49 protein-coding genes and 1 pseudogene (1 of these 50 running past the window's edge) are annotated in these 57,671 nt (G+C 57.5%); 22 read left to right on the top strand and 28 right to left on the bottom strand.

Annotated elements, in window-relative coordinates; genetic code table 11:
- Window positions 1-482, bottom strand: the 5' portion of a protein-coding gene (locus AC1RO5_RS09140) for an SDR family NAD(P)-dependent oxidoreductase (RefSeq protein WP_493174613.1). Its footprint begins 292 nt before the window's first position; the window shows 482 of its 774 coding nt (coding positions 1-482); it begins with the start codon at window positions 480-482; the stop codon falls past the left edge of the window.
- A gap of 147 nt (window positions 483-629) precedes the next feature.
- Here AC1RO5_RS09140 and AC1RO5_RS09135 point away from each other — a divergent pair, with 147 nt between their 5' ends.
- From AC1RO5_RS09135 to AC1RO5_RS09125, 3 genes are all read left to right on the top strand, one after another.
- Entirely contained in the window at window positions 630-1,532 is a 903-nt protein-coding gene (locus AC1RO5_RS09135) for a LysR family transcriptional regulator (protein ID WP_493174612.1), read from the top strand.
- Between the two features lie 113 nt (window positions 1,533-1,645).
- Window positions 1,646-2,578 (top strand): NAD(P)-dependent alcohol dehydrogenase, encoded by a 933-nt coding sequence (locus tag AC1RO5_RS09130; RefSeq protein WP_493174611.1) that lies wholly within the window; start codon window positions 1,646-1,648, stop codon window positions 2,576-2,578.
- Window positions 2,579-2,580: 2 nt separating this feature from the next.
- Entirely contained in the window at window positions 2,581-3,285 is a 705-nt protein-coding gene (locus AC1RO5_RS09125; RefSeq protein ID WP_493174610.1) for a helix-turn-helix transcriptional regulator, read from the top strand.
- Between the two features lie 177 nt (window positions 3,286-3,462).
- On the opposite strand, the gene AC1RO5_RS09120 is transcribed toward AC1RO5_RS09125, so the two are convergent.
- The 4 genes from AC1RO5_RS09120 to AC1RO5_RS09105 all read right to left on the bottom strand — a co-directional run bounded on the left by AC1RO5_RS09120 (window position 3,463) and on the right by AC1RO5_RS09105 (window position 7,414).
- Window positions 3,463-4,464: an NADP-dependent oxidoreductase gene (locus AC1RO5_RS09120; protein ID WP_493174609.1), complete on the bottom strand. Its 1,002-nt coding sequence runs from the start codon at window positions 4,462-4,464 to the stop codon at window positions 3,463-3,465.
- A gap of 128 nt (window positions 4,465-4,592) precedes the next feature.
- Window positions 4,593-5,453: an alpha/beta fold hydrolase gene (locus AC1RO5_RS09115; protein WP_493174608.1), complete on the bottom strand. Its 861-nt coding sequence runs from the start codon at window positions 5,451-5,453 to the stop codon at window positions 4,593-4,595.
- 44 nt (window positions 5,454-5,497) lie between these two features.
- The gene (locus tag AC1RO5_RS09110; RefSeq protein WP_493174607.1) at window positions 5,498-6,280 is read right to left on the bottom strand and encodes an SDR family NAD(P)-dependent oxidoreductase; all 783 of its coding nucleotides are present in this window, start codon (window positions 6,278-6,280) and stop codon (window positions 5,498-5,500) included.
- Between the two features lie 51 nt (window positions 6,281-6,331).
- Window positions 6,332-7,414, bottom strand: coding sequence for an alkene reductase (locus AC1RO5_RS09105; RefSeq protein ID WP_493174606.1), 1,083 nt, complete (start codon window positions 7,412-7,414; stop codon window positions 6,332-6,334).
- 131 nt (window positions 7,415-7,545) lie between these two features.
- Between AC1RO5_RS09105 and AC1RO5_RS09100 the strand changes: the two genes are divergently transcribed.
- On the top strand, window positions 7,546-8,151 hold the full coding sequence (locus AC1RO5_RS09100) for a TetR/AcrR family transcriptional regulator (RefSeq protein WP_493174605.1): 606 nt from the start codon (window positions 7,546-7,548) through the stop codon (window positions 8,149-8,151).
- Window positions 8,152-8,227: 76 nt separating this feature from the next.
- On the opposite strand, the gene AC1RO5_RS09095 is transcribed toward AC1RO5_RS09100, so the two are convergent.
- The 3 genes from AC1RO5_RS09095 to AC1RO5_RS09085 form a co-directional block, all read right to left on the bottom strand.
- Window positions 8,228-9,001 carry an SDR family NAD(P)-dependent oxidoreductase gene (locus AC1RO5_RS09095; protein ID WP_493174604.1) on the bottom strand — a complete coding sequence of 258 codons (774 nt, stop codon included), beginning with the start codon at window positions 8,999-9,001 and terminating at the stop codon, window positions 8,228-8,230.
- 103 nt (window positions 9,002-9,104) lie between these two features.
- Complete coding sequence (locus AC1RO5_RS09090) at window positions 9,105-9,401, bottom strand: YciI family protein (RefSeq protein ID WP_493174603.1); 297 nt, start codon at window positions 9,399-9,401, stop codon at window positions 9,105-9,107.
- A 115-nt stretch (window positions 9,402-9,516) separates the two neighbouring features.
- Window positions 9,517-10,431: an SDR family NAD(P)-dependent oxidoreductase gene (locus AC1RO5_RS09085; protein WP_493174602.1), complete on the bottom strand. Its 915-nt coding sequence runs from the start codon at window positions 10,429-10,431 to the stop codon at window positions 9,517-9,519.
- A gap of 260 nt (window positions 10,432-10,691) precedes the next feature.
- On the opposite strand from AC1RO5_RS09085, the gene AC1RO5_RS09080 reads away from it, so the two are divergent.
- Window positions 10,692-11,708: an AraC family transcriptional regulator gene (locus AC1RO5_RS09080; RefSeq protein WP_493174772.1), complete on the top strand. Its 1,017-nt coding sequence runs from the start codon at window positions 10,692-10,694 to the stop codon at window positions 11,706-11,708.
- Between the two features lie 467 nt (window positions 11,709-12,175).
- Here AC1RO5_RS09080 and AC1RO5_RS09075 read toward each other — a convergent pair whose 3' ends face one another.
- The 4 genes from AC1RO5_RS09075 to AC1RO5_RS09060 form a co-directional block, all read right to left on the bottom strand.
- A complete protein-coding gene (locus AC1RO5_RS09075; protein ID WP_493174601.1) occupies window positions 12,176-13,087 on the bottom strand; it encodes an AraC family transcriptional regulator in 912 nt (303 codons plus the stop codon).
- A gap of 168 nt (window positions 13,088-13,255) precedes the next feature.
- A complete protein-coding gene (locus tag AC1RO5_RS09070; protein WP_493174600.1) occupies window positions 13,256-13,672 on the bottom strand; it encodes an ester cyclase in 417 nt (138 codons plus the stop codon).
- A 92-nt stretch (window positions 13,673-13,764) separates the two neighbouring features.
- Window positions 13,765-14,526, bottom strand: coding sequence for an SDR family NAD(P)-dependent oxidoreductase (locus tag AC1RO5_RS09065; RefSeq protein WP_493174599.1), 762 nt, complete (start codon window positions 14,524-14,526; stop codon window positions 13,765-13,767).
- 37 nt (window positions 14,527-14,563) lie between these two features.
- Window positions 14,564-15,406 carry an SDR family oxidoreductase gene (locus AC1RO5_RS09060; RefSeq protein WP_493174598.1) on the bottom strand — a complete coding sequence of 281 codons (843 nt, stop codon included), beginning with the start codon at window positions 15,404-15,406 and terminating at the stop codon, window positions 14,564-14,566.
- A 472-nt stretch (window positions 15,407-15,878) separates the two neighbouring features.
- On the opposite strand from AC1RO5_RS09060, the gene AC1RO5_RS09055 reads away from it, so the two are divergent.
- On the top strand, window positions 15,879-16,352 hold the full coding sequence (locus AC1RO5_RS09055; RefSeq protein WP_493174597.1) for a (2Fe-2S)-binding protein: 474 nt from the start codon (window positions 15,879-15,881) through the stop codon (window positions 16,350-16,352).
- A 12-nt stretch (window positions 16,353-16,364) separates the two neighbouring features.
- Window positions 16,365-18,605 (top strand): xanthine dehydrogenase family protein molybdopterin-binding subunit, encoded by a 2,241-nt coding sequence (locus tag AC1RO5_RS09050; RefSeq protein WP_493174596.1) that lies wholly within the window; start codon window positions 16,365-16,367, stop codon window positions 18,603-18,605.
- Between the two features lie 332 nt (window positions 18,606-18,937).
- Here the strand turns inward: AC1RO5_RS09050 and AC1RO5_RS09045 are convergent, their stop codons facing one another.
- Genes AC1RO5_RS09045 through AC1RO5_RS09035 form a run of 3 tightly spaced genes read right to left on the bottom strand, consistent with a single transcriptional unit; the run spans window position 18,938 to window position 20,344 of the window.
- Window positions 18,938-19,087, bottom strand: a complete 150-nt coding sequence (locus AC1RO5_RS09045; RefSeq protein ID WP_493174595.1) for a hypothetical protein — start codon at window positions 19,085-19,087, stop codon at window positions 18,938-18,940.
- 19 nt (window positions 19,088-19,106) lie between these two features.
- Entirely contained in the window at window positions 19,107-19,394 is a 288-nt protein-coding gene (locus AC1RO5_RS09040; protein WP_493174594.1) for a hypothetical protein, read from the bottom strand.
- Window positions 19,395-19,450: 56 nt separating this feature from the next.
- Window positions 19,451-20,344: a DMT family transporter gene (locus tag AC1RO5_RS09035; RefSeq protein WP_493174771.1), complete on the bottom strand. Its 894-nt coding sequence runs from the start codon at window positions 20,342-20,344 to the stop codon at window positions 19,451-19,453.
- Between the two features lie 155 nt (window positions 20,345-20,499).
- Between AC1RO5_RS09035 and AC1RO5_RS09030 the strand changes: the two genes are divergently transcribed.
- Window positions 20,500-21,081 (top strand): helix-turn-helix domain-containing protein, encoded by a 582-nt coding sequence (locus tag AC1RO5_RS09030; RefSeq protein ID WP_493174593.1) that lies wholly within the window; start codon window positions 20,500-20,502, stop codon window positions 21,079-21,081.
- 57 nt (window positions 21,082-21,138) lie between these two features.
- Here AC1RO5_RS09030 and AC1RO5_RS09025 read toward each other — a convergent pair.
- The 3 genes and pseudogenes from AC1RO5_RS09025 to AC1RO5_RS09015 form a co-directional block, all read right to left on the bottom strand.
- Window positions 21,139-21,675: pseudogene (locus tag AC1RO5_RS09025) on the bottom strand (beta-ketoacyl synthase N-terminal-like domain-containing protein); the annotation flags it as partial.
- 5 nt (window positions 21,676-21,680) lie between these two features.
- A complete protein-coding gene (locus AC1RO5_RS09020; protein WP_493174592.1) occupies window positions 21,681-24,818 on the bottom strand; it encodes an efflux RND transporter permease subunit in 3,138 nt (1,045 codons plus the stop codon).
- Window positions 24,815-25,924: an efflux RND transporter periplasmic adaptor subunit gene (locus tag AC1RO5_RS09015; RefSeq protein ID WP_493174591.1), complete on the bottom strand. Its 1,110-nt coding sequence runs from the start codon at window positions 25,922-25,924 to the stop codon at window positions 24,815-24,817. The genes AC1RO5_RS09020 and AC1RO5_RS09015 overlap by 4 nt, the downstream gene beginning before the upstream one ends.
- Before the next feature lie 219 nt (window positions 25,925-26,143).
- Here AC1RO5_RS09015 and AC1RO5_RS09010 point away from each other — a divergent pair, with 219 nt between their 5' ends.
- A complete protein-coding gene (locus AC1RO5_RS09010) occupies window positions 26,144-27,604 on the top strand; it encodes an efflux transporter outer membrane subunit (RefSeq protein ID WP_493174590.1) in 1,461 nt (486 codons plus the stop codon).
- 140 nt (window positions 27,605-27,744) lie between these two features.
- The gene (locus AC1RO5_RS09005) at window positions 27,745-28,530 is read left to right on the top strand and encodes an SDR family NAD(P)-dependent oxidoreductase (protein ID WP_493174589.1); all 786 of its coding nucleotides are present in this window, start codon (window positions 27,745-27,747) and stop codon (window positions 28,528-28,530) included.
- 112 nt (window positions 28,531-28,642) lie between these two features.
- Here AC1RO5_RS09005 and AC1RO5_RS09000 read toward each other — a convergent pair whose 3' ends face one another.
- The 3 genes from AC1RO5_RS09000 to AC1RO5_RS08990 form a co-directional block, all read right to left on the bottom strand.
- Window positions 28,643-29,914, bottom strand: coding sequence for an OmpP1/FadL family transporter (locus AC1RO5_RS09000; protein WP_493174588.1), 1,272 nt, complete (start codon window positions 29,912-29,914; stop codon window positions 28,643-28,645).
- Between the two features lie 198 nt (window positions 29,915-30,112).
- Entirely contained in the window at window positions 30,113-30,739 is a 627-nt protein-coding gene (locus AC1RO5_RS08995; protein WP_305421325.1) for a TetR/AcrR family transcriptional regulator, read from the bottom strand.
- A gap of 407 nt (window positions 30,740-31,146) precedes the next feature.
- A complete protein-coding gene (locus tag AC1RO5_RS08990; RefSeq protein WP_493174587.1) occupies window positions 31,147-32,265 on the bottom strand; it encodes an NADH:flavin oxidoreductase in 1,119 nt (372 codons plus the stop codon).
- Between the two features lie 102 nt (window positions 32,266-32,367).
- Here AC1RO5_RS08990 and AC1RO5_RS08985 point away from each other — a divergent pair, with 102 nt between their 5' ends.
- The 4 genes from AC1RO5_RS08985 to AC1RO5_RS08970 all read left to right on the top strand — a co-directional run bounded on the left by AC1RO5_RS08985 (window position 32,368) and on the right by AC1RO5_RS08970 (window position 39,033).
- Window positions 32,368-32,742, top strand: a complete 375-nt coding sequence (locus tag AC1RO5_RS08985; RefSeq protein WP_493174586.1) for a winged helix-turn-helix transcriptional regulator — start codon at window positions 32,368-32,370, stop codon at window positions 32,740-32,742.
- A gap of 427 nt (window positions 32,743-33,169) precedes the next feature.
- Window positions 33,170-34,423 carry a multidrug efflux RND transporter periplasmic adaptor subunit MexE gene (mexE, locus tag AC1RO5_RS08980; RefSeq protein WP_493174585.1) on the top strand — a complete coding sequence of 418 codons (1,254 nt, stop codon included), beginning with the start codon at window positions 33,170-33,172 and terminating at the stop codon, window positions 34,421-34,423.
- Window positions 34,424-34,435: 12 nt separating this feature from the next.
- Window positions 34,436-37,615: an efflux RND transporter permease subunit gene (locus AC1RO5_RS08975; protein WP_493174584.1), complete on the top strand. Its 3,180-nt coding sequence runs from the start codon at window positions 34,436-34,438 to the stop codon at window positions 37,613-37,615.
- Window positions 37,612-39,033, top strand: coding sequence for an efflux transporter outer membrane subunit (locus AC1RO5_RS08970; RefSeq protein WP_493174583.1), 1,422 nt, complete (start codon window positions 37,612-37,614; stop codon window positions 39,031-39,033). The genes AC1RO5_RS08975 and AC1RO5_RS08970 overlap by 4 nt, the downstream gene beginning before the upstream one ends.
- 117 nt (window positions 39,034-39,150) lie before the next feature.
- On the opposite strand, the gene AC1RO5_RS08965 is transcribed toward AC1RO5_RS08970, so the two are convergent.
- The 3 genes from AC1RO5_RS08965 to AC1RO5_RS08955 are packed head-to-tail and all read right to left on the bottom strand — an operon-like array spanning window position 39,151 to window position 42,458.
- Complete coding sequence (locus AC1RO5_RS08965) at window positions 39,151-40,116, bottom strand: HlyD family secretion protein (RefSeq protein ID WP_493174582.1); 966 nt, start codon at window positions 40,114-40,116, stop codon at window positions 39,151-39,153.
- A gap of 4 nt (window positions 40,117-40,120) precedes the next feature.
- Entirely contained in the window at window positions 40,121-40,321 is a 201-nt protein-coding gene (locus tag AC1RO5_RS08960) for a DUF1656 domain-containing protein (RefSeq protein ID WP_413696334.1), read from the bottom strand.
- On the bottom strand, window positions 40,311-42,458 hold the full coding sequence (locus tag AC1RO5_RS08955; RefSeq protein ID WP_493174581.1) for an FUSC family protein: 2,148 nt from the start codon (window positions 42,456-42,458) through the stop codon (window positions 40,311-40,313). Before AC1RO5_RS08955 ends, AC1RO5_RS08960 begins: the two co-directional genes overlap by 11 nt.
- Before the next feature lie 199 nt (window positions 42,459-42,657).
- Here AC1RO5_RS08955 and AC1RO5_RS08950 point away from each other — a divergent pair, with 199 nt between their 5' ends.
- Together AC1RO5_RS08950 and AC1RO5_RS08945 are read left to right on the top strand one after the other, a co-directional pair.
- Window positions 42,658-43,557 (top strand): bestrophin family protein, encoded by a 900-nt coding sequence (locus tag AC1RO5_RS08950; RefSeq protein ID WP_493174580.1) that lies wholly within the window; start codon window positions 42,658-42,660, stop codon window positions 43,555-43,557.
- Between the two features lie 76 nt (window positions 43,558-43,633).
- Window positions 43,634-44,689, top strand: a complete 1,056-nt coding sequence (locus AC1RO5_RS08945; RefSeq protein ID WP_007936702.1) for a tetratricopeptide repeat protein — start codon at window positions 43,634-43,636, stop codon at window positions 44,687-44,689.
- A gap of 76 nt (window positions 44,690-44,765) precedes the next feature.
- On the opposite strand, the gene AC1RO5_RS08940 is transcribed toward AC1RO5_RS08945, so the two are convergent.
- The 4 genes from AC1RO5_RS08940 to AC1RO5_RS08925 are packed head-to-tail and all read right to left on the bottom strand — an operon-like array spanning window position 44,766 to window position 50,732.
- Entirely contained in the window at window positions 44,766-45,143 is a 378-nt protein-coding gene (locus AC1RO5_RS08940; protein WP_018926027.1) for a response regulator, read from the bottom strand.
- A 44-nt stretch (window positions 45,144-45,187) separates the two neighbouring features.
- Entirely contained in the window at window positions 45,188-46,420 is a 1,233-nt protein-coding gene (locus AC1RO5_RS08935; RefSeq protein WP_493174579.1) for a hybrid sensor histidine kinase/response regulator, read from the bottom strand.
- Window positions 46,417-47,229, bottom strand: a complete 813-nt coding sequence (locus AC1RO5_RS08930; protein ID WP_204123700.1) for a CheR family methyltransferase — start codon at window positions 47,227-47,229, stop codon at window positions 46,417-46,419. Before AC1RO5_RS08930 ends, AC1RO5_RS08935 begins: the two co-directional genes overlap by 4 nt.
- Window positions 47,229-50,732, bottom strand: coding sequence for a response regulator (locus AC1RO5_RS08925; RefSeq protein ID WP_493174578.1), 3,504 nt, complete (start codon window positions 50,730-50,732; stop codon window positions 47,229-47,231). Before AC1RO5_RS08925 ends, AC1RO5_RS08930 begins: the two co-directional genes overlap by 1 nt.
- Window positions 50,733-50,988: 256 nt before the next feature.
- Here AC1RO5_RS08925 and AC1RO5_RS08920 point away from each other — a divergent pair, with 256 nt between their 5' ends.
- From AC1RO5_RS08920 to AC1RO5_RS08895, 6 genes are all read left to right on the top strand, one after another.
- Window positions 50,989-51,351, top strand: coding sequence for a response regulator (locus AC1RO5_RS08920; protein WP_493174577.1), 363 nt, complete (start codon window positions 50,989-50,991; stop codon window positions 51,349-51,351).
- A gap of 217 nt (window positions 51,352-51,568) precedes the next feature.
- The gene (locus AC1RO5_RS08915; protein ID WP_493174576.1) at window positions 51,569-52,864 is read left to right on the top strand and encodes a glycosyltransferase; all 1,296 of its coding nucleotides are present in this window, start codon (window positions 51,569-51,571) and stop codon (window positions 52,862-52,864) included.
- Window positions 52,865-53,013: 149 nt separating this feature from the next.
- On the top strand, window positions 53,014-53,880 hold the full coding sequence (locus AC1RO5_RS08910) for a phosphatidylinositol-specific phospholipase C domain-containing protein (protein WP_493174575.1): 867 nt from the start codon (window positions 53,014-53,016) through the stop codon (window positions 53,878-53,880).
- Window positions 53,881-54,051: 171 nt separating this feature from the next.
- Window positions 54,052-54,933, top strand: coding sequence for a phosphatidylinositol-specific phospholipase C domain-containing protein (locus AC1RO5_RS08905; RefSeq protein WP_493174574.1), 882 nt, complete (start codon window positions 54,052-54,054; stop codon window positions 54,931-54,933).
- 80 nt (window positions 54,934-55,013) lie between these two features.
- On the top strand, window positions 55,014-55,919 hold the full coding sequence (locus AC1RO5_RS08900; protein ID WP_493174573.1) for a helix-turn-helix domain-containing protein: 906 nt from the start codon (window positions 55,014-55,016) through the stop codon (window positions 55,917-55,919).
- Between the two features lie 358 nt (window positions 55,920-56,277).
- Complete coding sequence (locus tag AC1RO5_RS08895) at window positions 56,278-57,588, top strand: ABC transporter substrate-binding protein (protein WP_493174572.1); 1,311 nt, start codon at window positions 56,278-56,280, stop codon at window positions 57,586-57,588.
- Window positions 57,589-57,671: the final 83 nt, after the last annotated feature.

The raw sequence follows: 57,671 nt of genomic DNA, 5'->3' as shown, positions 1-57,671 counted from the left end.
TAGGGAGCGATCGTCGGGCGGGCCAATTCGCTCTGAACCGAGCAGATATTGATGATCTTGCCGCGACGCCGGGCAATCATGTGTCGGGCGACTGCCTGGGACACATGGAAGACGCCGTCCAGATTGACCCGCATCAATTCGTGCCAATCGTTCGCGGCAAAATCTTCCAGCGGTGCACGCCGCTGAATGCCAGCATTGTTCACCAGGATGTCGATGACTCCGGTCTGCGCTTCAAAGCTATTGATCACTTCGAAGACCTGAGCCTGATCGGTGACATCGAACACCGCGATCTCTGCGCTTACACCCTCGTCACGCAATTGACTGGCGATGAGTTGCGCTTTGTCACTATTGCGATCATTGATCACCACAGTGGCGCCGGCAGCTCCCAACCCTCTGGCCAGCTCAAGCCCGATCCCCTTGCCCGAACCGGTGATCAGGGCTCTGCGCCCGTTAAGCTGGAAGCTACTGATATTGAATGACATGCTGTTCTCCACAAATAGCCATTTATCTTTTTCGGCCTTGCCGTCACTTCATCGCAGCCCGGCGATCACGTCCAATCGTCATTAATGATCTCGTGATCAAAATTCATGATGATTGCGGCACGGGCTCTGAAAATCCGGAGTATTCAAATGGAAATCAAACACTTGCGATCATTTGTGACCTTGGCTCAGGAGCTTCACTTCGGTCGAGCCGCGCAGCAGCTGTCGATCGTTCAACCGGCGCTGAGCATGCAGATCAAGCTGCTCGAAGAAGAACTGGGGGTGCGCCTGTTCGAGCGCAATCGGCACTCGGTCGCCTTGACCGAAGTGGGACTGATTTTCCTCCCTGAGGCACGCGCGACCTTGCATCAAGCGGCCCACGCGGCGGACGTGGCCAGGGCGTCAGGGCGCGGCGAAATAGGTCACGTGCGTTTGGGTTTCGTCTCCTCGGTACTGCCCGAACTGCTGCCCACCTTGATCCGCTCGCTGCATGAGCGGTTCCCGCGGATTGAACTGGAACTCAAGGACATGCCGGGCCCGGATCAGACCGCGGCGCTGAAAAACGGTCAGCTCGATTTCGGCTTAATGCGTTTGCCGGCCGTGGCCCCGGGGATTCAAACCCTGGAAGTATTGCGGGAGACCTTCATAGTGGCCTTGCACGTCGATCATCCTCTGGCTGCGTGCGGCACGCTGCACCCCACAGCGCTGGCAAACGTACCCGTTTTCATCCTCGCCAGACGCTATGCACCCGGATTTTACGATGGCCTGATGCAAGCCGTGAGCGGCCACGGCACGCAGCTGGAAATCGCATCGGAACTGGGCGAGTTCACCACCATGCTCGCGCTGGTTTCCGCCGGGCTTGGCGTCGGGTTACTGCCCGCTCGTGCCGGGCGAGCCCTGCCCGCCAACGTGATCTCCAAGCCCCTGGAGTTGGGCGATTACCGGGCAACCACCGGCCTTGCCTGGGTTGATCTGAACAGTCCAGTGAAGTACACCGTATTCAACTTGGTGAACGAACTGCTGGCTGATCCCGCTGCCGCGCGTTTTCGCTAGCGAAATCAGCGGTGATAGGACAGCGATCGAATGGTGACAAAAACTGTCCACATAGCGCTATAGAGTCGTCTCCGTGATTACCTCAATCGTTAGTTGGAGTTTGGAGACGCATGATGAAACGCATTCAGTACAACAGGTACGGCGGGCCGGAGGTCATGCGGGTCGATGACTTTGACCTGCTCCCCCCAAGTGAAGGTGAGGTGGCGGTAAGGGTCAAGTTTGCTGCAATCAATCCGATTGACTGGAAGCTGCGCAGTGGACAGATGAAGATCGTCACCGGGAGGACATTACCTCGCGCAATGGGTATGGATTTTTCCGGCACAGTTTTATCGGTCGGCCCAGGCGTCAAGCGGCTGAAGGTGGGCGATGCGGTTTTCGGCCTGGCCCGATTCAAAGAAAGCGGCGCGTTTGGCGAAGCCGTCATCACAAAAGAAGCATTTCTAGCGCATAAACCCGATGATGTTTCGTTCGAGGATTCCGCGTGTCTGGGCACACCCGGTATAACCGCTTGGAACGGACTAATCGACAAAGCGAAGCTGCAAGCCGGCCAGCACGTTTTTGTAAACGGTTGTGCCGGTGCCGTAGGCGAAGCAGCCGTACAAATAGCGCTGATACATGGCGCTGTCGTCTCGGGCAGTTGCAGCGCCAAGGACATCCAGCGAGCAAAGTCGCTGGGGGTGCAGACTGTCTATGATTATCGGAGCACGCAGGTATCGAGTATCGCCACACGATTCGATTTGGTTTACGACACTGCGGCGACGCTACCGGTTTCGACAGGCGTTGGGATGTTGCGAGCGGGAGGCGTGTTTCTGGATCTGAACCCAGGCCCTGGCAAGTTTATTCGAGCTATTTTTGATCGCAGACTCAAACCAATCATCGGATCGCCGCGCGCTGAAATTCTGGATAAGCTTGCCAAAGCTGCCAGTGAGGGAAGCTTCAGGATCCCGATAGGAAAAACTGTTTCCCTAGGCGACGCTATTCAACTGATCGGGGAACTCGAAAAAGGTCGAAAACTCGGCGGTAAAGGCGTCATCGAAATGGAGTAGGAATGTCCAGAAGTGACCGATTGTTTGAACTGATGCAAGTTCTCCGCCGACATCGCAGAACGGTATCGGGACGGACACTCGCCCAGGAGTTGGGGGTGTCACTTCGCACCATACGTCGCGATGTACTGACACTGCAGGGTATGGGGGCCGACATCGAGGGTGAGCCTGGTTTGGGCTACGTTCTCAAGCCTGGATTTCTTCTTCCCCCTCTCTCATTTACAGAAGAAGAAATACAGGCGCTTGTAGCCGGCGCCCAATGGATCAGTCGTCAGATGGACGACAAGTTTGCCTTCGCTGTGAAAAACGCATTGGCCAAGATTAACGCCGTCTTGCCTTTGGAAATGCGTCCGGCCTTCGACGATGAGACATTCTACGTAAGTAGGCCCGCAACTCTTTCCACACCGATCGACTTAAGCGAAATCCGCCGTGCACTGCGCGACCAATGCAAGTTGCGTATCACGCTATCGATTGCTCATGCGCCTGTTGATGACCAAATTATCTGGCCGATCATGCTGGGGTTTATCGAAACCAAGCGTTCCCTGGCAGCATGGTGCGAGGCTGACAGCAAGTTCCGGGTGATAGACCTGGATGACGTCGCACACGCTGAGGTGCTTGTCGAACGCTACTCTCGTAATCGTCGCGGGCTGATTAAGGAATGGCGAGCTCAGGAAATCCTGCCTTGTAACAGCCGCGGCGAGACTTGCTGAACGGAGTCGAGCATACGTTGGTTGGAGCTTCGTGTGACGGAAACAAACAGTTCGCAAAAAGTCCCAGGGCGCGGGCCCCATCCATCCTCAGCGATGGGGGCAAAATTGTCGAGATCGTAGCAGGGGCGATCATGAAGCGACCGAGAACCACCACGAGCCATACTGGACTACCGTTTTTTATTTGATCTTGATCACGACTTTGCCTTTGGCGCGGCCTTGGGCTAAATATTCGAGCGCCTCCTTCGCTTGCTCGAACGCAAAAACCTTGTCGATCACCGGCCGGATGCGCTCAGACTCGAGCAGTTTGCCAATTTCGTTGAGTTGAGCACCCTCGGGGCGAGCGAAGAGAAATGAATACTCCACGTCTTTTTTTCTCGCCAGCCGCACGATCTTGCGACTCATCAACCCGAAGACAAAAACGAGGAAGACGTTCAACCGGCGAGCGCGAGCGAACGGTTTATCCAACGGCCCAACGAGGGAAACGATCTTGCCGCCAGGCTTGAGGATGTCGACGGACTTCTCGATCGCGTCCCCTCTGATCGTGCCGAGCACTAAATCGTAGCCGCGCAGCACTTTCTCGAACGCTTGCTTCTTGTAATCGATCACCTCATCTGCGCCCAGGCTGCTCACCATCTGGACATTGGCTGTACTGGTGTTGGTTGCCACCTTGGCCCCCAGGTATTTAGCAAACTGGATCGCAAAGGTACCAATGCCCCCGGATCCCGCAGGAATAAATACTTTCTGGCCTGGTTGAAGATCAGCGCGCTCCTTTAGTGCTTGCCACGAGGTGAGCCCTACCATCGGAATTGAAGCCGCTTGCACAAAGTCCAGGTTGGTTGGCTTTGGCGCAGCAACATTCTCAGGTACGACCGCAAATTCGGCGATTGACCCTGTGCCGAGGTCGAACACACTGGCAAAGATGGCATCACCTATCTTGAAGCGGGTTACGCTGCTCCCGACCTCGGCAACGACGCCAGCCAGATCGCTGCCCATAATGGCTGGCAATTCAAACCTCAAGATAGGCTTGAATATTCCTGTGGTGATCATGTTGTCGATGGGGTTTATTCCTGCAGCATGCACCTCGACCAGAATTTCGTTGGGCTTCAACTCTGGGCGAGGAACTTGAGCAAACCCGATTTCAGGCGATTTGCCATAGCGTTTGAAAGTAAGCGCTTTCATAGTGCTCTGATTCCGAAGGGTCGTTTGGTATGGGGGGAAGCTTGAGCTTCGACAAGATCCGCTCCAGGCCCCTGCTCTGCCGGGGCTAAGGAAAAAGTGTTTTTTCTCAATGGAACCTAAACGAATCTTTACGCAAGAAATTCCAGAGCCTTGGGTACGAACTCTGCGTGGTACTGGAAAACGCCGCCGTGCCCTGCGTCCTGATAGATCACGAGTTGCGCATGGGGTATGCGGCGGGCTATGTCGTAACTCAGTTCAGTCGGCACCATGATGTCGCTGTCTCCGTTGACGACCAGGACAGGCATCCGTAAGCGGCCAAGGTCTTGCGCCGCCTGCCTGCCCCAGGCCTTGATAGCGTTGAGTTGGCGAAATAGCGCGCGAGGAGTCGGCCCTTTGTCGCGGTCTGATTCGCGCTCCTTCAGCCTTTTCAGAAAAGCGCTGGCAGCTTGCCGGCCACTCTTCGTGGAGGTAAAGAACAGATAAGTCTTGGGATCGCGCAGCGTCAACAAACCCTTGAGCATCAGTGGCCAGGACAACGCACCGACGCGGTCGATGCCTTGTCCCCCCGCAGGGCCCGTGCCAGCGAGAATGAGATTGCGCACCAGACCTGGCGCCTTCAGAGCCAGGTCCTGCGCCACGAAACCGCCCAGCGAAAAGCCCAGCAAGTCGACCTGATCAAAACCCATCGTGCGAATCAGCGCGAGAGTGTCGCGGGCCATCTCATCTACGGTCACCGGTGCAACGCCGCCGGACAAACCGATTCCTCGATAATCAATAGCGATGACTCGGTGTTTACGGGCAAGACCATCGGCAATGCGCGGATCGACGTTATCCAGCACGGCGCCCCAATGATTGAGTAGAAAAACAGGGATGCCGCTGTTCAAACCCAACTCGCGGTACGCGAAGGCAGTCTCCCCCGCGATGACCAGGTTATTGGGTGCCTGGGCATAAGAGGTTGTCAATTGGGTAACCGGCGTCGAACTGCTCATCAGTGATTCCTCGGATTCGGGCAAGCGCGTGGTGAGGGTCAGACTTACGGTCGATAACGCTCGGCGGCATGGGCTTGTCGAATGTCGGACAGCAAGCCTTGGCGCGCCTGATCCAGCGCATCCCAACGGCCAGCCACGTGCAGCGGCGGGATTGTGACAAGCTCGCGGCGGTCGAACCCAACCAATGCGGCGTCTACCAATTCTTCAACCTCCATCACCTCGGAGATTGTGTTGAGGTCGATCCCTGCGCGCTCCCAGATTTCAGTTCGGGTTGCCGCCGGCAGTACTGCCTGGACGTATACGCCTTTGGGCGACAATTCCAGGTTCAGTCCTTGGGACAGAAACAGCACGAAGGCCTTGGTGGCGCCATAGATCGTCATGCCGAACTCGGGCGCGAAACCCACCACTGATCCAAGATTGACGATTGAGCCCGTACCTGACTGTGCAAAGCGTGGAGCGACCGCTGCTGCGAGGCGGGTCAAGGCCGTAATGTTGAGCGTGATAAGCCGTTCAATGGACTCAGCGCTCTGCTGGGCGAAACCGCCGGACTGAGCCATCCCGGCATTGTTTATCAAGATGCCAATGCGAGCGTCGTCGCGCAGACGCGTTTCGAGCGCGGCGAGATCATCGGGCTTGGTCAAATCGGCCTGGAGCACTTCGACAGCAACACCGCTGTCTTCTCGCAGGCGTCCGGCCAAGGCATGAAGGCGTGCCATATCTCGTGCGACAAGCACGAGGTCATGGCCACGGCGGGCGAAGCGTTCGGCGTAGATGGCGCCTATACCGGAGGAGGCGCCGGTGATGAATACGGTCGCAAGCTTTGTCATGAGGTAATTCCTTCGAAAATTGTTCTGACGTGAACTAAGCAGATAAGCGCTTCAGCCGGAGATTGTCGGGTAGTCGGTATAGCCGACAGCGCCGCCACCATAGAGCGTGGCCGGGTTGGGCTGCGCCAGCGGCGCCCCGGTTTTCAAGCGTTCAACCAGATCGGGATTGCTGATGAACGAGCGGCCGAAGGCGAAGAGGTCTGCCTTGCCAGCGTTGAGACGGGTCGTGGCAAGTTCCAGGTTGTAGCCGTTGTTGGCCAAGTAGGTCTGCTTGAACCGCTGGCGTAGTGCGTCGTAGTCGAACTCGGCCACATCGCGCGAGCCGCCGGTCGCACCTTCCACTACATGCAGAAAGGCTATGTTCAGAACATCGAGTTGCTCGGCGATGTAGTCGTATTGCGGTTGCGGATCGCTGCAGGAAATTCCGTTGGCAGGCGAGACCGGTGAGATACGCACTCCGGTGCGACTGGCGCCGATTTCTTTCACCACGGCGCTGACAACGTCAATAAGCAGGCGTGCGCGGTTCTCGATCGAGCCGCCGTAAGCATCAGTACGCTGATTGGCGCCATCCTTGATGAACTGATCCAGCAGATAGCCGTTCGCCCCGTGAATCTCCACACCGTCGAAGCCTGCGGCAATCGCATTGGCCGCCGCTTGCCGAAAGTCGTTCACGATGCCTGGCAGTTCGCCCAGCTCGATAGCGCGTGGTTCGGAGACGTCGGCAAATCCGTTATTGACGAAGGTCTTGGTCTGCGCCCGGATCGCTGAAGGCGCGACTGGCGCTGCGCCGCCTGGTTGCAAGTCAACATGAGAAACGCGGCCTACATGCCAGAGCTGTACAAAAATGCGTCCACCCTTGGCATGCACGGCATCCGTGACCTTACGCCAGCCTGCCATTTGCTCGGGCGTGTAAAGACCGGGCGTGTCCTGATAGCCCTGAGCCTGGGCTGAGACCTGCGTAGCCTCGGTGATGATCAACCCGGCCGAAGCACGTTGGGCATAGTAGGTCGCGGTCAGTTCACTCGGGACCAATCCAGCGCCTGCACGGTTGCGGGTCAACGGCGCCATCACGATGCGATTAGCGAGCGTCAGGTCACCCAGGACGTAGGGTTGGAACAGCGTTTTCTCGGTCATTTTGTTTAACTTCAGGTATTGAGATGCTGTCAATGATTACGACCGAACTCTAAAATGTCAACAGTTTGATGTCGATCAACATCAATGTATAGTGACGCAATCACAGCTGGATAAACGTTGTTGGATGGGCGATGAAAGTCACTAAAAAACAGGCGCAGGCCAATCGGGCGCATATCGTTGAAACCGCGTCCGCGCTGTTTCGCGAGCGTGGCTATGACGGGGTGGGCATTGCCGATCTGATGGCGGCGGCTGGCTTCACTCAGGGGGGCTTCTACAAGCACTTCCGCTCCAAAGCCGACCTGATGGCGGAATCGGCAAACTGCGGCATGACGCAATCCGCTGCGCTTACAGTGGGTGCTTCTGCGTCTGAATTCGTTAAGGTTTATCTCTCTCGCGAGCATCGCGATAATCGCGCCGCGGGCTGCACGATGGCCGCGTTGTGCGGGGATGCTGCCCGTAAAGAGGAAGAAGTCCGAGCCACGTTTGCTGCCGGCATCGAGGCCCAGCTCGCGGCGTTACAAGACGAATCGGACAGTGCGGATTCAGCTCAGGCACGTGCCAAGCGCCTCGCTTTAATGGCTCACGCAGTCGGCGCAATCGCTCTGTCGCGCGCCTGCCCTGACGACTCGCTGCTTGCCGATGAGATTCTCTCGGCCTGCCGCGACGCCATCCTCGCGTCGTTGATGCCATCTGGCACTGAGCCGGACGCGCCCTTGCCCGAACTCAATGCACGTTAACAAAACGGTTTGAATCTCATTGCGAGCCATTGGCAAAGCAATGGCAACGCACCTTCGTCGGACGTCACCACTGTCTTCAAGAGCGGTAGCGTGCAGCGGGTTGGGAGTTGCTGAAACCTTGTGCCAAGAAGCCGCGTCCGCACTCGAAAGCTTCCCATGCCGCAACGTCAGGTACAGGTGGAATGGTGACCAACTCCTTACGATCAAAACCAACCAGTGCCGCATCCACGAGATCATCAACTTCCATCACGTCGGGCACCTTGCTGATGTCGCCGCCCGCACGTTCGTAAATTTCTGTACGTGTAGCAGCAGGCAGCACGGCCTGGACGTAAACGCCCTTCGACGCGACTTCTGCTGCCAGGCTCTGCGAGAGCGTCAGCACGTAGGACTTAGTGGCCGCGTAGATACCGGGGGAGTATTCAGGTAGAAGGGCCAGCACGGACGCGATATTGATGATCGAACCGCTGCCACGTTTCACCATGCCACCGATGACAGCAGACGTTAATAAGGTTGGGGCAAGGACGTTAAGTCGAAGTAACGTGTACATCTCGACAGGTTCGGCTGTCGCGAAATCACCCATCAATGCCGCTCCGGCATTATTGACGAGAATATCAATCGATGGCTCTGAGCGCAGTCGCTGAAGCACCGGCTCGATCTGCATGCCGTCGGTCAAATCTGCGGTAATGACTTCGATGGAAACACCATGTTTGTCACGTAACTCGGTGGCGAGGACGTTGAGTTTGTCAGTCGCGCGAGCGACGAGAACAAGGTCACGGCCACGAGCGGCAAATCGGCGAGCATAAACAGAGCCGATGCCACTCGATGCGCCAGTGATTAGTGCAGTTGTCATGTCTACATTTCCTGTTTTTGGCTTTTACAACTTTGCAAGCCGTAGAATATTGAACATAAAAGTTATACTTGAAAAAAATTCAACGAGATCAATAGCCCACGAATCATCCACGCGCTTTCAAATGAAGCATAGAGTAGTGTTCGTAGTGCCCAACACCGTTCTTCACAATAGGATCCTGCGATGTGATAGCTGCGATATCCTGATCATCCGGAATTTGGTACAGCGAAACGCCATAGCCGCCAGCATCATCAATCACCGGGCCGTGAGCCACGACGACGCCCTGTGCAAGAAGCTCATTCAGATAAATGCCATGTTGAGTCATCCACTGACGCTCGTCGACAGTCATTGTTGCCAGGAAGTCCGCACGCGGCGGGATATACTTGCAAAGATAATATTTCATAAACGAGTCCTCGTTATGCAATGGTCAAAAGCTTGCGCACGTGGCCGCGAAGACAGAAGATGGCAGATTCTGAACACATCTGAATCACTGCAAACAACAGAGCCTTATAGACTCTCTATAACTTTTTGCCCGATGCAACGCTCTTGAGTATTGAAATCTCAAACATTTTTGGCAGGTAACTTTGAAGGAATAGAATCATGCCAGCCATTTTCGCCACAGGGTTGCTAAACTTTGGTTCCTTCGCCTCGATAAGCTTGGTAATTGCACTCACAACGGCGTGCGGCGATTCTGCTTCATCTATACCTTTTTGGGTTACCAGATTCACTTTTGTACGGTAAAGATCGTAGTCTGCAATCTTGCCATCAGTTACCGAGAAGGCATTCAGACCAAGATTGGTTTTAAACCAACCTGGTTCAACCACACTGACTTTTATATTGAATTGACTCAACTCGAAGCGCAAAGATTTAAAATACCCTTCCACCGCGTGCTTTGATGCCGAGTAATAAGAAAGATTCGGCGGACCTATCAAGCCTACCATTGAGCTGATCGTGATGATTTTGCCATTTTTTTGCTTCCGCAAATGCGGCAACACAGCATTTGTAATCTTGACGGTACCCCAGAAGTTTGTTTCAAACTGCTGTCGACCTATTTCTACAGGTGTCTCCTCCGCAATACCCGTAACCATGTAGCCAGCATTGTTGACCAATACATCCAGGATTTTGATACTTTTGAACAGTTCGTCAGCAAAAGACTGAATAGAGCTATCATCATCTATATTTAAACGCAGTAATTTGAATGGAACTCTACTTGCATATTTCTCCGGATTACGACTGGTACCAATGACATTGAAACCCTGCTGATGAAGATTAGTCGCAAGAGTCAAGCCGAAACCCGATGAAGCACCGGTGATTAAAACTGTCTTTTTCATCTGACTACCATTAGTGGGAAGAAAAGCGCAAAACCCGTTTTGTTCTCGAAGATGCTTTGTCTGTATTTTTGCGATACCGACGCAACCATCGAGATCGGGCAATCCATCGTCTCAGATAGGACATACATTGCTCGCATAGTGAACGATTAGCACTCGCCTAACGCGCCAACTTGACCTCGAAAGGCGCCAATTTTGCCCCGGCGTTTCTGGCGCCATCCGCCGTTGTCGTGGCGTGATTGGCCACCTAAACTGAGCCATTGGATACTGAAAACGAATCTCCCCATGAGTGAAATAAATTCCCCATGAGTGATAAACGCAGCTCAACTTTGGACTATTCAGTTTGGCCAGGATGGCGGTTATTGATGCAAGACGCGGGACTGGCAACGGCTCCCGTTTTGCGTCGGGCCCAATTACCAGGCGATTTGTTTACGCGACAGAACGTTCGCCTGGACTCGGCAAGTTTCTTCAAGCTTTGGGAGGCTATCGAAGCAGAGGCCAAATCTATAAACGCGGACTTGCCCGCACCTCTGCAAATCGCTCGAGTAATGTCCTCAGACTGGTTTGATCCGGAGCTTTTTGCCGCGCTGTGCAGCGCCAACATGGGCAGCGCCCTCGACCGGATTGCCAAATATGTGAGGCTAATCGCTCCGATGGTGATTCGGGTCGTGCAGACTAGCGCGCATACCACCGTCACGATGGAATTTTTAGACCCCTCAGAGCCGCCGCCAAACGTGTTTTTGGCGTTCAAGCTCGTGTTTTTTGTTCAGCTGGCAAGGTTGGCGACACGTAGCCCTGTTCAACCGTTGCAAGTGAGCTGGCCTTCGCCGCCGACACTTGAATTGGACTCAGATGCGTATCTGGCCTACTTCGGCGTTCCTGTAACTAACGCTCCACAGGCCAGCGTGGTATTTGCAGCCGCGGACGTCGAGCGCCCCTTCCTGACGGAAAACCATAAGATGTGGCTGTTCTTTGAGCCCAGTCTACGTCAGCGGTTGTCCGACCTGGACAGGACATCCGGTATGGTCGAACGGGTACGCAGTATGCTTCTTGAATCTTTGCCGGCAGGCGAAGTATCAATGCAGGCGGTCAGTCGAAAACTCGGGGTCAGTACCCGCACTCTTCAGCGCAGACTGCAGGATGAAGGAACTACCTTCCAGCAGACGCTGGATACGTTGCGCGATTCCTTGGCACATCACTACTTACGCAACACGGCAATGTCGAGCGCAGAGATCTCGTTTCTCTTGGGGTTTGAGGACTCCAACTCCTTTGCTCGCGCATTTCAATCGTGGACAGGAAGTACACCGCGTACGGCGAGATCTCAGATGGTTAACAGCAGTTACTCCCTACCTGCCAATTCAGCAAAAAAGCAAAAGGACTGAGTTGGCTAAAGGGTCAAGATGAAAGGCTAAAGCTTTGCTTACCTTGACGTTAGGTTTAGGAATACAACGCCCCATGCGCGCCGTCGCAAGACCGACACGATTAAGGTAAACGGGCCCACTCACTCACCGTCTGAAATGTCGAATCAAACAAGTTGAATCCACAGTCGACAGCAGACAGTCAGGAGAGACCGCTTCCGCCCTATAGCAGAAGACGATTCGCAATTGTTCGTGCACCGCATGCGGGTTGGGCAAACTCGCTCCCTATCGCTCAAGTACACCGCGCTATTGGGGCAGATATGGGGGCAGCACCTATAGATTTAGGCCTAAAAGCATCGCTCTAGAGCCCTGTCAAAATGTTCTTCGGCGACCCTGAAAGCCTTTGAAAGGGGCTGGCACATCTCTGCTCGAGTCGGCCGCTTGGCGATCTCACGGTCAGCGAAAGATCGCCATTCGCAGCTGTCACTTATTTACTGCAAGCGCATTCGTTTTATGTCCCTCTGCGGCGGCTCTCCGAACAGACGGCTGTATTCGCGACTGAACTGCGACGAGCTTTCATAACCCACCAATCCTCCCGCACTGCTTGCGTCGACATTCTGACTTAGCATCAACTGTCGAGCCGCTTGCAGCCGCAATTGTTTCTGATACTGCAGCGGACTCATGCCTGTTACGGTGCGGAAATGCTGGCGAAAGGTAGACGGACTCATATGGGCATTCGCCGCCAAGTCGTCCATGCGTAGCGCATGGCGAAAGTTAAGTTTCAGCCAGGCAAGCGTCTTGGCGATGTGTTGGCTCGGTGAGCCCGCGGCGACGACATGTAGCAACTGCGAACCATGAGCGCCGCTTAACAGGCGAGCTATGATCTCTTCCTTGATCAACGGCGCGAGTGTTTCAAGCAGTTCAGACTCGCTGAGCAGTCCGACCAATCGCCCCAGTGCATCAAGCACCGCGGCGTCCAGCGCCTGTACGGTGATAGGCCGGAACCCTTCATCCTTCATGCGCGGTGACAACCGCATGCGCTCGGCCAGCTGTATCACCGAGGCGCTGTCGAACGTAAGCATCAGGCCCAGAAACGGTTGTGCGACGCTCGCTTGGGTCACATGTGAAATGACCGGTAGGTCAACGCTGGTAACCATGGACTGCCCCGGTGCGTAACTAAGCACTTCCTCCCCCACCATGACCTGCTTGCAGCCTTGCAAGGTCACCCCAATCCCCAGTCCGTAAATACAGTGCACAGGCGCAGTGGAAGACTTGCGTCGATGCAGGCTCAGGCCGGGAACGGCGGTGATCAGGTCGCAATCACTGCGCACAATCTGGCTGACGACGCCGGCGAGGCGACTTGTGTTGGTGGCAACTTGGTGATTTTTGGTAGCAGGCTGCACAGTGCTCTCCTCGAAAACATGAAGTCGATAGATACGGCAAACCAGCGGCCGGTGCCGAGGCGATCACAGGCAGTGTGGCCAGTGCGGTTCCGACTTTGAGCATGTTTCGGCGGCTTTGCGAAGGCGAGTTGCGACTGCAAAGACCTGGCACTGAGCCCGACCGTGGACCTATAGCGGTACCGCACCGATCTGCTGAAGAAGACCCAGCAGGTCAGGCTGCCCATGCTCTTCAACTATTTGACCATCGGCGAACCGATAGAAATTTACCGCCTTGACTTCGATAGTCTTTCCGGAAGGTGGAACACCCAGGAAGCTTCCAAGATGTGTACCGCGCATCGTGAAGCGCGCGGCCACCCTGTCGCCCTCAATAATCAATTCCTCAAGCGTCCACTGAATATCTGGAAAGCCTGCGCGCATCATCGCAATGATCTCCTGATATCCGTCCGGCCCCCGCAAAGGTTCAGAACGCCCCGGGACGAAAAATATCGCCTGCGCAGAGATCAACTCCCCGGCCAACTCATCGCTCGCGGTGTTTATGAAATCAGTGAAGCGCTTCATCAGAAGCTTTTTTGATCCCGTTTCCATGATGGTTTCCCTTTTGATGTGAGTCGCTTGTGAAATACCGCCTCGACCTCGTTAGAAGGGCTACTCATAGAGAGCCCCTCGCTGAAGATCCCTTAAGCCTGGTCGGTGGGCATGATCCACAGCTCGCTGATGGCAGCGTGACGTGGCCGGGTGACCATGTAAGTCACACCGTCGGCGATGTCCTCGGCCTGCAGCACCTCGGTGGTCTCATAGAACGTATCGATGCTGTCGCGCATCGTTCCGCTGTTATGCGAGCCCAACTCCGTATCAACACCGCCCGGCTCCAGCACACCCACGCGGACATGCTTCTTGGTGATCTCCTGACGCAGGGATTCGGTGAATCCGTTCACGCCGAATTTGGTCATGTTGTAGACGCCATAGTTGGCCCAGGCTACACGGCCAGCGATCGATGAGATGTTGACGATATCGGCGACCCGGCGAGGCCCGTCTTCGGCAGCAGCCAGCAGGTGCGGCAAAGCTGCGTTGGTCATGTACAACAGACCTTTCTGGTTGATCGCAATCATCCGCTCCCATTCCTCGGGATCGGCGCCGACAATAGGGCCAAGCAGCATCAGCCCTGCGTTGTTGACCAGAATGTCCAGCCGCCCGAACCGTTCGACGACCGTCTGAACAGCCACCTCGGATTGAGCGCGGTCAGTGATATCGGCGAGCACCGCGAGGGCGCTGCCACCTGCCGCCCGAATTTGCGCAGCGAGAGCATCCAATCGGTCTTGGCGGCGAGCAATCAGGGCGACTCTGGCGCCCCGTGCCGCGAGCGCCCGCGCGGTGGCGTAGCCAATTCCGCTACTGGCTCCGGTGACAATGGCGACGGTGCCCGAGAGTGTTGATGTCATGAATGTGTCCTTTGCGAACCAAGGAGAGAACTGAGCGTCAGGCGTCATTGTGAGCAAGAGAGGACGACAACTGACGGTAGGCGTCGGCCTGTGCCAGTAACGCATTGGCCTTGGCCTCAAAGGTCTGCACTGCATCGGAGCCCGCGGCGAAACGAACCGGCGGCTCGTCGAGCCCTGCCAGCTGCACAATCGCGTCGGCGAGCTTGGCAGGGTCACCGCCCTGTTTGCCGTCCATGCCACTCCAGGCTGTGACGGTCTCTCGCGTGCGCTGGGCATAGTCGTCGATGGAAGGTAGCGCGTAGGTGGTGGAATCGGCCGTCAGCAGTTCTGTGCGGAAGAAACCTGGCTCGACCAACATCGTGCGAATGCCGAAGGGTTCGATCTCTGGCGCGAGCGACTCGATCCATCCTTCGAGGCCGAATTTTGCCGCCGCATAGGCCGTGCAGAACATACCGCCAGCGATACCCGCCGTGGAGGAAATGGTCAGCAACAGACCCGAGTGCTGCTTGCGCATCACCGGCAGTGCTGCACGAGCGACGTTCATCGGACCGAACAGCAGCGTCTCGATCTGGCTGCGCACCTGTTCCGAGCTGAGCTCTTCGAAGAAGCCCGCATAGAAGTTACCCGCGTTGTTGACCAGTACATCAATCCGTCCGAACTTGCCGATAGCGGCCTCGACGGCGTCTTGGGCGTCATCGGGACGGGTGACATCAAGCTTGATAGCCAACAAGTCTTCATGTTCACCGATTGCCGCCAGTACTCTCCCGGCATCACGGCCGGTGGCAACGACGGCATGTCCGGCAGCGATTGCCGCTTTGGCGATGTCTACACCCAGTCCACGGCCAGCACCGGTGATGAACCAAACTTTTTTCTCAGTCATGTGATAGTTCCTTTTCTAACGAGTGCCTATTGTGTCGAGCCTCTCCTTTTGGTTGCTGCATCAATCGGCGTATTCATTGCCTAAAATGACGAATCTTGTGTCAGTTTACCCCTCTTCGCTCTGACCTCTCGCAGCAGTCCTTCACGGCTCGCGAAGGGGCCCTCCTTGGGCGAACTACGAATCGCAAGCAACGAGAACGCAGCGACTCGGATCTCCAAGTCCTCCACCAGCTTTTAAAGTATGCGTCGACCAATAGCCCATAGCGCTGCCCAATCCAGCTCTTTCATTGCCTGATTCAATCACCGTTTCAGGAACTTCAAGTGTCGTGAGTCGCGCGCTTTGAACGCTCAACTCATCCGTCAAATTGGGCAATCATTGAAGCGGATCGCGCAATCGACCCAGGCAGTACGGCGCTACAGTTGGCAAATGCCCAGAACACTGATCCCACTCATTCATGGAGAGCTGTCCCACTATGAGCGCCCTCAACATCAATGGCCGTGATTACACGGTTGACGTAGATCCTGGCACCCCGATTCTCTGGACTTTGCGCGACGCGCTGGGCATGACCGGCACCAAGTTTGGCTGCGGGGCAGCACTGTGCGGGGCTTGTACTGTCCACCTTGATGGACAGGCTGTTCGTTCCTGTGTCACGCCTGTCGCAGCCGCCGAGGGCAGGAAGATCAGCACCATCGAAGCAACAACCAATGGCAGTGACCCCGTTGGCACAGCCGTGCACGAGGCATGGGTCAAACACGACGTGGCGCAATGCGGCTATTGCCAGAGCGGCCAGATCATGAGCGCGACGGCTTTCCTCAAGACCCAACACAAGGGCAAGCAACCCACGGCGGCCGAGATCGACTCGGCAATGGCCGGCAACATCTGCCGCTGCGGCACTTACGCTCGTATCCGCGCGGCGGTGGCTGATGCCGCCAAAGCCCTCGCCTGACTGGAGCTTGCCATGTTCAACGACATCTACCCGGACGAACTCCCCCGCACGTTGCAACACATGCTTGAACGCGACCAGATCGACGGCCCCAGCACACTCCCCCGCCGCAGTTTCCTGAAAATCCTTGGTGTCGGCGGCCTGGCGTTGGGGGCATTTCCTCACCTGGCCCTGGCGCAACAGCCTGGCGACAACCGGGCAGAAACTCTCAAGCCGAGTCAGCAACCTTCGGCATTCGTACAGATAGCGCCGAATGGGGAAGTAACGGTAACCATCAACCGGCTGGAGTTCGGACAGGGTGTGCAGACCGGCCTACCGATGATCCTCGCCGAAGAGCTTGATGCCGACTGGAGCCTCGTTCGCAGCCGTAACGGCACCAGCGACATCGCCTACCGGGACCCACTCTTTGGCATGCACCTCACCGGTGGCTCCAATTCGATCAAGAACAGCTATACCCAGTACCGCGAACTGGGTGCCCGCGCTCGCGCCATGCTGCTCGCCGCGGCGGCCGCGCGCTGGAATGTCGATGTGACCAGCCTAAGCACGCAATCCGGAATGGTGCTCGGCCCCGCGGGCCGCAAAGCGAGCTATGGCGAACTGTCGGAGGCCGCCATGGCGCTGCCTGTGCCCGAGACGATCACGCTCAAGGACCCCAAAGACTTCCGAATCATTGGCAATGCCACCACCCGCATCGATGCCAAGGCCAAGAGCAGTGGCCAGCAGGATTTCGGCATCGACATGAAACTACCGGGGCAACTAACGGCCGTGGTGGCCAGACCGCCAGTATTCGGTGCCAAAATTGCGTCTTTGGATGACAGTGCTGCACGTGCCATCAAAGGCGTGAAAGCTGTGCTGCGTGTACCGCTTGATGGGGGGGCTGAAGGCGTAACCGTCGTCGCTGACGGTTACTGGCAAGCCAAACAAGGGCGTGATGCGCTGAAGCTGCAATGGGATACGACGACTGTCGAAAAGGTCGATAGCGACAAGCAGTTGGCCGACTACAGAGAGCTGGCGGGTCGTCCTGGTCCACGGCTCTTCGAGGCGGACATGGCGCCACTGGAAACAGCACCACATCGATTGGAAGCTGAGTTCGTGTTTCCTTATCTGGCCCATGCGCCAATGGAACCGTTGAACTGCACAGTCAAACTGTCCGAAGAACGCTGCGAACTATGGGTGGGCACTCAGTTTGCCGGGGCTGACAGCGCGGCAGCCGCACGTGTACTGAACCTCAAGCCCGAGCAAATTCAAATTAATGTACAGACCGCTGGCGGTGGCTTTGGCCGGCGTGGCATAGCCACCAGCGACATAGTGGTGCTGGCATGCGAGGTGGCCAAGGCCGCGCGAATGGCCGGTTTGAGTGCACCGGTGCGCACCCTATGGAGCCGCGAGGACGATATCAAAGGCGGCTATTACCGCCCCATGCACCTGCACCGTGCTCGTATCGGTTTTGACGAAACCGGCAAGGTGCTGGCCTGGGACCACGTGGTGGTAGGACAGTCCATCATCAGCGGCACCATGTTCGAGGGGCGGGTGAAAAACGGCATAGACCCCACGGCAACAGAAGGTATGCGCGATCCCTATCCTCTGCCGATGCGCCTGACGGTGCATCACCCAAAACTCAACGTACCGGTGTTGTGGTGGCGCAGTGTGGGCTCCACCCACACAGCCTTCGTGATGGAGACGGTGATCGATGAGATCGCCCGAACAACCAAACAAGATCCAGTGGCTTACAGGATGAAACTTTTTGCCGATCAAAGTCCGCGCCATCGAGCTGCATTGCAACTGGCGGTGGACAAGAGCAAGTACGGCAAACGCGAGCTGCCTGCGGGTCGAGCCTGGGGCGTTGCGGTACATGAGTCGTTCAGTTCGGTAGTGGCTTACGTCGTGGAAGCTTCAGTGCAAAACGGCCGTCCGGTACTGCACCATGTGACCGCCGGCGTCCACTGCAACCTCGTCGTCAACCCACGCAGCGTTGAGGCCCAAGTACAAGGTGCTGCCCTTATGGGGCTGTCAATGTGCTTGCCGGGCGGTGCCATCACCTTGAAAGACGGCGTCGTGCAACAGAGTAATTTTGGTGACTTCAGCGTTCCGCGCATTACCGATATGCCGGAATTCTCCATTCATGTCGTGCCAAGCGCCGAGCCACCCACAGGGATGGGTGAACCCGGCCTTCCACCGTTGGCCCCTGCCTTTGCAAACGCGGTCGCACGCCTCACGGGTAAGTCGGTACGTGAGTTGCCCTTCAAGCTGACGTGATAGAGCCTGGGGGACTGTCAAGAACCTTAATCAGCCAGAGGCCCATCCACTTGGGAAAGCCTTTGGCAATAGGACCGGGATCGACGAGTCCCGACATACGGACTCGTGGTCCTCTCGGCTAACAACCATCACAGCCACTTTGCCGGTACTACGAATATGGGTATTTTCCTCGGTCGCTCGTGTTCTGGGTGCGAGCGGGAGCAATATTGGGGGCACACTAGGTTTTTTTGCCTTCAAAGCACTGACCTAAAGCCAAGTCAAAATGTTCTTTGGCGACCCTGAGAGCCTTTGAGTCAAACCGGCGCAACGCCTAATCGCTGACGACCGGGCGCTCACAACGGCCCACAAAAGAGCCGCAGGCACTGCTGCTGAGCCAAATGGGTGGCGACCAGCAGGGTACGCCAGCCCTCAAGGTCGTATGACAGCGCCTGCCACACCAACCACAGCCACAGGTTGCTGTGGTGGAACACCACCCAAGTCAATCGGGGCTATCCACAGCGGTCAAGCATGGCGATTGTCCGTACCGTCCATGGTGCGACGGGCCGTGGCGACCACGTCTGCAGCCACCACCGCCTGCACCGCCTGCCCACCTGCCGAGGCGAGGGCACGGGCGCCGGCTTTGATTGCCAGGTCGAGCATGCTCAATCCGTCACTGACCATTCGGCGTTCGCGAATGCCGGTGCGCGATTCTATCCATTCGGGCGTGGTATCCAGCCCGCTGGAAATTTGCTGATTGTCAATTATCTGAGGCGGAAGACAGCCTCCCAGGCCACACAGGATCACAGTCACGATCAACTCCCTTGATTTAACGATGGTTCAGATGGCGTGTGGTGTCGCGACAGGCCCTACGTCACTTCCTGACGCGGGGCGCGGCCCAGCGACCAACCGAAGTTCATGCCCGCAGCCGCCAGCAGGATGGCGCTCGCGCCAATCATTTGCAGGACGCCGAGCGGGTGGGCGAAGGCAACCCAGTCGACCAGGATGGCGACGATCGGATAAATGAACGACAGTGCCCCGACCAGCGCCGTGGGGATTTTCTGGATGGCGCTGTACAGCAGAGTCGACATGAGCCCGGTATGGACCACGCCGATAATGATCAGGTAAGTCCAGGCGCCCTCGACCGTATCGACCCTGGTGAAGTCCACGAACGGTGCCAGGATCAGAACGCCTACCACCATCTGGATCAGCACGATCAGGTGCGCGGGTAAGTCCTTGAGGCGCTTGGTAATCGCCGCCGCCACAGCGTAGAAGAAGGCTGAAGCCAGGGCCAGGCAGACGCCCAGCAGGTAGTCGGCGCCGGTGGCCTGCCCACTGCCTTTGGCGGACACGATCAGCATCAGACCGGCGAAGGCCAACAGCAGCCAGCCGACCTTGGCGGCGCTGAGGCGCTCGGCGAAGAACAGCACACCCAGACCGACCAGCATGAACGGCTGAACGTGGTAGGCCACCGTCGCAATGGCGATAGAGGAATGTTTGTAGGCACTGAACAGCAGCACCCAGTTGAGAATCAGCGCCACCCCGCCCAGGCACACCAGAATGAACTGCCGGGCGTTGATCCGGGAGCGGCGCAGCACCCCGAGCACCAGGCACGCAACCAGCATCGCCATGGCGCCGAACAAGCAACGCCAGAACACCACGGCCTCCGGGCTCTGCCCCGACATGATGACGAACCAGCCCACCGTGCCGGAGATCACCATGGCCGAAATCATTTCGAGCGTCCCACGGGTTTGCGACTTCATCACTCACTGCTTCCTTGCTGCCGGCATTGCCGTAACCTAAGCCGCCATTCATGGGGGTTGATTCGGCAAAGCGAACTTTATAATGAACGAATGACCACTATACTGAACAAGGCGCCTGAGAGCGTCAACCCATTTCAGGATGATTTACAAAACAAATGACCGATATAACGAACGCCCTACTGATAAATAACCCGAGCCGAATCGATCTGCTGGCCCTTTCAATCAAACGCGAGCGCCTGGCCGCCGGGCTTTCCTTGACCGAGCTGGCGAAGCGCGCCGGGGTGGCGAAGTCGACCTTATCTCAATTGGAGTCGGGAATCGGTAACCCCAGCATCGAAACCTTGTGGTCGCTGGCGATGGCAATGGGCTTGCAAGTCACCCGGTTCTTCGAGCAACCCCAGCAGACCCTGCGGGTGATACGCGCCAACGAGGGTATGACGACCTATGCCGAGACTGCCAATTATGCAGCGACACTGCTTGCCGATTGCCCGGTGGGAGTACAACGTGATATCTACCGGCTCAAAGTGCAACCCGGCGAAGTTCGGCTGTCTCAGCCCCACCCACTGGGCACCGTAGAGCACGTGGTGCTGTGCAGTGGCAGTGCCCATATCGGCCCGGCGACTGGACCTGTATTGCTGAACGCGGGCGACTACATCAGCTACCTCGCTAATGTGCCTCACGTGTTCGAAGCACTCGAGGCGGACACCACTGCGGTGATGGTGATAGAGCATTCCTGAGGTGGGTGCCATCGACACGGTGGGTACCCACGTCTTGAATCACCCTGAATCTTCTAGAGCAAAGCCAGCGGATAGCGCACGAGCCGCAGCAAAACAACCCAGGGTCACACGGTCTATCGCTGCTTCGGTACCGCCGCATATGGCGATGTCCGCCTCACCACTTCTGATGAGTCTGGCCGCATCGCCGATAGCCTGTACCCCTGCAGCACAGACCGTTACGGGCGCGCCGAGCGGCCCTTTGAAACCGTGCAGGATGGAAACGTGCCCGGCCGCCATGTTGGCGAGGAAAGACGGTGCAGTGAACGGCGACAATCGGCGAGGACCACGCGCATCGGTGGTATGTACAGCGTTGGCAATCGCGCCAAAACCACCTACGCCCGATGCAATGATCGTGGCGGTACGCTCCTGGTCTGCGACATCAGTCGGATGCCAGCCTGCCTGCTCCAGAGCTTCGTGCGCGGCCACAAGTGCAAACTCGATGAAGCGATCCATCTTCTTGCGGTCCTTGGCCGAAATGATGCGCTCCGGGTCGTAACCCGCGATGGCATCCTCCTCCAGTGAGGGCACCTGATCGCCTACTGCAACGCCTGTACCCCCGGCTAAAGAACGGCGAGAGGACGGGTGGCGTCTTCTCCTCCAGGCTCGCGTGCTACGTCAGTTTCGCTGTTCAGTTGACCCTTATTGTCAGGACGGATCTTGAACCAGATGGAGTACATCGCTGGCAGGAATACCAGCGTCATGATGGTTCCGACGAACGTGCCTCCGATCAGCGTGTAGGCCAGCGTCCCCCAGAAGACGGAGTGTGTCAGGGGAATGAACGCCAGGATTGCCGCCAGCGCTGTCAGCAGTACCGGGCGGGCACGTTGGACCGTGGCTTCAACCACCGCGTGAAACGGATCCAGCCCTTCTTGCGCGTTGTGATGGATTTGCCCAATCAGAATCAGCGTATTGCGCATCAAAATGCCCGAAAGGGCGATTAGACCGACCAGAGCGTTGATACCAAACGGCTGCTGGAAGATAAGCAGTGTCGGCACCACACCAATCAACCCCAGTGGCGAGGTGAGGAACACCATGATCATCGCCGAGATCGAACGGACCTGCAGAATGATGACCAGCAGCGTCATGGCAATCATGATCGGGAATAACGGCAACATCGCTTTACCGGCCTTGCCCGACTCCTCGATTGCACCCGCCTGCTCAATCCGGTACCCGCCAGGCAGCTTGTCGATGACTGGCTGCAACTCCTTGATGATGACGCTCGAGACGTCCGGTGGCTGCAAGCCTTCGGCAATGTCGCCGCGCACGGTAATGGTCGGCGTGCGGTCACGACGCCTTAGGATCGGATCCTCCATACGCACATCGACCTCTCCCACCTGGGACAGCGGAATCCGCTGACCCGCCGAGCCCACCAGCGTAAAGCCTTCTATCTTGGCGGGATCGAGCCGGATATCACCCGCTGCGCGACCAACCACCTGCACCGAGCGAATGTCCTCACGAACTGCGGTGATCGGTACTCCGGCCAACAGGAACTGCAGTTGCTGCGCGACTGAGTTTGACGTCAACCCCACCGCCTCCAAGCGATCCTGATCCAGAGCGAAATGCAGCGCCGGCGTCAGTGGCCCCCAGTCAGTGTTGACGGTTCTCATCATCGGGCTCGACTGCATCACGTCCTGTACCTGGCCCGCGATCTCGCGCAATTTTGACGGATCAGACCCCATCACCCGATAGGCAACAGGGAACGGCGAATACGGACCAAACACAAGCTGAGTCACCCTGACACGCGCTTCTGGGGCAAGTCCCTCAGCAGCGGCCTCGCGGAGACGGAACTTGAGGGCCTCGCGCTCCTCCTGGCTGTCCGTCAGCACCACAATCTTCGCGAAAGACGGATCGGGGAGTTCCGGCGCCATCGCCAGATAGAAACGCGGCGCGCCTTGCCCGATATAGGCCGTGACGATTTTTGCCTCACCCTGCTTTTGCAGCCAGGCCTCTATCTTGGCGGTGGTGGCGCTGGTCTGCTCAATGGAGGTTCCATAAGGCATTTGCACTTCAATCAATACCTCTGGACGGTCCGAGGTAGGGAAGAACTGTTTCTTGACCAGGCTCATGCCGAGAATCGCCACGCCAAACATAGCGATAACAGTACCGGCCACCAGCCATTTGCGAGTGATGACACGCGTCAACACCTGGCGGAAGCGGTTGTAATTTCGGGTGTTGTAGATGGCCGCGTGACCACCTTCGACCTTCTTGATGTTCGGCAACATCTTCACACCCAGGTACGGGGTAAAAGCTACCGCAACCACCCAGGAGGCAATCAGGGCAATGCCCACGATCCAGAACATGTTGCTGGTGTACTCGCCGGCTGTCGATTGCGCGAAGCCGTTGGGCATAAAGCCGATAGCCGTCACCAGCGTACCGGAAAGCATCGGCGCGGCCGTATGACTCCAGGCGTACGCGGAAGCTTTGATGCGGTCGTAGCCCTCTTCCATTTTCACCACCATCATTTCGATAGCAATGATGGCATCGTCCACCAGAAGTCCGAGCGCCAGAATCAACGAGCCAAGGGTGATACGGTCAAAGTTCTTTCCAGTGGCCGCCATCACCACAAACACCACAGCCAATGTCAACGGCACAGCCGCAGCGACCACAACGCCTACACGCCAGCCCATGCTGAGAAAGCAGACGAGCATCACCACAAGCAGCGCGACGAAAAATTTGACCATGAACTCGCCGACGGCCGAACTGATATTTACAGATTGATCGGTAACCTTGGAGAGCGTCATGCCCAACGGCATGCCCTCATTGATCTTGACCGTCTCCGCGTCCAACGCCTTGCCCAGGTCAAGACCGTTCCAGCCCTCACGCATCACGATCCCCAGCAACAAGGCCTCTTCACCGTTATTACGCACGAGAAAGGTTGCCGGATCTTCATAACCACGTTCGATCGTCGCCACGTCCGAGAGCTTCAGCGTCCGCCCCTGAACCGCAATGGGTGTGTCACGAATCTTCTGCACCTTGTCGAAGGCGCCATCCAGCCGGAGAAAGACTTGCGGCCCGTCGCTTTCGATCGAACCGGCAGGCGTGAGCACGTTCTGATTGTTCAGTGCGGCAAAGATGTCCTGAGGCGATACGCCCAAGGTGGCCAGCCGATCATGGGAAAAGGAAACAAAGATACGTTCGGGCTGCTCCCCAATAATGTTGACCTTCTTCACGCCCGGCACATGCAACAGTTGTTGGCGCAACGACTCTGCATCACGCACCAACAGTCGCTGCGGCTCGCCTTTGGCTTTCAGGGCGAACAGTGCAAATGTCACATCCGAAAACTCGTCGTTGACCATTGGCCCGATGACACCCGCCGGCAGCTTCCCGGCCTCATCGTCGAGCTTTTTGCGCGCCTGATAGAACTCCTCCTGCACTTGCGAGGGCGGCGTGCTATCGAGCAGTGACACCATCGTGAAAGCGAGGCCAGGACGGGTGTAGGTTTCCGTGCGGTCGTACCATTTCAGTTCTTGCAGGCGTTTTTCAAGTGGCTCTGCTACCTGATCCTGCATCTCCTGCGCCGTGGCGCCCGGCCACGCGGTAATGACCGTCAACTGCTTGACCGTAAACGGAGGATCTTCCGCACGCCCCAGTTGGAAGAACGACAGGATGCCCGCAACGGCGATCAGGAAGATCAGAAACACCGTGATGGAGCGCTCACGAACGGCGATCGCGGAGAGATTGAAGCGCCCCTCGCTCATGGATGACTCCCGGCAACCTTGACGTCACCCGGTTGAGCCAGTCTTACCTCCTCACCATCGCGCAGCAGATGCGCGCCTAACGCTACGATCTGCTCACCGACCTTGAGATCGCCTGCGACTCGCGCTGCGTCGTCGCTCAAGCCCAGGACCTGAACAGATCGCCAAGTCACTTTCGCCGGAGTACCGACGATGACCCACACGCCAGTGCCTTGGCCTGGGTCATAAACGGCAGCGATCGGTACTTGCAGCCCCTGCCCTTGCGTGGTGCCTTCAGCGATCCGAAGCGTGACGGTCGAACCTAGCGGTGCATTGGCCAGCGCGCCCTCAAGCACATACCGCGCCTCGAAGGTGCGTGTCATTCGGTCGGCCGAATCAGCAAGCAGCCTTAGCTTCGCTGTAACAGCACCCGTGGTATTGCCGTAAAGCGTCGCCTGCGCAGTGGATCCTGCTGTGGGGCGTAGCGTCTCGGGCAGATGCACGATGGCTTCGCGCTGCCCCGCCCGCGCCAGTCGAACCACGGGCTGCCCCGGGCTGACGACTTGCCCGGGCTCGGCAAGCGTCTCCACCACAACGCCGTCGGAATCCGCAAACAGCACCGCATAACCAGAAGCATTGCGGGCTACGTCGGCCTGCGCTTCAGCGGCGCTGAGCTGCGCCTTTGCGGTATCCGCTGCGGCTTTGATCTGGTCGTAAGCCGATGCTGAAATAGCGCCTGCGGCGACCAGATCGCGATATCGCGCCTCGTCATCTGCTGTCTGTTTGGCTCGGGCCCGAGCGGCGATGACCGACTCTTGCTGTGCTCGCGCCTGCAACCCCAGGTCGATTGGGTCGAGACGCATGAGTGGCTGACCACGCTTAACGGTCTGACCGGTGTCAACCAGACGCTCAAGCACCTTGCCTGATACCCGAAAACCCAGATCGCCCTGGACGCGGGCAGCCACGACGCCAGTAAAAGAACGTGAGACGTCGGACGAACCCTGAACCGCAGAGGACCTCACCAGAGGGGCCTGCGTGCGTGGATCTTCAACGGTGGATGAGTCACCACACGCCGTCAGGACGAGAGGCAACAAGCAAGCGGCAATGGGGACAGGTCGAAGCCGGCGCATAGGTTCCCTTACTTAAAAAATAGGACAGGCGTCACATTCTCAGTCCAGTGACCATTACTGTCAATGGTCACATATTGTAAAATGCCAAGCCCCTCGACCTAAGCACCAGAATCGCCGCACGCATTGAGCCAATTCCGAACATAGCTCAAAGAGCGTCGATTGACAGAATGTGACCGCGACGTAATATGGTCACAAACATCCTCGATTGAAGGTACCTCAATGCCTCCCCTCCGCCCCATTGCTCTCTTGGTGAGTGCCAGCTTGATGACAGGTTGCGCGGTCGGTCCGGACTATCACCGTCCGGACGCCCCACTTTCGGACCATTACTTGGGGCAGTCTTCTGTCGAACAGAGACCAGGGGCGACGCCGGCCAGTCTTGTCGCCTGGTGGGAAGGCTTTGGTGATCCACTGTTAGCCGACTTCGTCTCCAAGGCACTTGATCAGAACCTGGATCTGGCGCAGGCGTCGGCGCGAGTCACGCAGGCGCGGGCAGGACTGGGCGCCGCAAATGCCGCTTTACTGCCCTCGGGGAACATCAGCGGACAGGCCGCGCGCTCCTACCAGTCAATCGAGACGCCGCTCGGCCAGGTGTTGAACTCAACGCCTGGCTATGATCGGTACGGAAGTTCATACGAGGCCAACCTCGATGCCAGCTGGGAGGTAGATGTCTTTGGCGGATTGCGCCGCGGACGCGAGGCGGCTCTGGCCGAGTACCAGGCTTCCCAGGCGGGCGTCGCTGCCACACGATTAGCCATCGCCGCGCAGACCGCTGATATCTACATCACTATCCGCGGACTGCAGACCCGGCTGGACATTGCGAACCGACAAGTCAAAACACAGCAGGAGCTACTAGAGAAAGTCCAATTGCTCTACAGCAAGGGGCTCGCCGCCAACTATCAGGTTCGCCAGACCGAGGGGGCGCTATCGCAGGTCCAAGCGACAGTGCCGGTCCTGCAGACTGGCCTGGATGCTGCCATGAATGCGCTGGATGTGATACTCGGCACGCCGCCAGGCACTCACCGCACACAACTGGCAAGTGCGGGGAGCATTCCTGTCGCGCCGCAGTTAAAGGCGATGGGAACGCCGGCCGATTTGCTGCGCCGCAGGCCAGACCTCATTGTGGCTGAGCGCCGTCTTGCGGCCTCAAACGCACGCATCGGGGAGGCGATTGCTGAGTACTACCCGAAATTCTCCCTTAGCGCATTGCTGGGCAGTGCCACGGCTGTATCCGCAGGTAACCTTTTCACCAGCGGCGCCAGCCAGTCGGCGGGCGCATTGGGACTGCGCTGGAGACTCTTCGATTTTGGTCGCATAAACGCCCAAATCGACCAAGCCAAGGGACAGGAAGCCGAAACCCTGGCGGCTTACCGTCAGTCTGTGCTGCGCGCCACCGAGGATGTCGAGAACGCGTTCTCCGCACTGGTGAATCGGGAGGCTCAAGCAACCACCCTCACCGGGGGAGAGGCGTCTTTGACACAGGCTCGCCAATCGTCGTTCATTGCCTATCAGAAAGGCACCGCCAGCCTGATCGATGTCCTGCACGCCGACGAGACGATGCTGCAGGCTTCCGATGCTCGGGCACAAGCGCGAACGGAATCGGCACGGGCGGCGGTTGCGGCATTCAAGGCGCTAGGTGGTGGCTGGCAACCTCCTGAAGCCCAGCCTGTTGCGACACGATGATTTAACCAGGTGACGTAGAACTTGATGCACGCACCTCCCCTTCTCTTTCAGCTACTACCCAATCCGAGAGCGGGTTTCGCTCACCGACTGACGCGATCAGCAACCAATTGCTCAATAGAAACCAACCGGAGTACAGCGAAATGAAATCGAACGAGAATTCCTGGGTGCTCATCACCGGAGCATCAAGCGGATTTGGCGAGGAGTTTGCCCGGCAATATGCAGCGCAGGGAAAATCGCTCGTTCTGGTAGCAAGAAGGCTGAGTAAGCTCGAAGCGCTATCGGCGCAGTTGCGCGAACGCTTCGGCGTTGATGTGATCGTCGAACAAGTAGACCTGTCCTCGATCCCGGCGATCATCGAACTGCATGAGCGACTCAGCGAACGCAATATAGTGATCGATGTGCTCATCAACAATGCGGGCCATGGATTGCAGGGGCCTTTCCTGGATCAGCCTCTGGACCATTCCCTGACCATGATTGATCTGGATATCGCCAGCCTGACAGCCCTGACACGCCTTTTCGCGGCCGACATGCGAGCCCGCAAACGTGGGCACATCCTGATGGTCGCAAGCTTGCTGTCCTTCCAGGGCGTGAAGAATTTCGCCGTTTACTCTGCCGCGAAAGCCTATGTTCTTCGCTTCTCTGATGCGCTTCATCGCGAACTGAAAAATGATGGTGTCGTCGTTACCGCACTTTGCCCAGGGATGTCGGACACCGGATTTGCAGAAAGCGCCAAGCAAAAGATCACGCCGGTCTTGAAAAGGGTGATGATGCAGCCCCAACCCGTCGTGCGTACAGGAATCCGTGCGCTGCAAGCCGGACGTATGAGTGTGGTGCCAGGTTTTGGCAACAAGGCCATTACTGTCTTGACTTGGGCCACGCCTCGTCGGTTTCATCAGAGCCTTATGGCGCAGGTGATGGGAGTCTGAGGCGGGCGACAAAGGTGCCTTTTCCCTGAGAGGGAATGCCAGGGATGTGTTCTAAAAGGCCGGGAGGCGACGCGCGCTCCCGACCAGACAGTTATCGTGCAACAGCACTCAACTAGAAACGGTAACTCACAGAAGTACCGAGCCCGTTCGCGCTGTTCTTATATTTGGCACTGTATGCGCCTCTGCTCGCAGAGGCGTCGTTGATCTGCACGCTCTCCTCCCACAGGTAGGAATAAGCAACATCGATCGTGACATTGTCCGCCGGAGTCCAGCCAGCACCGAAGCTGATAACCTTCCGGTCACCCGTAGGAATACGTGGTCCACGGTTGGTGTTGTTGGTGGGAGACTGGTCGACCGAGAAGCCTGCGCGAAGTACCCATTGGCTGTTCAATTTGTACGCCGTGCCGATAGCGTGAGCCCACGTATCATGCCAGTTTTGTTCTTCGGTAATAGTGCCCAGCGAGCCGCTCAACAAAGGGGGTAAACCAGTGTTCTCGATGGTTAACTCTTTGAAGCGACTCCAGCGTGTCCAGGTACTCCCCAAGTAGAGTGTCCAGTCGTTATTAAGCTGATGAGTTACCGAGAAATCCACTGACTCTGGGGTATCCACATCCAGCGAAGCGTCATAACTGCGGCCGCTAACCCCCAACACACTAAAGATGCCGTCGGTGACCTTGGTCTTGGCGTCCAAGTGGTAACTGACCTTGGAATGGTAGGTCATTCCCAGGCGGGTTCGGTCTGTAGCCTGCACCAGGATGCCGGCATTGAAACCGAGGGCCGTGTCGTCGCCAGTGCTTTTGAGCTTTCCGTCATTGCGACCCGGGCTAAGTGGATTGGGCACCATCCCGGACAGCTCACCGGTGATGCGGTTGATGGTCGGACCGAAGCCGATCGAAACTTTGTCGTTAAAGGCATAGCTGATGGTGGGCTGGAACGTGAGGGTCGTGACCTCACTTTTGTTGGCGTAGTAACGCCCGGCAAAACCGCTGCCATAGTCAGTCATCAGACCGAAAGGTACATAAAAACCTACACCGAATGCCCAATGCTCATCGATGGGTTTGACGTAGTAACCCATAGGCACTGTGGTGGTTGGCACCATGTCGCCGTCTTCCTGGCCCCCGAATGTACTGCGGGTTTGGCTTATGTCGGATTTAGCAAAAAGAGTCGCAGCCCCCACACTGACCTGCTCCCTTTTCAAGCGAGACATGCCCGCCGGATTACCGAAGACCGTGCTCGCATCTTCAGCGGATGAGGAGCGCCCGGCAAACCCGGACCCCATGCCACTGACGCTTTGTTCATTGAGAGCGAAACCGCTTGCAAACACATTTGAAGATGCGAGCACGACAGCGAGGCCAAATGGGCTCTTGAGCATTATTTTTTTCATTGTTTGAACTCTATGGGATCACTGAGATGAAGCAGTAGAAGCAACAGCTCACCATATTTATTCGTGTGACCAATTCAGTCAACGGTCACAATGCGAATAAATGAAATGCCCTTCGACGACTGGAAGAAGGGCAAAATGAAAAGCCGTTTTGGTGATGTGTCGCTTACACAGACATGACGTAAAACCGTTAGCCGAAGGTCAAGGCATGAGGCTACGCAAAATGAGGTTGGAGGTGAGCGTGGGCGCCTCCTCGACATAATCGAGGTTGTACTGCAGGAGTAAAGGATTGACGAAAGGCCGCAAAGCCAGATGTATCGCTTCTACTGTTTCGTCCAGGGGAGTCTTGCGTTCAAATTCGCCGATCTCTCGCCCCTCCCGCACGATTTGCAACACGAAGCGTTTGATCTGTGCGTCATAAGCCTGCGTACTGGGCCAGCTTTCCGACGCCGCAAATGCTGCAATGTCATAGAGTTTTCGGTCGTTAAAGAACAGATTCACGCCTGTGGCGACCACAGTTTTGACCAATCGTCGAAAGCGCTCCGTCGGCGACAGGTCTTCTACATTGATCGCCTGCTCCACAGCCGCGACGATTTCTGCCAGGCAATTTGCGCAGATGGCTTCACCGATCGCCTGCTTGGAATCAAAAAATTTGTAGATGTAGGCCTTGGAAAACCCAATGGCCCTCGCCAGGTCGGAAACCGTGGTTTTGCCGTAGCCGTATTGACTGAAGTGTTCGTTGGCCGCCGCGACAATCTGGTCTCGAATGTCGTGATCGGCTGGGCCACGGGGGCTGGGCGAAGATGAAGATATTGATGGCTGATTCATGAGAACAGCTTACTCATCCTATCGAGGACTGACAACTTGTGACCAAAAAGATATACAGTCACAAAGCAGCAGCTGTGGGCCGAGTGGCGTCCGAGGTACTAAACTGGCAACTCAGCCCTGATCGACATGAGTTCCGTTATACGACAGAGCCTCCCCGCGCCATGAAGAATCTAACGCTACATTACCTAGCGACATTGTGTAGCCTGCGCATAAATGTCCGGGCCACACTGCAACGCAATCCTGTTTGCGCGGATGTTGAGTGGCCTTAACATGTTCGCTCAATTGAAACAGTCATGGCGCACTCAACAGCAGATTACGATCTCCACCTCGCAGCATCCGAGGCTAGACCTCTGATTCCTTCAGACTAAAACCTTTCTGGCATCACACTCTCCACTCCGCAATAAGGCTCAAACCAATTCGGCTAAAGATGCCGGATTGAAGCCCTTCAGATCCGCGTAATCGCCTTTTTCCACTTTGGCGACCCAATCCTTGTCACTCAGCAGAACACGCCCTACTGCGATCAGATCAAACTCTTCGCGCTCCATACGCTCGACGAGCCGATCCAGACTCGCAGGGGTTGATCCCTTGCCGGCGAATGCATGAGTAACATCATTATCCAGCCCGACCGAACCGACGCTAATGGTTGTGGCCCCTGTGACTTTCTTCGCCCAGCCCGCGCAGTTCAGCCCGTTCTCACCATCAATTTCGGGAAACTCAGGGTCCCAGAAGCGTCGCTGCGAGCAATGCAGAACATCAACACCAGCCTCAACCAACGGTAGCAGCCAGTCTTCCATTAATGCTGGGGTCTCGGCGAGGCGCACTCCAAAGTCCTGCTGCTTCCATTGGCTAACGCGCATGATGATAGGGAATTCGGGCCCGACCGCATGACGAACGGCAGACACGATCTCAGCGGCAAAGCGCGAGCGCTCTTTGATCGTCGGTCCGCCGTAACGATCGGTGCGCTGATTGGTGCCGGCCCAGAAGAACTGATCGATCAAATAACCATGAGCCCCATGGATCTCAACGATGTCGAAACCCAGTCGTTTGGCATCCGCTGCTGCCTTGGCAAATGCAGCAACTGTGTCAGCAATATCCTCTTCGCTCATTGCCACACCGCGCGGGTCGTTTGGCGAATCGAGGCCAGATGGGCTTTCAACCAGCGCATCAGGCTCCCAGCCGCTGACGTCACGCACAGCACCGGTGTGCCAGAGTTGCGGCCCCATGCGGCCACCCGCATTGTGAACAGAATCAATCACGTTCTTCCATCCAGCTAGCGCTGCTTCACCGTGGAAAAAAGGGATGCTGGAACCGTTACGTGAAGCGGGACGATCGATGACGGTCCCTTCTGACAGAATCAATCCGACCCGACCCTCAGCCCGCCGCCGGTAGTATGCAGCGCTCCCTTCACCGGGGATGCCCTCCGGCGAAAATTGCCTCGTCATCGGCGACATGACAATCCGGTTTTTCAGTTCAAGCGATCGGATGGAAAAAGGACGAAATAAGATGCTGGTATCAAGGTTTGACATTGGATGGACTCCATTTGCTTTTGGAAGCCATATAAGTATATTTTGTAAACCAGATGTCAATTAGGCACCTAAAGTCGCCTAGGTATACATGAGGAAACTTCGATGCTGGAATTAAAGCCGCAATGTTTTTCGTCGGAGTGCCCAAGCCGGGCGCTGTTCGACCAGATCGCAGATAAGTGGTCAATGATGGTACTGGCAGTGCTGGATGATGGCCCGCACCGCTTTAATGCCATCAAGCGCCGCCTGGAGGGCGTCACTCAGAAGGCACTGACACAGTGCCTGCGACGGCTGGAGCGAAATGGCCTCGTCTCGCGTCAAGTCATTTCGTTCTCGCCTGTGGCAGTCCAGTATGAGATCACCCCACTTGGTCAAACACTGCAGCAGCCATTTCGCGAATTGCATAAATGGACGCTCGACAAATTGCCTGAGGTTGAAGCGGCCCGGTTGAAGTTTGACGAGGCCGCGGAGGTAAGCTGACGGTGTGATTCTTTTTATCGACTCGCCGCTATTGCCATCCTGCAACGCATTGCTTGATAGATTGCTGGCGGTATCCCTAAACCTGCCAACGCCCACATTAAGTGCCTAATTGACTCTAGGTTTATCTGCAACCGTCTGATGAAGTTATTTTCTTCGGCGACCCGGATAGTCTGGCCTGATCCTGATGTTGTATTGAGGCTGATGCCCGCGAAGGCTGCGACACGGTTTCAAGCCAAACCTTTGCACTCCCCGCAACACACAATTGTCATCATTTCATTTGATAGCACCCTAACGAAAGGTGCATGCTAGAGGGCTTGCTCCTGGCTTATATCATTCCGAATGATAGTTACCTTTGCCTCGTTCGATTCGTTTGATACCGCCCCGCCAAGCATTATCCGCCCATCTCAATACATTGGCGGATGCATCCATGGAACAGTCACTCAAACATTTGCGCTTCCCCTTGGCCCTGTTGGCCGTGCTGGTGATGAGCGCTTGCGGCAAGACCCCGGACGCCGCCGCCACCATGCCCGCGGCCAAAGTCAGCGTGGCCAAGGTGCTGGAGCAACCGGTCAACGAGTGGGACGAATTCACCGGGCGCCTTGAAGCGCCGGAAACGGTAGAGATTCGTCCACGGGTTTCCGGCCAGATCGATGACGTGGCCTTCACCGAAGGCGCGCTGGTCAAGAAAGGCGATCTGTTGTTCCAGATCGACCCGCGTCCGTTCCAGGCTGAGGTCCGCCGCCTCGAAGCCCTCGTTGCACAAGCTCGCGCCACCGCCACCCGCAGTGAAAACGAAGCCCAGCGCGGTGAACGCCTGCGTACCAGCAACGCGATTTCCGCCGAGCTCGCCGACTCGCGCACCAGTGCCGCTCAAGAGGCTCGCGCCGCCGTCGGCGCGCTCCAGGCGCAACTGGACCTGGCCAAACTGAACCTGAGCTTCACCCGTGTCACGGCCCCAATCAGCGGTCGTGTCAGCCGTGCGGAAATCACCGCCGGCAACCTGGTGACCGCCGATACCACCGCACTGACCAGCGTAGTGTCCACCGACAAGGTCTACGCCTACTTCGACGCCGACGAGCGTGTATTCCTCAAATACACCCAGCTCGCCCGCCAGGGTCAACGCGGCGCCACTACCCCGGTTTACATGGGACTGTCCAATGAAGACGGCAACCCGCACCAGGGCCAGATGAACTTCGTCGACAACCAGGTCAACCCGAAGACCGGCACCATCCGCGGTCGTGCAGTGTTCGACAATAGCGACGGCACTTACACCCCGGGTCTTTATGCACGCCTGAAACTGGTGGGCAGCGGCACTTACTCCGCGGTGTTGATCAACGACGAAGCGGTCGGTACCGACCTGGGTAAAAAGTTCGTGCTGGTGATGGATGCCGACAACAAAACGGCTTACCGCCCTGTCGAGCTGGGTCCGAAAATCGAAGGTTTGCGCATCGTGCGCAGCGGCCTGAACAAAGACGACACCATCATCGTCAAGGGCTTGCAACGGGTTCGCCCTGGCTCGCCGGTCACCCCTGAAGTGATCCCGATGGCCAGCAAGGAAACCCTCGCGGCACTCGCTCAACAACGACAAGCGCTGGAAGCCAGCAACCTGCCCCAAGTCGCACCTGCCAAGGTCGCGCCGGGTACGGTTGTGAAACTGGCTGCTGCGACTCCACGCGGTTAAGGGACAACTCCGATGAATTTTTCCCAATTCTTCATTTCACGGCCGATCTTTGCAGCGGTGCTGTCGCTGCTGATCCTGATCGCCGGCGCTATCTCGCTGTTCCAGTTGCCGATCAGCGAATACCCGGAAGTGGTGCCACCGACCGTGGTGGTCCGTGCCAACTTCCCCGGTGCCAACCCTAAAGTCATCGGTGAAACCGTGGCCGCTCCGCTGGAGCAAGCCATCACCGGCGTCGAGAACATGCTGTACATGTCCTCGCAATCCACCGCTGACGGCAAGATCACCCTGACCATCACCTTCGCCCTGGGCACCGACCTGGACAACGCGCAGGTGCAGGTGCAGAACCGCGTGACGCGTTCCGAGCCCAAGCTTCCCGAGGAAGTGACGCGCATCGGTATCACCGTCGACAAGGCTTCGCCCGACCTGACCATGGTTGTGCACTTGACCTCGCCGGACAAACGCTACGACATGCTCTATCTGTCCAACTACGCCTTGCTCAACATCAAGGATGAGCTGGCGCGTCTGGGCGGTGTCGGTGATGTGCAGCTGTTCGGCATGGGCGATTACTCGCTGCGGGTGTGGCTCGATCCGAACAAGACCGCTTCGCGCAACCTGACGGCGACCGATGTGGTCACCGCGATTCGTGAACAGAACCGTCAAGTGGCGGCCGGTGCCCTGGGCGCTCCGCCTGCACCGAATGCCACCGCATTCCAGCTGTCGGTCAACACCCAAGGCCGTCTGGTGTCCGAGGAAGAGTTCGAGAACATCATCATTCGCTCTGGCGAAAATGGTGAAATCACTCGCCTCAAAGACATCGCTCGTGTCGAACTCGGCTCTAGCCAATACGCCCTGCGCTCCTTGCTGAACAACCAGCCGGCAGTGGCGATCCCGATCTTCCAGCGCCCTGGCTCCAACGCGATCCAGATCTCCAACGACGTTCGGGCGAAAATGGCCGAGCTGAAGAAGAACTTCCCGGAAGGCATGGACTTCAGCATCGTCTATGACCCGACGATCTTCGTGCGCGGCTCCATCGAGGCGGTGGTTCACACCCTCTTCGAAGCGCTGATCCTGGTTGTGCTGGTGGTAATCCTGTTCCTGCAAACCTGGCGCGCTTCGATCATCCCGTTGGTGGCGGTGCCGGTTTCGCTGATCGGTACGTTTGCCGTGATGCACCTGTTCGGCTTCTCGTTGAACGCCCTGTCGCTGTTCGGCTTGGTATTGGCCATCGGTATCGTGGTCGACGACGCGATCGTGGTGGTGGAGAACGTCGAGCGGAACATCGGGCTCGGACTCACCCCGGTAGAAGCCACCAAGCGTGCGATGCGTGAAGTGACAGGCCCGATCATCGCGACGGCGCTGGTGCTGTGTGCGGTGTTTATCCCGGCCGCGTTCATCTCCGGCTTGACCGGTCAGTTCTACAAACAGTTCGCCCTGACCATCGCGATCTCGACCGTGATCTCGGCCTTCAACTCGCTGACCTTGTCGCCGGCCCTGGCCGCCGTATTGCTCAAAAGTCATGACGCGCCGAAGGACCGTTTCTCCAAGGTTCTGGACAAGATCTTCGGTGGCTGGTTGTTCCGTCCGTTCAACCGCTTCTTCGATCGTGCCAGCCATGGCTATGTCGGCACCGTGGGCCGGGTTATCCGCAGCAGCGGCATCGCCCTGCTGCTGTACGCAGGCTTGATGGTGCTGACCTTCTTCGGTTTCTCCAACACGCCGACCGGTTTCGTACCCGGCCAGGACAAGCAATACCTGGTGGCGTTCGCACAACTGCCGGATGCCGCGAGCCTGGACCGTACCGAAGACGTGATCAAGCGCATGTCCGACCTGGCCCTGAAACAGCCTGGCGTGGAAAGCGCGGTGGCCTTCCCCGGCCTGTCGATCAACGGTTTCACCAACAGCCCTAACGCCGGCATCGTGTTCGTCACCCTGAAACCGTTCGACGAGCGTAAGGATCCGAGCATGTCCGCCGGTGCGATTGCCGGTGCACTGAACGGCCAGTACGCCGGGATTCAGGAAGCCTACATGGCGATCTTCCCGCCGCCACCGGTACAAGGCCTGGGGACCATTGGTGGTTTCCGCCTGCAGATCGAAGACCGGGGCAACCTGGGCTATGACGAGCTGTACAAAGAAACCATGAACATCATCGGCAAAAGCCGCAGCGTGCCGGAACTGGCCGGTCTGTTCACCAGTTACACAGTGAACGTGCCGCAGGTCGATGCCGCTATCGACCGGGAAAAAGCCAAGACTCACGGCGTGGCCGTCAGCGACATCTTCGACACCCTGCAGATTTACCTGGGTTCGCTGTATGCCAACGACTTCAACCGCTTCGGTCGTACCTATCAGGTCAACGTTCAGGCTGAGCAACAGTTCCGCCTCGAATCGGATCAGATCGGTCAGCTGAAAGTACGTAACAACCGTGGTGAGATGATCCCGTTGGCGACCTTCATCAAGGTCAGCGACACCTCAGGGCCAGACCGCGTGATGCACTACAACGGCTTCATCACCGCTGAAATCAACGGTGCGGCAGCTCCAGGCTACAGCTCCGGCCAGGCCGAGAAAGCTATCGAGAAACTGCTCAAGGATGAACTTCCGAACGGCATGACCTACGAGTGGACCGACCTGACCTACCAGCAGATTCTGTCCGGCAACACCGCGCTGTTCGTGTTCCCGCTGTGCGTACTGCTGGCGTTCCTGGTGCTCGCGGCTCAATACGAAAGCTGGAGCCTGCCACTGGCGGTGATCCTGATCGTACCGATGACCCTGCTGTCGGCCATTACCGGGGTGATTGCCTCGGGCGGCGACAACAACATCTTTACCCAGATCGGATTGATCGTACTGGTGGGCCTTGCCTGTAAGAACGCGATTCTGATCGTCGAGTTTGCCAAGGATAAACAGGAAGAAGGTCTCGGCCCGCTGGCAGCGGTACTGGAAGCCTGCCGTCTGCGTCTGCGGCCGATCCTGATGACCTCCTTCGCGTTCATCATGGGTGTTGTGCCACTGGTCTTCTCCAGCGGCGCCGGTGCCGAAATGCGTCATGCCATGGGTGTGGCGGTGTTCTCCGGGATGCTCGGGGTGACCTTCTTCGGTCTGTTGCTGACGCCGGTGTTCTACGTACTGATTCGCAACTTTGTGGAGCGCGGTGAAGCGCGCAAAGCGGCCAAAGCCCTGAAACTGGAGGCGCAACAATGAGCCTGAAAGCCTTCCTGCCGAGCCTTCTGGTACTGGCACTGAGTGCCTGTGCCGTCGGCCCGGACTACAAAACCCCTGCCACCGAGGCGGCCAACATCACGGCCGCCACCGATGGCAGCGCTGGTCAAAAGAACTTTGACCGCGCCCGTTTCGAAGGCATCTGGTGGCAGCAATTCGACGATCCGACCCTCAACCAGTTGGTGAAGCAGTCCTTGCAAGGCAACCGTGATTTGCGCGTGGCCTTCGCCCGCTGGAAAGCGGCCCGAGCGATTCGCGATGACGCCAGCAATGACGCCATGCCGACCATCACCAGCCGCGCTAGCAGCAATCTGGGCAAGGGGCAAATTCCCGGCCAGACCACCAAACGGGTCAACACTGAACGTTATGACCTGGGCCTGGACATGGCCTGGGAACTGGACTTGTTCGGTCGCATCCAGCGCAACCTGGAATCCAGCGACGCCGAACAGCAAGCGGCCGAGGCCGATCTTTACCAACTGCAAGTCACCATGATTGCCGAACTGGTGGACGCCTATGGCCAACTGCGCGGCGCGCAACTGCGGGAAAAGATTGCCCTGGCCAACCTGAACAACCAGCAGGAATCACGCAAGATCACCGAAAGCCTGCGTGATGCCGGTGTCGGCGATCAGCTGGACGTGGTTCGCGCCGATGCGCGCCTGGCGTCTGTCGAAGCCAGCGTGCCGCAACTGCAGGCCGAACAGGTTCGTCAACGCAACCGCATCGCCACACTGCTGGGTGAACGTCCAGACAAACTCACCGTCGACCTGAGTCCAAAAGACTTGCCGGCGATCGCCAAGGCACTGCCGATCGGTGATCCGGGTGAACTGCTGCAACGTCGCCCGGACATCCGCAGCGCTGAACGCAAACTGGCGGCCGCCACCGCCCGCATCGGCGTGGCCAAGGCTGATTTGTTCCCTCGGGTGAGCCTCAGCGGTTTTCTTGGCTGGACTGCCGGACGCGGCTCGCAGATCGGCTCGTCGGCGGCCAATGCCTGGGCACTGGGCCCGAGCATTACCTGGGCGGCGTTCGATCTGGGCAGCGTGCGCGCCCGTTTGCGCGGCGCCGACGCTGAAGCCGAAGGCGCCCTGGCAACCTACGAGCAGAAAGTGCTGTTGGCATTGGAAGAGTCGGAAAACGCGTTCAGCGATTACGGCAAACGCCAGCAGCGCCTGATTTCGCTGATTCGTCAAAGCGAATCAAGCCGCGCCGCGGCGGACCTCGCCGACATTCGCTACCGCGAAGGCACCGTGGACTTCCTGGTCCTGCTCGATGCTCAGCGTGAGCGTCTGGCAGCCGAAGACACCCAGGCCCAGGCCGAAGTCGATTTGTATCGTGGCATCGTCGCGATCTACAAAGCCCTCGGCGGCGGCTGGCAGCCAGAGACGGTCGCCAGCAAGTAATGCTTTAACGTGCCCCTTTGGTTGGCCGCAATCCAACCAAATTCTTTGCCCCGCGCCTCATTCGGTCGCGGGGCTTTTTTTTGTCGGTCTGTAATTCAACGCATATCCCACAAGGGGCTAATGGGTTGCCTCGGAATCCCGGTTTTCCATGACAGTGACGGTGGCCGTGGTCCCGGCGCGCAGGCGGTTTTTGGCGATATAGTCGGCATCGATCTGAATCCGCACCGGCACCCGTTGCGCCAGTTTGACCCAGGTGTAACTCGGGTTGATGTTGGCCAGCAGGCGACTGCCGGGGGAGTTTTCACGGTCGGCGATAGCAAAGGCAATGCTTTGCACGGTGCCACCAAAGGTCTCGCCGCTCATCAACTCGATCCTGACTCGATCGCCCTCCTTGATTCGCGGCAGCTTTGTTTCTTCAAAGTAGCCGCTGATATAAAACGAGTCGCTGTCCACCAGTGCCAACAATGCGCCCCCGGCAGTGGCGTAATCACCCTGACGCGTCAGCAGGTTGGTCACGTAACCGCTGACAGGCGCTGCAACCCGCGTTCGCTGCAAGTCCAGTTCGGCCTGGGTCAAAGCGGCGATCGCCAGTTGCACGTTGGCATGCGCCAGGCCCAGATTGGCCTGATTGCGCAACAGCTCCGCCTGCGCCACAGCCACTTCGGTACTGGATTTTTCCCATTCTTCGCCAGAGATCGCGAAACGCTGTTTGAGGGTTCGACGGCGACGCTCTTCACTTTGACGCTGCCTGAGCAGCGCTTCACTGGAAACAATCGTCGCTTCGGACTGGCCAAGCGTGGCTTTGGCGACTTCCACCGCACGCTTGGCATGCTCCACCGCCAGCGTATAACGAGCCGGGTCGATCTCCAGCAGCAACTGGCCTTTCTCGACACGCTGGTTGTCTTGCACGCTCAGGCTAACGATGCGCCCCGAGACATCAGCGGACAACGTCACCACATCGGCGCGAACCCGTGCATCGCGAGTCCAGGGGGCGCGGGTGTAATGCTCCCAGGCGAACCAGCCGAGGATGACGGCCAGCACCACCACCGCCAGGGTCGCGAGTCGGGCAAGAATCGTCTTCAAGGCATCAGGCTCCCATCACCAGGATCAACGTTGCGCATACGCAGGCATACAACGCGCCTTCGAACAGCGCCTCATGCCAGACAAAACGCAGTACCCCGAAGCGGCGCAAGATCCAGTCCAACAGCAGAAAAATCGGCAAGGCCAACAACAAGGCCTGGGCGATTGGCGGCAGATAGACACCGCCCACTTCCAGATCAATGGGCAAGGACCGGCACTCCTTCCACGTTTGTGGGTTGAAAGTATTTGCGATGTCGCTGCACAAACGACACCACGATCAACAACGCCACGCGCATTCTGAACACCGACCACAGGTGTTCATGAACGTCCAAATGCAAGTCGTCCATTTCATCGCCCAACACACGCAAGTTTCCGAGCAACTGCTCAAGGTCAATCCCGGGCCGCCCCGCGATCAATTGTCCTGTCTCACGGACAGCAACCAGCAAACGGTTCCGTTGTTCCGGACTCAACAACGTGTTGCTTTGCCCCTGTTGCCTGAGTTGGTTCAAAGCCACTCCCAGTGCCATGCACCCGAGGCTGACTTCGAACAGCTCGCGCGAATGCTTGTCGCTGGCCGCCGGCAATAGTCCCAACATCATGGTCAGGCGATCGACCATACGGCTTTCAAACGCAAATTGCTGCTCATCGGTGGCCGGCGTCTTCAACAAAGCGTAGACCTGCTCACAGCTTTCATTGAACAGCCGGCGTATCCGTAAATCGGGCCTGAACGGGAAGATCAAGGCGTAAACACTGAGCGCCAGCGCGGCGGCGCTGATATACGCGCCGGCAAATTCAAACCACTGAATGGCATTGTTTTGGCCGATTCCTGCGTTTTGCGGCCCCAGCAACAGCATGGTCGTCAGTCCAAGACCGATGCCTGTGCCAGTGGTTGGCGGACTGGCCAGCCCCACCGCGACGGCGTACAGCAATGGCGCAAACAACAAGGCGAGTAACTCGAAGTCACTGATCATCGGCATCAGCATGAACAGATAGAACGCCGACACCACCAAGGCCAGACCTAACCCCCTGGCAAAGCTTTGGCTGGCGAGCAACGGCCGGGGAAAAGTTGCCATCAGCGAACAGAGAATCCCCACCACAATCATCCCGCCACGGGCCCCATCCCAAGCAGTCTCGATCCAGATCAGACCGGCCACCAGCAACGCGGTAAATGCCCGGATTGCGTTCATTGCCGCTAACGTGAAATCCAGATGCAACGGATTGTCCTGGCCGCGGAACACACAGCTGGCTTCACGTCCTTCCTGAATCGCGTCACTCAGTTCCAGAATCTGCCCCAGTTGCTCCAACATCCGTGCCTGCTCCCAGCGCAGCGCCCAGGCCAATGAACGCAGCGTGGCAGGCATCGTCTCGGTGAGTTGTTCGGCCTTGTAGGCCTGGTCATCGAAACGCTGTTGCAGCGCCGAGAAATGATGCCGCGCTTCGGTCGACAATGAGCGCCCTTGCACGGCCAGGTCATCGAGAAACGCCAGTTCTTCGCTGCGCAACCGCTGTATCTCTTCCGGCAGTGCGCCCTCCCAACGTTCGGTGAGCAATTGCCGCTGGTGACGCAAAGCCGTCAACCGCGAAGTCAGCAGCACCAGTTGATTGCCGAGCAACTGCACCAGACTATTGGCACTGCGCAACCGTGGCGCATCGAAATACAAATGTCGACGCAGCCCTTCAAGGGCACTGATCTCGCCCAGCAGTTGCATTTGCCGCTTGTGGAAATCGGCCTCGCTTTCCTCGGTTCGAATCACCGCTGCCGCGTGAGTCGCGAGCAGTTTGATCACTTGATCGATCTTGGCGAAGTAACCCTTGGCCACCGCCTCCGGACGCGCCGTCAGAAGGCTGACAACGCACACGCAGGCCACCGCCAACAATGTTTCTGTCACGCGAGTGACCGCCAATAGGAACGTGCCCTCCTGATCGGGTTGCGCCAGCAGTGCCACCACCACCGCCGTGTAACCGCTCAGAACAAACGCCTGGGAACTGGTGTAGCGCAACAAGGTGCCGCCGGCGGTACACAGCGCCAGCCATAAGGCCAGGGTGATGATGAAGGGCAGCGGCGCCTGGGGAAAAATGGCCATGATCAACACCGCGACTGCCGCGCCCAACGTGGTGCCGATGATTTGGCCGAAACTTCGGGCCAGAGCCATACCGCCCAATGGCTGGCTGACAATGATCACCGCCATGATCGACCATTTGGGCTGGTCGAGGTCGAACACAAAGGCCAGGTACAGCGTCAGTAGCCCGGCCACGATGGTTCTCAGGGCAAACAGCAGCACCTCGCGTCCGGGGTTGAGAATCGCCTTGAAGTATTGCAGCAGCGGTTGCATGGGAGCGCTCATCGAGTCATCTCCTGCAAGCGTAGTCATCACGACGAATTTCTGTGTCGACAAAACCTGTAGGACATTTCGCTGATGGTTACGCCCACCTTGATAGAGCCTGTCGATCACTTCGTCAGCCAAAGCGATTGGACAGGATCACCCCATGCCCCTAGGCTGAAATCGCTGCGAAAGCATCACTCTCTCTATAAAGCCCCTGCCCATGATTGTGCGTCCCAAGCCGAATCTGCTCGGCATGCTGTTTTCCCTTAAAGGCTCGATTGCCAAGCGCATTGCCTTGCGCAGTCTGTTGGTGACCCTGCTGGCGTCGGTGATCGTGCTGGTGGAGATCTGGCATCCGGCGTATTTCTCCAAGGTCAACGCCACGCCGTTCACCCTGCTGGGTCTTTCGTTGTCGATCTTCATGAGCTTTCGTAACAACGCCTGCTACGACCGCTGGTGGGAGGGCCGCAAGCATCTGGGGCAGTTGATCATCGAAGTGCGCTCGTTGATTCGCCAGACCCAGGGGCTGATGGCGGCGGCCGAACGTGAACTTATGCTGCGTGAACTCTGCGGGTTCGCCCATGGCCTGATCGCCCGTCTGCGCCTTGAGAGCGAGATCAGCGCCATCAAACCGTGGACGCAGGATGCCGTCGACGCGGGGCACCCGAATATCACTGACGCGCTCTTGCAGCGGATCGGCGCCCGGTGCTCGGCCCTCGCCGAGCGCGGCCAGATCAGCGAATGGCGTTATACCCAACTGGAAACGCGACTGGTCAGCCTCAGTCAGGTCCAGGCCAGTTGCGAACGCATCAAAAGCACGCCACTGCCCTTCCCTTACACCCTGCTGCTGCACCGCACCATCTACCTGTTCTGCATCCTGTTGCCGTTCGCCATGGCAGAATCTCTTGGCTGGCTGACGCCGGTGATTACCGCCATCGTCAGCTACACCTTTTTCGGCCTCGACGAAATCGGCGACGATCTGGAGGACCCGTTCGTTTTCGATGAGAACGATCTGCCGTGCAATGCGATTTTGCGCACACTGGAGCGCGAAGTGCTGGCAGCGCTGGGGCAAACCGACTTGCCACCGGCCCTTGAGCCCGATGACTACGTGCTGAACTGAGCCAGGGTTTGACTCACAGCCCGGCCTGACCGAAGCTGGTGACTTTGCAAAAGCCCGTCAGCTCCCGGATTCCTGCATGCCTCAGTCCCGCCGCTATCTGCTCATCAGCCTCTGCGCACTGTTTGCCCTCGCCCTCGCCTGGTTTTTTTTGCGCAGCACGACGCCTGTGGTGCCGGAGGCAATTCGACGCGGCTACAGTGAAGCGCTGACCCAGGCACGCACGGGTCAACCGGGGGCGGCGCGGGTTCTTTACCAGCAATTGGGCCGCCCTGATCTGTCTGACAAGCGCCGCGTCTGGCTGCATGCCGAACTGCCCAACTACCCCAGCCCGCAAGCCTTGAAACTGGCGGATGCAGACCTGCAACATCCATCGGCGGATGTGCGCATCGCGGCGATCAAAAGCGTCAGCGGTTTAGTGCCCAATGGACAGCGAAGTCTGTTGCTCGGGCCCTTGCTCGATGACAGCGACCAAAGTGTCCGGTTTGTCGCAGTCAACGCCTTGTTAGGGCTGTCCCCGGATGAGCTGGGGTTGTATTTCGGCCCCTTGGAGCAAGCCATCGATGCCTGGGAACAGGTCCTCAAGCACCAGCCGGAAAGCGCCGACACCCAGTACCAACTGGCGCGCCTGCACTTGCACAATGCCGAACTGAAGGACGCGCAGCAGGCATTGGAGCGCACGTTGCAACTGGCGCCCGGCAACCTGCCGGCACTGGTGATGCAGATTGACGTGCTGGACCGACAGGGCCAAAGCGATGCCGCCCAGCAATTGTTGGCGAAGCAGTTAAAGGCCCAGCCCGATTCGGCCTATCTGCAACATGCGTTGGGGCTCTGGTTGCTGCATCACGGGCAAAGTGAGTTCGCATTGCTCGGGCTGTCCAAAGCCGTGGAGCTTGAGCCCGACAACAAGGATTACCGCTACGACCTGGCCACCACGCTGCATGGCGAGCAAGAGCTGGAAGCAGCGCAGAAACAGCTGCAGGAAATCGTCCAGCGCCACCCTGCCGATCGCAAGGCGCGCGTGCTGTTGATCAACTATTGGAAGGAAAGCGGACAGTTGCAGAACGTGCAGATCCTGCTGGCGCAGCTCGAGCAGCTCAATCCGGATGATCCGGCGTTGCAGCAAGGGCTTTAATCAAGATCAAAAGATCAAGATCGCAGCCTTCGGCAGCTCCTGAAGGGGGCCGTACGACACAACCGTCGACGCCGCTTCAGGAGAGCATGTCCTGCATGATCTGTTGCAACACATCCAGATCGAATGGCTTGGCCAGGATCGGTGCCTTGCGGGTGATCGGGCTGTCGGTCTCGCGGATTTCCTGCGGGTAACCGCTGATGAAGATCACCTTGAGTTCCGGTCGCAGCTTCACGGCCGGTTCGGCGATCTGCACGCCGGAAATCCCGCCAGGCAGGCGGAAGTCGGTGATCATCATGTCCAGGTTCGGTTTGCTCGCCAGAATCTCAAAGGCCTGCTCACCGTTTTCGGCTTGCAGCACCCGGTAACCTTCACCCGATAAATAAGCGGACAACACCATCAAAATCGAAGGATCATCCTCGACGATCAGTACCACGTCTTGTGCATCTTCACTCATGGAAAACCTTTGCTCGGTCAATAGCTGCTGATACGACCATGTGGTCACTCAGAGGTTGCGTTCATCGGGCTGTTTTCCTGCAGCGGCAGACAAACGCGAAACAAGGCGCCTTCGCCAATCCGGCTCTCGACGGTGATGGAGCCACCATGGGCGGCGACAATCTGCTGCGAAATAAACAAACCCAGGCCCAATCCCGCCACCACGGCCCTGGTGGAAACCCGCTCGAACTGCTGAAAAATGCGCTGCTGATTCTCTTCACCGATCCCGATACCGCGATCCTGAACCTCAACCCGCGCTTGCCCGTGGTGATTGTACACTCGTATGTCGATTGCGCTCTTGGCACCATAGCGCAAGGCATTGGTCAGCAGATTGGAAATCACTTGTTCAATACGAAACTCGTCCCAGTCGCCCATCACGGGTTGGTCGGCGATCAAGCTGACTGACGCCTGCGCGGCCTCAACCTGCGGTGCGAAGTTTTGCAAAAGATTGTGCACCAGTTGCACCAGGTCAAACCGACTGGGGCGGATCGATAGCTTGCCGGTGCGGATCCGCGACACATCGAGCATGTCTTCGATCAGGCGGATCAGGCTTTTGATCTGCCGCTCGTCGCGCTCGACCATGGCGTGCATTTTGTCCAGGGTGAACGCCGCGGCGTTATCCCGGGCCAGGTGCATTTTGCGCAACTGGGTTTCGAGGATCAGGCCATTGAGCGGCGTACGGACTTCGTGCGCGACGATGGACATGAAGTCATCGCGCATGCGCACCGCTTGCTCCAGTTCATTCTGGGTGTTCTGCAACTGTTCAAGCAGCGCCTCCTGTTCGCGGCGACTTTGCTCCAGGGCTTCAACCTGCTGTTGCATCGCCTTGCTCTGGCGATACAGATCGACGAAGACATTGACCTTGCTCTTGACCGCGTGAACATCCAGTGGCTTGTGCAGAAAGTCCACCGCTCCGCTTTCGTAGCCCTTGAACGCGTAGTTGAGATCACGGCCAGCGGCACTGACAAACACAATCGGGATGTTTTTGGTTTTTTCCGTGCCGCGCATCAACTCGGCCAACTCGAAGCCGTTCATGCCGGGCATCTGCACATCGAGAATGGCCAGCGCGAATTCGTGCTGCAACAACAGCGACAAGGCTTCATCGGCGGACAAGGCCTGGTAGACGATGAGGTCCTCACGCTTGATCAAGGCCTCGAGCGCCAGCAGGTTCCCCGGCAGGTCGTCGACGATCAGCAATTTGGCCAGGATATTACTGAGAGGAATACCTGCACTGTTCATGATTTGCGGTAGATCCTTTCTTGTTTGACCAACGGCTCGAACTGATTGCCATAGGCCGAAAAATCCAGGGTTTCCTTACTGCCCAGCGCCAGAAAACCCCGGTGACACAAAGATTCGTGAAACAAGCCGAACGTTCGATCCTGAAGTTTTTTGTTGAAATAAATCAGCACATTACGACACGAAATTAATTGAGTTTCGGAAAATACGCTATCGGTGGCCAGGCTGTGATCGGCGAAGGTCACGTTGTCGCACAGGCTCTTGTCGAAAATCGCGTAGTCATAAGCCGCCGTGTAGTAATCGGCGAACGAACGCTGACCACCGGCCTGCTGATAGTTGTGAGTGTAGGCGCGGACATTCTGCAGGGAGAAAATCCCCTGCCTGGCTTTATCCAGCGAGCGCGGGTTGATGTCAGTGGCATAGATGATGGTGCGCTCCAGCAAGCCTTCTTCGCGCAGCAGGATCGCCATCGAATAGACCTCTTCGCCGGTGCTGCAACCGGCAATCCAGACCTTGATCGACGGCCAGGTCTTGAGCAGCGGCACCACTTCCTGACGCAGCGCCAGGAAGTGCGAAGGGTCGCGAAACATTTCGCTGACCGGAATCGTCAGCAATTGCAGCAGCTGCATGAACGCGGTTGGGTCGTGCAGGACCTTCTCTTGCAGTGCCGAGATGGTATTGCACTCGAATTGGCTCAATGCATGGTTGACCCGACGCTTGATCGACGCGCCAGAGTAATCGCGAAAATCGTAGCTGTATTTGAGGTAGATCGCTTCGATCAACAACCTCAGTTCGATTTCGCTGCGCTCCATTAGAGGCGTTCCATCTTCGGTAACCACACACGAATCAGCGAGAACAGGCGATCCAGGTCGATGGGCTTGGCCAGGTAGTCATTGGAGCCGGCCTGCAAGCAGCGCTCCTGATCGTCCTTCATCGCCTTGGCCGTCACCGCAATGATCGGCAGCTTGCGCCAGCGTGGGTCTTTGCGGATTTCGAGGGTGGCTTCGAAACCATCCATTTCCGGCATCATCACGTCCATCAGCACCAGGTCGATGTCCTCGACGTCATTCAATCGCTCAATTGCTTCACGACCGTTACGGCCAATCACCACGACCGCACCCTTTTGCTCCAACGCACTGGTCAGGGCAAAGATGTTACGAATATCGTCGTCCACCAGCAGCACCTTGCGCCCCTCGAACACCTTGTCGCGGCTGCGGGCGGTCTTGAGCATGGTCTGGCGTTCATGGGACAACCGGGATTCGACCTTGTGCAGAAAGAGTGTCACTTCATCCAGCAACCGTTCGGGCGAGCGCGCGCCCTTGATGATGATCGAGCGCGAATACTTGCGCAGCTCGGCCTCTTCGTCCCGGGTCAGGTTGCGCCCGGTATAGACGATCACCGGCGGAAACGAGCAGATATCCTCGCAGGACATACGCTTGAGCAAGTCGTTGCCGAGCATGTCCGGCAGTTTCAGGTCGATGATCATGCAGTCGAAAATCGTGGTGCGCAGTAAATCGAGTGCATCCTGCGCCAGGCCGACGGCAGTGATTTCGATGTCCTCGTCGCCGATCAATCGGGCAATACCGTCGCGCTGCACATCGTCGTCTTCGACCAGCAATATGCGTTTGACCTTCTGGGTCAGTTTGGCTTCAAGACGGGCAAACACCTCCTTGAGCTCCTCGCGCGTGGTCGGTTTGACCGCGTAACCGATGGCGCCCATGTGCATGGCGGCCTCGACACGGTCTTCGACAGAGATCACATGCACGGGAATGTGCCGGGTTTCGGCGTGCTCTTTCAGGCGCTGCAATACCGTCAGCCCGGAATGATCCGGCAGGCGCATGTCCAGCAGGATCGCATCGGGGATGAATTGCCTGGCCAGGTCGTATCCTTCATCGGCGCCGTGGGCCACCAGGCACTGATAACCCAGTTCATGGGCAAGATCGTAGAGGATGTGCGCAAAGTCGGGCTCATCTTCCACCACCAGGATGCAACGACTGGCGAACGGCGCCTTGTGGCGATCATCGTCGAAACACGCAATGTCGACGTCGGCAATCAGCGGCACAGGCGCGGCAATTACAGCGTTTTTCGATATGAAAGCCGGCATGGCCACCGGCGTGGCTTTCATCGTTTCGACGGGCGTATCGCCCGGTTCGACGTAGTGCTGCGGCAAGACCAGGGTGAACACACTGCCCTGCCCCGGCGTGCTGGTCAGGCTGATGGAGCCGCCCAACAACGTGGCCAGATCACGAGAGATCGACAGGCCCAGGCCGGTACCGCCGTAACGACGGTTAGTGGTGCCGTCGGCCTGACGGAAGGCTTCGAAAATGCTTTCCTGATGATCCGGTGCAATGCCGATCCCGGAGTCGCGAACGATAAAGGCAATGCCATGGCCCGGCTGAGCAGCCACGATCAGGCTGACGGTGCCCTTTTCGGTGAACTTCACCGCGTTGGACAACAGGTTCTTGATCACTTGCTCCAGGCGCTGGCGGTCGGTGAACAGCATCAGCGGCGCGTCGGCCTGCAATTCGACGTCAAAATCCAGTTTCTTGTCCGCAGCCAACGGCTCGAACATTCCCCGCAGGCCTTCCACCAGGCGCGCAACGCTGGTGTTCTCCGGACGCACCTCAAGTTTGCCGGCTTCAACCTTGGAAATGTCGAGAATGTCGTTGATCAGGTTGAGCAAGTCGTTGCCGGCGGAATAGATCGACTCGGCGAACTTGATCTGCTCGGCGCTGAGGTTTTCCTGCGGGTTTTCCGCCAGCAATTTCGCCAGAATCAACGAACTGTTCAGCGGCGTGCGCAGCTCGTGGGACATGTTGGCCAGGAATTCGGACTTGTACTTGCTGGCACGCTGCAATTCTTCGGCGCGGGCCTCAAGCTCAAGCTGGGCCTGATTCAGCTGGCTGTTCTTCAGGTCCATGGCGTCGCGTTGCTCGGCCAGGATCTGCGCCTGTTCGGCGAGTTGTTCGTTGGTTTGCTCCAGCTCGACCTGCTGGGTTTCCAGGTGAGCCTGGGACTCCTTGAGAACCCGCGACTGCTCTTCCAGCTCTTCGTTGGCGCTCTTGAGTTCTTCTTGCTGAACCTGCAGCTCCTCGTTGAGTTGCTGGGTTTCGGCCAGCACTTCCTGCAAGCGCTGGCGATAACGAGCGGCCTCGATCGAGGTGCCGATATTGCCGGCGATCAGTTCGAGCAACTCGATGTCACGATCGGTCAGCGGCCGCAGGAAACCCAGCTCGATCACCCCGTTGACCCGATCGTCATCGCTGGTCGGTACCACCAGTACACTGTGTGGTAAACCTTCGCCCAGGCCGGAGCTGACTTTGAAGTAGTCGCCTGGCACGTCATCAAGACGAATCAGGCGCGCCTGTTGCGCCACCTGGCCGACAATCCCTTCGCCATTGTAAATCTGCTGCTCAAGCGCTTCCTGTTCCCGGGAGAAACCGTAAGACGCGATGCGCTTCAGGCCGCCATGCTCCTCACGCACATAAATTGCCGCGACGGCGCTGCCCAGGTATTGCGCGCAGAACTGCAGGATGTTGCGCCCCAACAGATTGAGCGATAACTGCCCCAGGACTTGTTCGGCCAGTTCGGTCTGGCCGTTGCGCAACCAGGCCTGCTGCTCCAGCCGCCGGGCGCTGGCCTGTTGTGTGGCGAGGTTGACGCTGTAGCTGCGGGACAGGTTGAGCAGATCCCGACGACCAATATAGGCCAGCAATCCGCTGATACCGGCCACGAACAGTAGATAAAGAGCGATGCTCCAGATTGTGGTGCGCCGCACTTCTTCGTTGCGCGTGGCACGCAACTGCTGCTCCATGTCGATCAGGTCTTCGAATTGCTTGCGGATCTCATCGGTCAACCGTTTGCCGCGCCCGACCTTGACGACGCTGCGGTAATCACCGCCTGCATGCTGCAAATCGATCAACGATTGCGCGAAATTGGCCCACTCCGTCTGCAAGGCCTGGAGCCGGTGCAGACGGTCGGTCTGCACCGGATTGTCCGCGGTCAGTTCGAGCAAGGTATTGAGGGCGACCGCTATTCTTGGCTTTGCCGTCTCATAGGGCTCGAGAAAATGCTCGTCGCCACTGAGCAGGAAACCGCGCATGCCGGTTTCCAGATCGACGGTCAGTTTTACCGCTTCATTGACATTATTGATCACCCGGTCCGAGTGCTGGACCCACTGGATCACCGACAGCAGATAGGTAATCAGCAAGACAAAGAACACCGCGCTGATGACACCGACACCCAACGGCAGGCTGACGTTGCGGCTCAGGAGTTTACGGAATCGTTGCTCATCAACCGCAGGCGCAGAGGTCATGGGAAGCCTTGTCGAACTGTTGAAGCCATCGAGTCTGCCCCAAATCGGCCGAGGGGATCCATTTTTCTGACACGTTTTTCGGCAAAATCCTGCATTTCACTGCCCCAGCGCAAAGGAGCGGTTACTCTGTGCGGTTCTTGTGCGGCTATTGTTTTTGTAACGTCTCGGGAACTTGTCGTGATCCGTCACTTACTCATGCAAGAGCCCGGCGATTTTGATCGACGCTGTCGCAAATCCGACCTTTGAGAGCCCCACTATGTCCACCAATGCATCCACCATCCTGGTCGTCGAAGACGATGCCATCGTGCGCACGCTGATCGTCGATGTGCTGGAGGAACTGGAATACCGGGTACTTGAGGCCGACGGCTGTGAAGAGGCGCTGGATTTCATCAACGATGAGGACCAGCACATCGACTTACTGATGACCGATGTGGGGTTGCCGATCATGGACGGACGTGAACTGGCGAAACAGGCACGCATGCTGCGCCCCAAGCTGCCGATTCTGTTCGCCAGCGGCTATGCCGAAAGTATTGAAGTGCCTGATGGCATGCATGTGATCGGCAAGCCGTTTTCCATTGATCAGTTGCGGGACAAGGTAAAACACATTCTTCGTCATTAATTAACTCCAGAATGCCGGGGCAACTTGAAGAATCACTCCGGCACCTGACGCATTGCAGCTCATCACCCAACCGTTGCTCGTGGGACTCTCGAGCCCGAATCGCCCCTGAAACAAGGGACTCCCCCCGGACGAACACGGAAAAAAATGCGGCGAGCTATGGTTTAATGCCGCCCCCTATATTCCCCGGCCGCATGCCTGCATCAAGGACTTCCATTTCATGAGTCAACCTCGCCCAACCAAAGTCCTGGTCATTGGTTACGTCTGGCCCGAGCCCCGGTCTTCGGCGGCCAGCGGGCATGTGATGCAAATCCTCGACACGTTCTTGCAGCAAGGCTGGGACATTACTTTCAGCAGTCCGGCAGGCACCGGTGAGCATCGTGCGGACCTGACCGCACTGGGTATCCGCGAAGTGCCGATCGAGTTGAATAACAGCAGCTTCGATGCGTTTATCAGTGAACTCGCACCGGATATTGTCCTGTTCGACCAGTTCATGATGGAAGAACAGTTCGGTTGGCGAGTCGAAAAGCACTGCCCGGACGCCTTGCGCGTACTTGAGACCTCTGACCTGCAAAGCCTTCGTCATGCACGGCATCAGCGGCTCAAGGAACGCTTGAAGGCCAGTGACGACGCCAACGATTTCAGCGAGCTATTCGCGCCAGCCTTGCGTGAAGAGTTCCAGCTCATGGCCGATACCGATCTCGCCAAACGGGAGATTGCTGCGCTGTACCGTTGCGACCTGAACCTGATGATCTCTGAAGTGGAGATCGAATTGCTGGTCGAGCAGTTCAAGCTGCCGCGCAACTTGCTGCACTGGTGTCCGCTGATGGTCGAACCTGAGTGCGTGCCGCCGACAGCCTTTGAAGATCGGGCGCACTTTCTCAGCATCGGCAATTTTCGACATGCGCCGAACTGGGATGCGGTGCTCTGGATGAAAACAGCCATATGGCCGTTGATCCGCGAGCAACTGCCCGCGGCTCAATTGCATATCTATGGTGCTTACACGCCACCCAAGGCTACCGCGCTGCACAACCCGGCCCAGGGTTTTCATGTCATGAACTGGGCAGAAGATGCTTTGCAAGTGATGTCGGCGGCACGCATTTGTCTGGCGCCTCTACGCTTCGGTGCCGGTATCAAAGGCAAGATTGTCGACGCCATGTTGTGCGGCACGCCTACGGTGACAACCCCCATTGGTGCCGAAGCGATGCACGGCAATCATCCCTGGCCTGGTGCCATGGCCCGGACGGCACGGGAAGTGGCTGACTGTGCCGTGCGGCTGTACAAGGATGAAGCGCTTTGGACGCAGGCCCAACTCCACGGGCAGAGGTTGCTGGCTGAACGTTATCGACGGTCGGAACATGGCCCGGCACTGATCGAGAAGTTGTTATATTGCCAACAGCACCTCGCACAACTTCGAAGTGATAACTTCATGGGCGGCATGTTGCGTCATCACCACCATAAAAGTACGCAATACATGGCGCAATGGATTGAGGCGAAAAACCGAAACCCCGCTTAATTAACGTACAACTAAATATACACATCCTGCATTATCACGACGATTGATCGCCCCTCTCTTTCCCTTTATAAATTATTGACCGAAGTGGGTAACAGTTACTCACTTCGGCCAGCCAATAACACCTATAAAACCATGCAAGGAAGCATTAAATGGACAACATTGTTCAAAACAACTATGCACTTAGAAACTGGATGGGCGCCACGCCGGCGATTGATACTTTGTCGCTCGCCGAATTGACACTACCAGGCACCCATAACGCCGGCAGCGACTGGAAGGCGTCCTGGCCGCTGATTCCGGGCGCCCATTGGCTGGCCTGTCAGCACGAATCGTTTTACTCGCAACTGCACCACGGTTCCCGAGTGCTTGACATCCGTTTGACGTATGACGCTAGTGCGCCGGGGCTTGGCAAGTTCTGTATTCATCACAACGGCTACCGTAACGGCCGTACGTTTGGACACCTTGTCAGAGACGTAGAAGCATTTCTGCAAGAAAATCCCAATGAATTCATCATCCTGGACTTTCATGAATTGAGTGGGGATGACTTTGATTACGCTTACTTCAATAAGATGATGGCCCACTTCCTTGGTCGCCGCTTGATTCCCAACCAAAATCGCTCGTTGGGCCTCGGCCAACTCAAACGCCTCAGCGACAGCCAACGCGTTGTGGTTGCTGCGCCTTGGCACTGGGCAATTGACAAGAACGTATTCATCCAGCAAATCGAGCACAAATGGTCTGGCAGCGGCATCACCAGTGCCGCTGAGTTGGAACAGCACATTATAAAAGTGCTGAAGTACCCGCCAGGCACATGGGCACCATGGTCCCTGTCCGCGACCAGTTATAGCGCTCTCGGTGGTCCGGTAGATATTCATGATGAGCTTAATTCGTGGTTTGATCCGAATAAAAGCGACTGGGCAACACGGTGCAACATTATCAACGTCGACTTCATTGAAGAAAGCAACATTGTTTCATATTGCCTGACCGCGAACCTGAATAAAGCCGCCAAGCGAACCCGCTAGCTATTTCTTGTGCAAGTATTTCCGTGACTGGCAATGCTGTCGTGCACTTCTATGCTGGGTCATGAAAGCCTTTCTACGCAGGCGAGTAATAGGGGTATGGCACGCAGCCACATCCGACACATGAATTTCGTCGCCGCCATGGAGGAGACGATTCAATGACAAGGAACTGTCATGACCCATAACACAGCCATCACGCTGGATAAACAAACGTGGATGAGCACTGTCCTCGACATCAATCGTATAAAACTGACTGATGTTATCTGGCCCGGCGCCCATAACGCCGGCATGGATAAACAGGCGCCTAATTATGAAGTGGTCGTCGGCAACTGGACGACGTGTCAAAACGGTTCATTTGCATGGCAACTGTCCAATGGCGCGCGGGTATTCGATATCCGCTTGGGCTACACCGAGGGTGCTGATCAGTCGATCTTCTATTTCCATCACAATGGCTACCAATCCCATCGAGTCCTCGATGAGCTGATCAGTGCAATATTATCTTTCCTGGATCGCAACCCGGACGAATTTGTGGTTTTCGACTTTCATGAACTAGGGGACGGCAACAAGCCCTTCGACTATCAGAAACTCAATGCTCTTCTGGTGAGTCAACTCGGACAGCGGGCCATACCGCCCGGTGACGCCACAAAAACGATCGGCGAACTAAAGCGTATCAGTGCTCGTCGCAGGGTGGTGTTGGCGGCGCCTGCACGGCGGGAGCTCGATGAGGACTACTTCTGGCCGCGCATCACACACAAGTGGGCCGGCAAGCGCTTCACCGATACCGATGATCTGAAAACCCATATTTCCCACACACTCGATGACGCGCCTTACGAATCGTTCCTATGGTCGTTATCGGCCACCAGTTACGCGCTTCTGGGAGGTCCTCAAAACATCAAGAACCAGATCAATGAGTGGTTCAATCCGACCCGGGACTGGGTCACGCGTTGCAGCATTATCAATACCGACTTTTTCGACGAATCCGAAATCGTTCGTTACTGCTGGAGTGCCACCAGCATGAAAGCGGTATACGGTGATGCCTTGCATGCCCCCGCCTGAGCACAGTTGCGTTGCAAGCTGGCCTTAGGCGTCCCGAAAGAGGCATGATCAAGGGGCGATAACAATAAAAGTGTCCTGACATGAGCCGACCAGCCAGAGTTACCGATCCCTCCTACGAATTGATGGACGACCACAACGGGTTGTCCATCATCTATCGCCAGCACGGATTCCCCTGCCCCCTGGTGCGCTGGCATTTCCACAAGGAATACGAACTGCACCTGATTGTCGCCAGCTCCGGCAAGGTGTTCATCGGTGACTACATCGGCAACTTTTACCCGGAAACACTGTTCCTGACCGGCCCCAACCTGCCCCACAACTGGATCAGCCAGGTGGCCGAAGACGAAGTGGTGCCCGAGCGCGACATGCTGGTCAACTTCACTGACGAGCTGTTCGAAAGCGGCCATCAGGTGTTCGCCGAACTCAAGACAATTGCGCCCTTGCTGGAGCGCGCGCAGTACGGCATCGAGTTTCGCTGCAAGCGCACCATCCGCCAGGCCATGACCTTGATGCAGCGCATCGCCGACACCCAGGGCATGACCCGGCTCGGGCACTTTTTCATTCTGCTGGAGTTGCTGGCGGCGTCCGATGACTACCAGTTGCTTTCCGGTGCCACGACGCCGCAATTGGCCGATGAACACAATATCGACCGTACCAACCGGGCGGTGGATTACATCTTTGCCCATTACGCCCGGGATTTGACGCTGGAAGAGGTGGCCGAGCATCTGGGTCTGAAGCCGACCTATTTCAGCCGAGTGTTTAAACAGGCCACCGGGCGCTGCTTCATCGAGTTCGTCAATCGCCTGCGCATCAGCAAATCCTGCGAACTGCTGGCCGATGGCGACAAGCCGGTGACCGATGTGTGCTTCGAGTCGGGCTTCAACAACATTTCCAACTTCAACCGGCGTTTTCAGCAACTCAAGGGCATGACGCCGTCGCACTATCGGCGGTTGGCGGTGCAGCGTTTGACTGAGCAGAATCTGGGTTAGAAGACCCCGACAGATCAAAAGATCAAGAGATCGCAGCCTTCGGCAGCTCCTACAGGAATCCGGCATGACCGCGGAAATTGGGTCGTCCACGGTCAACGTAGGAGCTGCCGAAGGCTGCGATTTTTTGATTCTCGCCCCGAAACCTATACGGATTTAATCAGGGCTAATCGCTAAATCGCCGTTCTCCACGCCTCCCACACTGAACCTCAGTGCAAAAAAGTATCGATAACAGTGCGATGGATGATTTGTCAGCCCGTCAATTGAAGGCTGTAATCGCTGCACATTCTTCCCTCCGCAGGAAGATACAAAAACAATAACTGTCCTTCTGTAACCCCCGGGTGCAGAAAAGGAGTGCATGATGCAACCTTCTGTAAAAGCTCTACTTGCCCTCACCTGCATGACCCTCAGCAGCGTCAGCCTCGGCGCTCAGACCCTGACCATCGCCACCGTCAACAACAGCGACATGATCCGCATGCAAAAGCTCTCGAAAACCTTCGAGGCCGAGCATCCGGACATCAAGCTCAATTGGGTGGTGCTCGAAGAAAACGTCCTGCGTCAACGCCTGACCACCGACATCGCCACCCAGGGCGGGCAGTTCGATGTGTTGACCATCGGCATGTACGAAGCCGCACTCTGGGGTGCCAAGGGTTGGCTGGAACCGATGAAGGACTTGCCGGTCAGCTACGCCCTCGACGACGTTTTCCCTTCGGTGCGTGAAGGTCTTTCGGTCAAGGGCTCGCTCTATGCCCTGCCGTTCTACGCTGAAAGCTCCATCACCTATTACCGCACCGACCTGTTCAAGGACGCCGGGCTGACCATGCCGGAACGCCCGACCTGGGAACAGATCGGCGAATTCGCCAGCAAACTCACCCATAAAGATAAAGAACAGTACGGCATCTGCCTGCGCGGCAAGGCTGGCTGGGGCGAAAACATGGCGCTGATCACCACCGTCGCCAACGCCTATGGCGCGCGCTGGTTCGATGAGAAGTGGCAACCTGAGTTCACCGATCCTGAGTGGAAAAATGCGCTGAACTTCTACGTCGACACCATGAAAAAATCCGGCCCGCCTGGCGCATCGAGCAACGGCTTCAACGAGAACCTGGCGCTGTTCAACAGCGGCAAGTGCGCCATCTGGGTCGATGCCAGTGTGGCCGGCTCGTTCGTGACCGATAAAACCCAGAGCAAAGTCAGCGACCACGTGGGCTTTACTTACGCACCGCATCAGGTCACCGACAAAGGTTCGGCCTGGCTGTATTCCTGGGCGCTGGCCATCCCAACCAGCTCCAAGGCCAAGGAAGCAGCGAAAACCTTCAGCGCCTGGGCTACGTCCAGGGAGTACGGAGCCCTGGTCGCGGAAAAAGACGGCATCGCCAACGTGCCACCGGGCACTCGCGCCTCGACTTACACCGAGGCTTACATGAATGCCGCGCCGTTCGCCAAGGTGACGCTGGAATCGCTGAAAGCCGCGGACCCGAGCCAACCGTCGCAAAAACCCGTGCCCTACATCGGTATCCAGCTGGTGACCATCCCTGAATTCCAGGCCGTGGGCACCCAGGTCGGCAAGCTGTTCTCCGCCGCGCTGATCGGCCAGACCACGGTCGACCAGGCCCTGACCGCCGCCCAGTCAACCACCGAACGTGAGATGAAGCGCGCCGGTTATCCCAAATAACCCCGCGCACTTGTAGGAGCGGGGGGGGGGGGGGGGGGGGGGGGGGGGGGGGGGGGGGGGGGGGGGGGGGGGGGGGGGGGGGG

Source organism: Pseudomonas sp. GW822-FHT02G04, assembly GCF_058802085.1.
This window is presented reverse-complemented; position numbering and strand designations above follow the sequence as displayed.

Excerpts from the sequence above, each read along its gene's own strand:
- AC1RO5_RS08905 (WP_493174574.1), top strand. The coding sequence starts at position 54,052 with ATGACCCATAACACAGCCATCACGCTGGATAAACAAACGTGGATGAGC.
- AC1RO5_RS08915 (WP_493174576.1), top strand. The coding sequence starts at position 51,569 with ATGAGTCAACCTCGCCCAACCAAAGTCCTGGTCATTGGTTACGTCTGG.
- AC1RO5_RS09030 (WP_493174593.1), top strand. The coding sequence starts at position 20,500 with ATGACCGATATAACGAACGCCCTACTGATAAATAACCCGAGCCGAATC.
- AC1RO5_RS08920 (WP_493174577.1), top strand. The coding sequence starts at position 50,989 with ATGTCCACCAATGCATCCACCATCCTGGTCGTCGAAGACGATGCCATC.
- AC1RO5_RS09135 (WP_493174612.1), top strand. The coding sequence starts at position 630 with ATGGAAATCAAACACTTGCGATCATTTGTGACCTTGGCTCAGGAGCTT.
- AC1RO5_RS09010 (WP_493174590.1), top strand. The coding sequence starts at position 26,144 with ATGCCTCCCCTCCGCCCCATTGCTCTCTTGGTGAGTGCCAGCTTGATG.
- AC1RO5_RS09120 (WP_493174609.1), bottom strand. The coding sequence starts at position 4,464 with ATGAAAGCGCTTACTTTCAAACGCTATGGCAAATCGCCTGAAATCGGG.
- AC1RO5_RS09125 (WP_493174610.1), top strand. The coding sequence starts at position 2,581 with ATGTCCAGAAGTGACCGATTGTTTGAACTGATGCAAGTTCTCCGCCGA.
- AC1RO5_RS08925 (WP_493174578.1), bottom strand. The coding sequence starts at position 50,732 with ATGACCTCTGCGCCTGCGGTTGATGAGCAACGATTCCGTAAACTCCTG.
- AC1RO5_RS08975 (WP_493174584.1), top strand. The coding sequence starts at position 34,436 with ATGAATTTTTCCCAATTCTTCATTTCACGGCCGATCTTTGCAGCGGTG.
- AC1RO5_RS08950 (WP_493174580.1), top strand. The coding sequence starts at position 42,658 with ATGATTGTGCGTCCCAAGCCGAATCTGCTCGGCATGCTGTTTTCCCTT.
- AC1RO5_RS09005 (WP_493174589.1), top strand. The coding sequence starts at position 27,745 with ATGAAATCGAACGAGAATTCCTGGGTGCTCATCACCGGAGCATCAAGC.
- AC1RO5_RS08945 (WP_007936702.1), top strand. The coding sequence starts at position 43,634 with ATGCCTCAGTCCCGCCGCTATCTGCTCATCAGCCTCTGCGCACTGTTT.
- AC1RO5_RS09090 (WP_493174603.1), bottom strand. The coding sequence starts at position 9,401 with ATGAAATATTATCTTTGCAAGTATATCCCGCCGCGTGCGGACTTCCTG.
- AC1RO5_RS08895 (WP_493174572.1), top strand. The coding sequence starts at position 56,278 with ATGCAACCTTCTGTAAAAGCTCTACTTGCCCTCACCTGCATGACCCTC.
- AC1RO5_RS09095 (WP_493174604.1), bottom strand. The coding sequence starts at position 9,001 with ATGACAACTGCACTAATCACTGGCGCATCGAGTGGCATCGGCTCTGTT.
- AC1RO5_RS09130 (WP_493174611.1), top strand. The coding sequence starts at position 1,646 with ATGAAACGCATTCAGTACAACAGGTACGGCGGGCCGGAGGTCATGCGG.
- AC1RO5_RS09020 (WP_493174592.1), bottom strand. The coding sequence starts at position 24,818 with ATGAGCGAGGGGCGCTTCAATCTCTCCGCGATCGCCGTTCGTGAGCGC.
- AC1RO5_RS08910 (WP_493174575.1), top strand. The coding sequence starts at position 53,014 with ATGGACAACATTGTTCAAAACAACTATGCACTTAGAAACTGGATGGGC.
- AC1RO5_RS09115 (WP_493174608.1), bottom strand. The coding sequence starts at position 5,453 with ATGAGCAGTTCGACGCCGGTTACCCAATTGACAACCTCTTATGCCCAG.
- AC1RO5_RS08985 (WP_493174586.1), top strand. The coding sequence starts at position 32,368 with ATGCTGGAATTAAAGCCGCAATGTTTTTCGTCGGAGTGCCCAAGCCGG.
- AC1RO5_RS09110 (WP_493174607.1), bottom strand. The coding sequence starts at position 6,280 with ATGACAAAGCTTGCGACCGTATTCATCACCGGCGCCTCCTCCGGTATA.
- AC1RO5_RS08940 (WP_018926027.1), bottom strand. The coding sequence starts at position 45,143 with ATGAGTGAAGATGCACAAGACGTGGTACTGATCGTCGAGGATGATCCT.
- AC1RO5_RS08955 (WP_493174581.1), bottom strand. The coding sequence starts at position 42,458 with ATGAGCGCTCCCATGCAACCGCTGCTGCAATACTTCAAGGCGATTCTC.
- AC1RO5_RS09015 (WP_493174591.1), bottom strand. The coding sequence starts at position 25,924 with ATGCGCCGGCTTCGACCTGTCCCCATTGCCGCTTGCTTGTTGCCTCTC.
- AC1RO5_RS09035 (WP_493174771.1), bottom strand. The coding sequence starts at position 20,344 with ATGAAGTCGCAAACCCGTGGGACGCTCGAAATGATTTCGGCCATGGTG.
- AC1RO5_RS09050 (WP_493174596.1), top strand. The coding sequence starts at position 16,365 with ATGTTCAACGACATCTACCCGGACGAACTCCCCCGCACGTTGCAACAC.
- mexE (WP_493174585.1), top strand. The coding sequence starts at position 33,170 with ATGGAACAGTCACTCAAACATTTGCGCTTCCCCTTGGCCCTGTTGGCC.
- AC1RO5_RS08935 (WP_493174579.1), bottom strand. The coding sequence starts at position 46,420 with ATGAACAGTGCAGGTATTCCTCTCAGTAATATCCTGGCCAAATTGCTG.
- AC1RO5_RS08970 (WP_493174583.1), top strand. The coding sequence starts at position 37,612 with ATGAGCCTGAAAGCCTTCCTGCCGAGCCTTCTGGTACTGGCACTGAGT.
- AC1RO5_RS09080 (WP_493174772.1), top strand. The coding sequence starts at position 10,692 with ATGCAAGACGCGGGACTGGCAACGGCTCCCGTTTTGCGTCGGGCCCAA.
- AC1RO5_RS09060 (WP_493174598.1), bottom strand. The coding sequence starts at position 15,406 with ATGACTGAGAAAAAAGTTTGGTTCATCACCGGTGCTGGCCGTGGACTG.
- AC1RO5_RS08930 (WP_204123700.1), bottom strand. The coding sequence starts at position 47,229 with ATGGAGCGCAGCGAAATCGAACTGAGGTTGTTGATCGAAGCGATCTAC.
- AC1RO5_RS09070 (WP_493174600.1), bottom strand. The coding sequence starts at position 13,672 with ATGGAAACGGGATCAAAAAAGCTTCTGATGAAGCGCTTCACTGATTTC.
- AC1RO5_RS08990 (WP_493174587.1), bottom strand. The coding sequence starts at position 32,265 with ATGTCAAACCTTGATACCAGCATCTTATTTCGTCCTTTTTCCATCCGA.
- AC1RO5_RS09105 (WP_493174606.1), bottom strand. The coding sequence starts at position 7,414 with ATGACCGAGAAAACGCTGTTCCAACCCTACGTCCTGGGTGACCTGACG.
- AC1RO5_RS09055 (WP_493174597.1), top strand. The coding sequence starts at position 15,879 with ATGAGCGCCCTCAACATCAATGGCCGTGATTACACGGTTGACGTAGAT.
- AC1RO5_RS08900 (WP_493174573.1), top strand. The coding sequence starts at position 55,014 with ATGAGCCGACCAGCCAGAGTTACCGATCCCTCCTACGAATTGATGGAC.
- AC1RO5_RS09065 (WP_493174599.1), bottom strand. The coding sequence starts at position 14,526 with ATGACATCAACACTCTCGGGCACCGTCGCCATTGTCACCGGAGCCAGT.
- AC1RO5_RS08995 (WP_305421325.1), bottom strand. The coding sequence starts at position 30,739 with ATGAATCAGCCATCAATATCTTCATCTTCGCCCAGCCCCCGTGGCCCA.
- AC1RO5_RS09000 (WP_493174588.1), bottom strand. The coding sequence starts at position 29,914 with ATGAAAAAAATAATGCTCAAGAGCCCATTTGGCCTCGCTGTCGTGCTC.
- AC1RO5_RS09100 (WP_493174605.1), top strand. The coding sequence starts at position 7,546 with ATGAAAGTCACTAAAAAACAGGCGCAGGCCAATCGGGCGCATATCGTT.